Origin of the sequence: Weizmannia sp. FSL W8-0401, assembly GCF_038009125.1 — a bacterium.
GTDB lineage: Bacteria > Bacillota > Bacilli > Bacillales > Bacillaceae_C > Weizmannia > Weizmannia coagulans.
In genome coordinates, this window is record NZ_JBBPAG010000001.1 from 2299359 (window position 1) to 2357029 (window position 57671).

Annotated in this window: 55 protein-coding genes, 1 other RNA gene and 2 pseudogenes (2 of these 58 cut by a window edge); 16 read left to right on the forward strand and 42 right to left on the reverse strand. The window is 48.0% G+C overall.

All coding sequences use genetic code 11. From position 1 onward, the window contains the following. On the forward strand, nucleotides 1–128 hold the final stretch of the coding sequence (gene istA / locus NSU00_RS11330) for an IS21 family transposase (protein ID WP_340703696.1). Its footprint begins 1378 nt before the window's first position; only the last 128 of its 1506 coding nucleotides appear in the window; its start codon lies off the left edge, out of view; it ends in the stop codon at nucleotides 126–128. After that, nucleotides 125–877 carry an IS21-like element helper ATPase IstB gene (istB, locus tag NSU00_RS11335; RefSeq protein ID WP_035180281.1) on the forward strand — a complete coding sequence of 251 codons (753 nt, stop codon included), beginning with the start codon at nucleotides 125–127 and terminating at the stop codon, nucleotides 875–877. Before istA ends, istB begins: the two co-directional genes overlap by 4 nt. Before the next feature lie 168 nt (nucleotides 878–1045). On the opposite strand, the gene NSU00_RS11340 is transcribed toward istB, so the two are convergent. The 5 genes and pseudogenes from NSU00_RS11340 to NSU00_RS11360 form a co-directional block, all read right to left on the reverse strand. Next, a complete protein-coding gene (locus tag NSU00_RS11340; protein WP_133537601.1) occupies nucleotides 1046–1288 on the reverse strand; it encodes a hypothetical protein in 243 nt (80 codons plus the stop codon). 154 nt (nucleotides 1289–1442) lie between these two features. After that, a pseudogene (locus tag NSU00_RS11345) lies at nucleotides 1443–2014 on the reverse strand (group II intron maturase-specific domain-containing protein); the annotation flags it as partial. 438 nt (nucleotides 2015–2452) lie between these two features. Continuing rightward, nucleotides 2453–3067 carry a DUF5626 family protein gene (locus NSU00_RS11350; protein WP_340703697.1) on the reverse strand — a complete coding sequence of 205 codons (615 nt, stop codon included), beginning with the start codon at nucleotides 3065–3067 and terminating at the stop codon, nucleotides 2453–2455. Nucleotides 3068–3295: 228 nt separating this feature from the next. Then, nucleotides 3296–3658, reverse strand: a complete 363-nt coding sequence (locus NSU00_RS11355; RefSeq protein ID WP_013860122.1) for a HesB/IscA family protein — start codon at nucleotides 3656–3658, stop codon at nucleotides 3296–3298. A 172-nt stretch (nucleotides 3659–3830) separates the two neighbouring features. Beyond that, entirely contained in the window at nucleotides 3831–4175 is a 345-nt protein-coding gene (locus tag NSU00_RS11360) for a YuzD family protein (RefSeq protein WP_133537597.1), read from the reverse strand. Nucleotides 4176–4314: 139 nt separating this feature from the next. On the opposite strand from NSU00_RS11360, the gene NSU00_RS11365 reads away from it, so the two are divergent. Then, nucleotides 4315–4551, forward strand: coding sequence for a NifU family protein (locus tag NSU00_RS11365; protein WP_013860124.1), 237 nt, complete (start codon nucleotides 4315–4317; stop codon nucleotides 4549–4551). A 169-nt stretch (nucleotides 4552–4720) separates the two neighbouring features. Here the strand turns inward: NSU00_RS11365 and yutH are convergent, their stop codons facing one another. After that, nucleotides 4721–5731, reverse strand: a complete 1011-nt coding sequence (yutH, locus tag NSU00_RS11370; protein WP_340702835.1) for a spore coat putative kinase YutH — start codon at nucleotides 5729–5731, stop codon at nucleotides 4721–4723. 132 nt (nucleotides 5732–5863) lie between these two features. Between yutH and NSU00_RS11375 the strand changes: the two genes are divergently transcribed. Continuing rightward, entirely contained in the window at nucleotides 5864–6367 is a 504-nt protein-coding gene (locus NSU00_RS11375; protein WP_328196079.1) for a phosphatidylglycerophosphatase A family protein, read from the forward strand. Nucleotides 6368–6487: 120 nt separating this feature from the next. On the opposite strand, the gene NSU00_RS11380 is transcribed toward NSU00_RS11375, so the two are convergent. From NSU00_RS11380 to lipA, 4 genes are all read right to left on the reverse strand, one after another. Further along, nucleotides 6488–7252: a TIGR01457 family HAD-type hydrolase gene (locus tag NSU00_RS11380; RefSeq protein WP_118498225.1), complete on the reverse strand. Its 765-nt coding sequence runs from the start codon at nucleotides 7250–7252 to the stop codon at nucleotides 6488–6490. 26 nt (nucleotides 7253–7278) lie between these two features. Continuing rightward, entirely contained in the window at nucleotides 7279–7719 is a 441-nt protein-coding gene (locus tag NSU00_RS11385; RefSeq protein WP_029142398.1) for a DUF86 domain-containing protein, read from the reverse strand. A gap of 49 nt (nucleotides 7720–7768) precedes the next feature. Then, the gene (locus NSU00_RS11390; RefSeq protein WP_371729386.1) at nucleotides 7769–8062 is read right to left on the reverse strand and encodes a YutD family protein; all 294 of its coding nucleotides are present in this window, start codon (nucleotides 8060–8062) and stop codon (nucleotides 7769–7771) included. 142 nt (nucleotides 8063–8204) lie between these two features. After that, nucleotides 8205–9125, reverse strand: coding sequence for a lipoyl synthase (gene lipA, locus NSU00_RS11395; RefSeq protein WP_013860130.1), 921 nt, complete (start codon nucleotides 9123–9125; stop codon nucleotides 8205–8207). A gap of 215 nt (nucleotides 9126–9340) precedes the next feature. Between lipA and NSU00_RS11400 the strand changes: the two genes are divergently transcribed. Beyond that, entirely contained in the window at nucleotides 9341–10324 is a 984-nt protein-coding gene (locus NSU00_RS11400; protein ID WP_035189645.1) for a M23 family metallopeptidase, read from the forward strand. A gap of 29 nt (nucleotides 10325–10353) precedes the next feature. On the opposite strand, the gene yunB is transcribed toward NSU00_RS11400, so the two are convergent. From yunB to NSU00_RS11475, 15 genes are all read right to left on the reverse strand, one after another. Beyond that, nucleotides 10354–11076, reverse strand: a complete 723-nt coding sequence (yunB, locus tag NSU00_RS11405) for a sporulation protein YunB (protein WP_017554582.1) — start codon at nucleotides 11074–11076, stop codon at nucleotides 10354–10356. 338 nt (nucleotides 11077–11414) lie between these two features. Next, entirely contained in the window at nucleotides 11415–11717 is a 303-nt protein-coding gene (locus NSU00_RS11410; RefSeq protein WP_029142400.1) for a YunC family protein, read from the reverse strand. A gap of 179 nt (nucleotides 11718–11896) precedes the next feature. Next, entirely contained in the window at nucleotides 11897–13273 is a 1377-nt protein-coding gene (locus tag NSU00_RS11415) for a bifunctional metallophosphatase/5'-nucleotidase (RefSeq protein WP_328192393.1), read from the reverse strand. Nucleotides 13274–13537: 264 nt separating this feature from the next. Beyond that, complete coding sequence (gene sufB, locus NSU00_RS11420; protein ID WP_013860137.1) at nucleotides 13538–14935, reverse strand: Fe-S cluster assembly protein SufB; 1398 nt, start codon at nucleotides 14933–14935, stop codon at nucleotides 13538–13540. A 6-nt stretch (nucleotides 14936–14941) separates the two neighbouring features. After that, complete coding sequence (gene sufU, locus NSU00_RS11425; RefSeq protein ID WP_017553424.1) at nucleotides 14942–15385, reverse strand: Fe-S cluster assembly sulfur transfer protein SufU; 444 nt, start codon at nucleotides 15383–15385, stop codon at nucleotides 14942–14944. Then, the gene (locus NSU00_RS11430; protein ID WP_019721397.1) at nucleotides 15375–16604 is read right to left on the reverse strand and encodes a cysteine desulfurase; all 1230 of its coding nucleotides are present in this window, start codon (nucleotides 16602–16604) and stop codon (nucleotides 15375–15377) included. Before NSU00_RS11430 ends, sufU begins: the two co-directional genes overlap by 11 nt. Further along, nucleotides 16604–17914: a Fe-S cluster assembly protein SufD gene (gene sufD, locus NSU00_RS11435; RefSeq protein WP_019721396.1), complete on the reverse strand. Its 1311-nt coding sequence runs from the start codon at nucleotides 17912–17914 to the stop codon at nucleotides 16604–16606. Before sufD ends, NSU00_RS11430 begins: the two co-directional genes overlap by 1 nt. A 16-nt stretch (nucleotides 17915–17930) precedes the next feature. Then, the gene (gene sufC, locus NSU00_RS11440) at nucleotides 17931–18716 is read right to left on the reverse strand and encodes a Fe-S cluster assembly ATPase SufC (protein ID WP_035189630.1); all 786 of its coding nucleotides are present in this window, start codon (nucleotides 18714–18716) and stop codon (nucleotides 17931–17933) included. A 335-nt stretch (nucleotides 18717–19051) separates the two neighbouring features. Next, on the reverse strand, nucleotides 19052–19408 hold the full coding sequence (locus NSU00_RS11445; RefSeq protein ID WP_019721395.1) for a hypothetical protein: 357 nt from the start codon (nucleotides 19406–19408) through the stop codon (nucleotides 19052–19054). A gap of 247 nt (nucleotides 19409–19655) precedes the next feature. Beyond that, on the reverse strand, nucleotides 19656–19964 hold the full coding sequence (locus tag NSU00_RS11450; RefSeq protein ID WP_017554847.1) for a thioredoxin family protein: 309 nt from the start codon (nucleotides 19962–19964) through the stop codon (nucleotides 19656–19658). Between the two features lie 57 nt (nucleotides 19965–20021). Then, complete coding sequence (gene gcvH / locus NSU00_RS11455; RefSeq protein WP_017554848.1) at nucleotides 20022–20405, reverse strand: glycine cleavage system protein GcvH; 384 nt, start codon at nucleotides 20403–20405, stop codon at nucleotides 20022–20024. Nucleotides 20406–20475: 70 nt separating this feature from the next. Beyond that, entirely contained in the window at nucleotides 20476–20835 is a 360-nt protein-coding gene (locus NSU00_RS11460) for an arsenate reductase family protein (RefSeq protein WP_029142403.1), read from the reverse strand. A 104-nt stretch (nucleotides 20836–20939) separates the two neighbouring features. Then, complete coding sequence (locus NSU00_RS11465) at nucleotides 20940–22724, reverse strand: acyl-CoA dehydrogenase family protein (RefSeq protein ID WP_340703698.1); 1785 nt, start codon at nucleotides 22722–22724, stop codon at nucleotides 20940–20942. 347 nt (nucleotides 22725–23071) lie between these two features. Then, a complete protein-coding gene (locus NSU00_RS11470) occupies nucleotides 23072–24250 on the reverse strand; it encodes an acetyl-CoA C-acetyltransferase (RefSeq protein ID WP_013860149.1) in 1179 nt (392 codons plus the stop codon). Between the two features lie 178 nt (nucleotides 24251–24428). Beyond that, the gene (locus tag NSU00_RS11475; protein WP_340703699.1) at nucleotides 24429–26813 is read right to left on the reverse strand and encodes a 3-hydroxyacyl-CoA dehydrogenase/enoyl-CoA hydratase family protein; all 2385 of its coding nucleotides are present in this window, start codon (nucleotides 26811–26813) and stop codon (nucleotides 24429–24431) included. 199 nt (nucleotides 26814–27012) lie between these two features. Between NSU00_RS11475 and NSU00_RS11480 the strand changes: the two genes are divergently transcribed. The 3 genes from NSU00_RS11480 (at nucleotide 27013) to NSU00_RS11490 (ending at nucleotide 28119) form a co-directional block, all read left to right on the forward strand. Beyond that, on the forward strand, nucleotides 27013–27144 hold the full coding sequence (locus tag NSU00_RS11480) for a YuzL family protein (RefSeq protein ID WP_013860151.1): 132 nt from the start codon (nucleotides 27013–27015) through the stop codon (nucleotides 27142–27144). Nucleotides 27145–27214: 70 nt separating this feature from the next. Then, nucleotides 27215–27469 carry a hypothetical protein gene (locus NSU00_RS11485; RefSeq protein ID WP_017554854.1) on the forward strand — a complete coding sequence of 85 codons (255 nt, stop codon included), beginning with the start codon at nucleotides 27215–27217 and terminating at the stop codon, nucleotides 27467–27469. A gap of 305 nt (nucleotides 27470–27774) precedes the next feature. Then, nucleotides 27775–28119, forward strand: coding sequence for a spore coat protein (locus tag NSU00_RS11490; protein WP_013860152.1), 345 nt, complete (start codon nucleotides 27775–27777; stop codon nucleotides 28117–28119). Nucleotides 28120–28154: 35 nt separating this feature from the next. Here NSU00_RS11490 and NSU00_RS11495 read toward each other — a convergent pair whose 3' ends face one another. Then, on the reverse strand, nucleotides 28155–29375 hold the full coding sequence (locus NSU00_RS11495) for an FtsW/RodA/SpoVE family cell cycle protein (protein ID WP_080588400.1): 1221 nt from the start codon (nucleotides 29373–29375) through the stop codon (nucleotides 28155–28157). Between the two features lie 168 nt (nucleotides 29376–29543). Between NSU00_RS11495 and NSU00_RS11500 the strand changes: the two genes are divergently transcribed. After that, complete coding sequence (locus tag NSU00_RS11500; protein WP_029142407.1) at nucleotides 29544–29864, forward strand: thioredoxin family protein; 321 nt, start codon at nucleotides 29544–29546, stop codon at nucleotides 29862–29864. 39 nt (nucleotides 29865–29903) lie between these two features. Here the strand turns inward: NSU00_RS11500 and NSU00_RS11505 are convergent, their stop codons facing one another. Then, complete coding sequence (locus NSU00_RS11505) at nucleotides 29904–31343, reverse strand: phospholipase D family protein (RefSeq protein WP_340702838.1); 1440 nt, start codon at nucleotides 31341–31343, stop codon at nucleotides 29904–29906. A gap of 124 nt (nucleotides 31344–31467) precedes the next feature. On the opposite strand from NSU00_RS11505, the gene NSU00_RS11510 reads away from it, so the two are divergent. After that, entirely contained in the window at nucleotides 31468–31623 is a 156-nt protein-coding gene (locus tag NSU00_RS11510; protein ID WP_014097513.1) for a lmo0937 family membrane protein, read from the forward strand. 245 nt (nucleotides 31624–31868) lie between these two features. Then, on the forward strand, nucleotides 31869–35033 hold the full coding sequence (locus tag NSU00_RS11515; protein WP_340703700.1) for an efflux RND transporter permease subunit: 3165 nt from the start codon (nucleotides 31869–31871) through the stop codon (nucleotides 35031–35033). A 1119-nt stretch (nucleotides 35034–36152) separates the two neighbouring features. Here NSU00_RS11515 and NSU00_RS11520 read toward each other — a convergent pair. Then, a complete protein-coding gene (locus tag NSU00_RS11520) occupies nucleotides 36153–37184 on the reverse strand; it encodes an EAL domain-containing protein (RefSeq protein WP_340702840.1) in 1032 nt (343 codons plus the stop codon). A 313-nt stretch (nucleotides 37185–37497) separates the two neighbouring features. Between NSU00_RS11520 and NSU00_RS11525 the strand changes: the two genes are divergently transcribed. Then, nucleotides 37498–38991: a catalase gene (locus NSU00_RS11525; RefSeq protein ID WP_285958777.1), complete on the forward strand. Its 1494-nt coding sequence runs from the start codon at nucleotides 37498–37500 to the stop codon at nucleotides 38989–38991. Between the two features lie 268 nt (nucleotides 38992–39259). Here the strand turns inward: NSU00_RS11525 and NSU00_RS11530 are convergent, their stop codons facing one another. From NSU00_RS11530 to NSU00_RS11560, 7 genes are all read right to left on the reverse strand, one after another. Continuing rightward, nucleotides 39260–39766, reverse strand: coding sequence for an undecaprenyl-diphosphatase (locus tag NSU00_RS11530; RefSeq protein ID WP_328196091.1), 507 nt, complete (start codon nucleotides 39764–39766; stop codon nucleotides 39260–39262). A 76-nt stretch (nucleotides 39767–39842) separates the two neighbouring features. After that, nucleotides 39843–40583, reverse strand: a complete 741-nt coding sequence (locus NSU00_RS11535; protein ID WP_029142160.1) for a polysaccharide deacetylase family protein — start codon at nucleotides 40581–40583, stop codon at nucleotides 39843–39845. Next, nucleotides 40559–41842, reverse strand: coding sequence for an MGDG synthase family glycosyltransferase (locus NSU00_RS11540; protein ID WP_340703701.1), 1284 nt, complete (start codon nucleotides 41840–41842; stop codon nucleotides 40559–40561). The genes NSU00_RS11535 and NSU00_RS11540 overlap by 25 nt, the downstream gene beginning before the upstream one ends. A gap of 335 nt (nucleotides 41843–42177) precedes the next feature. Continuing rightward, the gene (locus tag NSU00_RS11545) at nucleotides 42178–43056 is read right to left on the reverse strand and encodes a hypothetical protein (RefSeq protein WP_340703702.1); all 879 of its coding nucleotides are present in this window, start codon (nucleotides 43054–43056) and stop codon (nucleotides 42178–42180) included. 3 nt (nucleotides 43057–43059) lie between these two features. Further along, a complete protein-coding gene (locus tag NSU00_RS11550; protein WP_340702843.1) occupies nucleotides 43060–43566 on the reverse strand; it encodes an anti-sigma factor family protein in 507 nt (168 codons plus the stop codon). Between the two features lie 4 nt (nucleotides 43567–43570). Next, complete coding sequence (locus tag NSU00_RS11555) at nucleotides 43571–44104, reverse strand: RNA polymerase sigma factor (protein ID WP_340703703.1); 534 nt, start codon at nucleotides 44102–44104, stop codon at nucleotides 43571–43573. A 333-nt stretch (nucleotides 44105–44437) separates the two neighbouring features. Further along, entirely contained in the window at nucleotides 44438–45598 is a 1161-nt protein-coding gene (locus tag NSU00_RS11560; protein WP_445684502.1) for an MGDG synthase family glycosyltransferase, read from the reverse strand. A gap of 573 nt (nucleotides 45599–46171) precedes the next feature. Here NSU00_RS11560 and NSU00_RS11565 point away from each other — a divergent pair. Then, entirely contained in the window at nucleotides 46172–48403 is a 2232-nt protein-coding gene (locus NSU00_RS11565; protein WP_340703705.1) for a glycosyltransferase family 39 protein, read from the forward strand. A 214-nt stretch (nucleotides 48404–48617) separates the two neighbouring features. Here the strand turns inward: NSU00_RS11565 and NSU00_RS11570 are convergent, their stop codons facing one another. Further along, nucleotides 48618–50513, reverse strand: coding sequence for a glycoside hydrolase family 25 protein (locus NSU00_RS11570; protein ID WP_340703706.1), 1896 nt, complete (start codon nucleotides 50511–50513; stop codon nucleotides 48618–48620). A 598-nt stretch (nucleotides 50514–51111) separates the two neighbouring features. On the opposite strand from NSU00_RS11570, the pseudogene NSU00_RS11575 reads away from it, so the two are divergent. After that, nucleotides 51112–51267: pseudogene (locus tag NSU00_RS11575) on the forward strand (IS5/IS1182 family transposase); the annotation flags it as partial. A gap of 320 nt (nucleotides 51268–51587) precedes the next feature. On the opposite strand, the gene ssrA reads toward NSU00_RS11575, so the two are convergent. Next, nucleotides 51588–51950, reverse strand: a transfer-messenger RNA (tmRNA) gene (gene ssrA, locus NSU00_RS11580). Nucleotides 51951–52114: 164 nt separating this feature from the next. On the opposite strand from ssrA, the gene NSU00_RS11585 reads away from it, so the two are divergent. Both NSU00_RS11585 and NSU00_RS11590 read left to right on the forward strand, forming a co-directional pair. Beyond that, entirely contained in the window at nucleotides 52115–52279 is a 165-nt protein-coding gene (locus tag NSU00_RS11585; RefSeq protein ID WP_168940077.1) for a hypothetical protein, read from the forward strand. Between the two features lie 136 nt (nucleotides 52280–52415). Then, nucleotides 52416–52556, forward strand: coding sequence for a hypothetical protein (locus NSU00_RS11590; protein WP_155116782.1), 141 nt, complete (start codon nucleotides 52416–52418; stop codon nucleotides 52554–52556). Nucleotides 52557–53094: 538 nt separating this feature from the next. Here NSU00_RS11590 and smpB read toward each other — a convergent pair. The 5 genes from smpB to eno form a co-directional block, all read right to left on the reverse strand. Further along, on the reverse strand, nucleotides 53095–53559 hold the full coding sequence (smpB, locus tag NSU00_RS11595; RefSeq protein ID WP_013860180.1) for an SsrA-binding protein SmpB: 465 nt from the start codon (nucleotides 53557–53559) through the stop codon (nucleotides 53095–53097). 39 nt (nucleotides 53560–53598) lie between these two features. Further along, the gene (rnr, locus tag NSU00_RS11600; RefSeq protein ID WP_061574303.1) at nucleotides 53599–55893 is read right to left on the reverse strand and encodes a ribonuclease R; all 2295 of its coding nucleotides are present in this window, start codon (nucleotides 55891–55893) and stop codon (nucleotides 53599–53601) included. A gap of 27 nt (nucleotides 55894–55920) precedes the next feature. Then, nucleotides 55921–56670, reverse strand: a complete 750-nt coding sequence (locus NSU00_RS11605; protein ID WP_340703707.1) for an alpha/beta hydrolase — start codon at nucleotides 56668–56670, stop codon at nucleotides 55921–55923. A gap of 193 nt (nucleotides 56671–56863) precedes the next feature. After that, nucleotides 56864–57097, reverse strand: coding sequence for a preprotein translocase subunit SecG (secG, locus tag NSU00_RS11610; protein WP_017551316.1), 234 nt, complete (start codon nucleotides 57095–57097; stop codon nucleotides 56864–56866). A 232-nt stretch (nucleotides 57098–57329) separates the two neighbouring features. After that, nucleotides 57330–57671: the end of a phosphopyruvate hydratase gene (eno, locus tag NSU00_RS11615; protein WP_013860184.1), read on the reverse strand. 954 nt of this gene lie beyond the right edge of the window; only the last 342 of its 1296 coding nucleotides appear in the window; its start codon lies beyond the right edge, outside the window — the gene reads right to left on this strand; its stop codon occupies nucleotides 57330–57332.

The following is a 57671-nucleotide window of genomic DNA, read 5'->3' on the forward strand; positions in this document are numbered from 1 at the left end:
AGCGTTCGGAGTATCCCGCGAAATGGGAAGAAGCCTATACCCCTTCCGTTTTAGTCGACTATGAAACCGATTTACATGTGTATGATCAACGTCTTTGTCCGTCAAGGGAAGGGGGAAGCCGGGCATGAAGATGGATTTAAAAGAGATTTGTAAAGCCCTGCATTTGGCGTACATCGCGGATCGATTCGAGGAGGTGGCCTACGAGACCAAGGAACAGTTTTTGCGTGATGTGTTGGCGTTGGAGCTGTCGTTCCGTCAGAAAGCAAAACAGGCTCGATTGATCAAGAAGGCGAAGTTCCGGGAGTTGAAATGGCTCAAAGATTATGAATGGTCGGATCAGATTCATTGGCCGACCACGACCTCGAAGGAAGAACTTTGCGACCTTCGCTTTTTGGAGCAAAAACAGAACGTCCTGCTTTTAGGTTCGCCGGGAACAGGAAAAACCCATCTCGCCACCGCATTAGGATTAAAAGCGTGTGAACGGGGCCATGAAGTTCGGTTTTTCCGTGTCGCCGATCTTGTCGCCCAGCTCGAAGAAGCGTTAAAAGGCGGCACCCTCGGACGGCTCAAACGGCAAATCGACACATGCGAGCTGTTGATTTTGGACGAACTCGGCTATGTACCTTTTCAAAAGCAGGGATCGGAACTGCTGTTTCACATCATTGCCGATTGTTATGAACGAAAAAGTGTCATCGTGACATCGAATTTAGAGTTTGGACAGTGGAATCGAGTGTTTGGGGACAACCGCCTGACGGCAGCGCTGGTGGATCGTTTGGTCCATCACGCCCACATTCTCGCGTTTACGGGAGAGAGCTACCGCTTGCGGCACGCGCTTTCTGCCGTTCAGTCGCTCCCTTCTCGCTCGGTTGAAAGGTAAATTCATTGAGCCGGCAAGCCTATGTATTTTTTCTTGCAATTCTCTGCACTTTTTGCTTGCAAAAAACATATGCTCATAATAGCGGGAAAGTAGAGATTCATTTTTGGCTATAAAGACTTTCCACTCAAAGCTGCCAGTTTTGCTTAGCTCATGAAGAATTCCAAGACCTCACAAGCGCCAACGTAAAGCCTTTCGTGAAATATTACCACTATGGAAAATTTCCTGGTAATGACGGCTGAATTCATCCATCAGTCCAACACGATAGTATGTTTCAGATTTCTTACTGTAAAAACCTGAAATGGGATGAAAAGCAAGGCGACGATAGGAGCCGTTGCTTCCATCATACAACTGAAGTTCGAACAACCTTGCGGTAGCCAACTCAATTAATTCTTGGATTGCTACTTCATTCATAAAATATTTACCTCCACTGATAATAGATTTGTTTTTTAACCAAATCTATTATCAGATAGCCCAAAAGAAAAATATTGATACAAAGAGGAAGCCGGACTAATCCAGAAGTAGGGATAACACCACCATACGTATCGTTCGGTATACGGCGATTCAATTAGGATAAGTGACACAAAGTTTCATAACGTGATGAAAGACTTTTGAGCCCTTGGGAACTCCAGTAGGGGTTTCTAAGGGTTCTGAGCAGTATGGGGCTTTAGGATATACGCCAGTAAGCTTTGCGTGAGTTGCCTCATTCGTATGTTTTTTCTAGCGGAACACCTAAACCGATAAGTTTTCTTATCTTCGTTTTTGGCTTCTTCCAATTCTTTCACATGCACATCCGGAGTCTTCTTATGATCCATGAATCAAATTTCTTAAATACGCTGGGCGAGTCTGCCAGCGCGAAATAACCGCACCAGCCCATCAGGTATTGGTTTAGTTTCTCTATCCTATATTCTATCGGATAGGGCTTCTTTCTTGAAGTGATATCACAGATTTTATTTTTCACCCGTTTCACACTTTCTATGGCAATCCGTATCTGCGGTTTCTGGTGAAAAGTGAAGCTGAATCCAAGGAACTTTCTCTTCCATGGGAGGTCGACGGCGGATTTTGTCCGATCACCTTCAGCCTGAGTTTTCCCTCGATAAATGAGGTAAGAGAGTTCCTGACCCGGTGGCCTGCTTTTTCGTGTGTTCTACAGGTAAGAAAGCAGTCTTTCCCTCTATCTATCCGCTCCATTTACTTGGTATGACCTTCGGCAGAATGGGCTTTGCCTTGTTATACAGACTCACCCAGTCATATCCAGCCTTATATGAAGTTCGTGTTCCTCGGACAGGAGGTTTGCCTCCCGCCTCCTTCAGATTCCGCGTCACCGCGGACACCCTTGCGTTAGGCTAACCGTTACTTCTGCCATCACAGCTCTGGACTTGCATCCTATAGACTACGCCCAGGCTGGGCGCACACAAAAAGAGGATTCCCATACCTGTAGGAGTCCTCTTCAATCTCTCATTATGGTATTAGATTTTTTTACCACTAATTAATTTAGTAATCTTAATTATTCCAAATATTACTGTTGCAAAAAATAATACAGATACTATCCCTGTAATTATCATCGTGTTATCTCCTTTACTTTATAGAGGTGTACAGCGTTTTTCCCTTAATCTTTGCCCTTAGCCAACCATTCCAACCACCAAAATCCCAAATTGGAGTTCCAAAGGTAAAGTACAAAGTTGCTTGTTTAGAATTATCTATTTTCAGTTTACTTGATTTTACTGAAGAACCGATTATTAAATACCATTTACCATATGCTTTAGTTATTTTGTAATTAGAAATTTTAACTTTAAAGCTAGCGTTTACAGGTCCAGAATAAAAAGAAACTTTATGCACTCCTGATGTAGCTTTTACAGATGATGCTCGTACTACAGAAGTTTTTGGATTAGTAGCTTGTTCCTCTGGTTCAACAACAAATGTCCCTTGCTTACCATCAGGTAAAGTTACATTTTGTACTTGAGTTTCATTTGAATTCAAATCAAATTTAGCCTCTGTACTATCATTGCTATTCAAACCTGCCGGAGAGTTGAGCGAATCATCTTGTAAATTTGTAGCATCCGTATTAATTTTCGTTGAGGTGTTACTATTACTTTCTGCACTAGCTTCAAATGGAATAGTCAAACTCACCAATAAAATTACTGTTAACGCTAAAAGGGCTCCTTTAAAAAAAGTCTTCTTTTTTCCAACCATTTCTCCTACCACCTTTTATCTATTTATTTTTAATTATAACATAATTGAGGACGGATGTAAACGTTTTTTTCAACTTTTTAGTTCCTTGCCGAAAAAAGTCAAGCAAAAATCACTTCAGCAGCGCAAAACCCCCGCCTGTCATTGGCGGGATATCCTGCGCTGCTGCAATGAAATGGGAACCTTGCTGGCGTATAAATATCCTGTTTTTGCAGCATCACTTTAAATGCTTCAGCATTTTTCCGGTGTGCCGGCTTTTGTTTTGGTTTTAAATGAGGAGCCGCAGCCGCAAGTGACAATCGCATTCGGATTATCGATCGTGAACCCGCCCCCTAAAAGCGACTGCTTATAATCGATAACCGTGCCGGTTAAAATCGGGGCGCTCTCATGATCGACGAGAATCCGGATGCCGTGCTGTTCGCCGACCGCATCGCCTTCTTTGATTTCGTGGTCAAGCGACAGGCCGTACGACAGGCCGCTGCAGCCCCCGCCGTTTACAGACACACGAAAATATGCGTCCTGCTCATCGTTTTGCTCCATCATGTCTTTAATTTGAAACGCAGCTGCTTCTGTAAGATGAATCACTTCACTCATTTTCCGAACCTCCTTTCCTTGATTATAACCATTTACACCGTGCAAAACAATGATTGCGTATCTTCCGGGCGCCGGGCAGTCTTAAAATGCGGGCTGCTTTATTTTAAAATTGCAGTGCATCTCGAAAAATTCAACAAAGCCGCTGTTGTAAACGTTTTTTAATGAAAAATTTTTAATCGTGCGCTGCAAACGCATTTTCCGGGATATAACCGTATTGTTCCATAACCGCATAAATTTTCTTTAGCCTTGGATTGCCTTCTGCCACCGGCTCGCCTTCAATGACAACAACCGGGTAAAACAGATCTTCATCCATCACTTTTTGCGCAAAAGCACGCACTTTTTGATCATTACTGGGTGCAAAAATATCGATATACTGGATGTCAAACGGCTGGCCCGGGTATTTCCGCGAAAGTGCTGCTTTGAGCCATTCGAATGTATCTTTAGAAGACGGCGCGCCGACGCAGCTTGCGCATATTTGCTCCGCCCCGTAAACTTGAATCGTCACTTTTTTCTCCATCAAACCCGCACCTCTTCCGTGGATTTCTTATTCATATTGTACACAACAGCCTGCAAAAAGGAAAACACTATATCCCTTTTTTATAATAGATTTTTCTCGTAATCCTGTATATAATGAGAGGTAAGAAAGGAGCGATCATATGCCTGCAGATACAATTACAGAACAAGTTCAGGAAGTATTGGATAAATTGCGCCCGTTTTTGCTCCGTGATGGCGGCGATTGCGAGCTGATCGACGTGGAAGACGGCATTGTCAAACTCCGCCTTTTAGGGGCATGCGGCAGCTGCCCGAGTTCCACGATCACGTTGAAAGCCGGGATAGAACGCGCATTGTTTGAAGAGGTTCCCGGCGTTGTGGAAGTTGAACAGGTTTTTTAACGGGCAGTACGCGGTTTCCTATCAAGGAGCCGCTTTTTTGCTGGGATAAAATGATTCTTGGCGTGGGCGATTCTCCGGGGCCATTCACACTATGCCCGGCATCCCCGCTTGCCTTCACGACGGACGGGCATGGCCGGCGGTGCGGTTCAGGTGCTTGCCGTTCTTTCTTTTATCGGGCTTTTAGCCATGCCACCCGGGGAATATGGTATTTTCTTATCGGGACTTCCGAGAGCTCATAAAATTCACCCAGAAATGCTTCGTATGCCTCTATCCCCCGTACAATTTTCCAAAGCTGTTCCTCATGCATGTTTTGTTCCTTTTCGGACCGGGTGAGAAAATAGGTTTCCACACATTCAAAATAATGAAGGGGAAACAGCAGGCGCGCGAAAATCAGCCGCCACGAAAAAGGCGAAAGCGGCGAAAGCGAAACATATTGCTGCAAAAACGCGCGGACATCAGGCCGGAACGTGTGTGTTTTCTTAAAATACTGCGCGCGGATCCACTCGGCAATGTCCCTGCCTGCGTGGTCAAACACCCAGTCAAACGGGTGGTGGATGATAAATTTCCGGCCCCATGTTTCGTTTGAAAACCGTTCATGGCAAATGGTGCCGGCATCCCCCGGGGCAGGCGCCTCATCTATTTCCGTATCGACGACATACTGGATCGCATTTTCACAAAGCCCCATGTAATAGGGAAACGTTTCGGCAAACAGGCGTTCAAACGGGCGGTCGGGGTGCTCTTCCACTGTCCGGTACCATGCCTTTTCCATTTGTTCAAGGCGCATTTCCCAGTAATTTTTCCATTCGCCCATCCGGTTTGTTTCCGTTATCGTGGCGGAAAGCGTGCGGCCGCGCAGGTGGAATTTCGCAAGCTTCCTGCCCGTGCGCATATTTCCGGGCGCTTTTTTATAGCGGTTTTCCAGTAAAACATAATCGCTATCCCCGTCCGTTACGAGAAACTTCTTTTCTTTAGATGGATAAAAGGCGGAGGCATAGCGGTCGCCATTCGTCACGAGGTGCCGGGACATTTCATATAATTCAACAAGCACATTTTCAGGAACATTTGTCACAGGAACGAGCGTATAAAGATTACCGTTTGCTTCATAGTGGACCCGTTTTCCGTCAAAAAAAGGCTGCCCGGCGTCAATGCCGTAATATTTTTTCAAAATGGCCTGTGCCATCATCTTCCCTCCCCCAAAAAATACATTGCACTTTCTACATTATATGTGAAGGAACGTGTATTCTTGCTTGATCTCATAAAATCCATTAGAATGATCATGCTAAAGAAAATGTCGAATAGTTGAGGTGAGAACATGGAAAACAAGAAAAATATGGATGTGTCAGAACAAATTGCAAGGCAGAGGTTGAAAGAACGGGGCGTAGAAGTGGAAGATATTGCGAAACTCGTCCTGTATTTGCAAGAAAAGTACTTTCCGGAAATGACACTGGAGGATTGCATGGAAAGTGTCAACGCCGTTCTGTCCAAACGCGAAGTGCAAAACGCCATTTTAACCGGGATCCAGCTGGATGTGCTGGCGGAAAAAGGGATGCTTGACGAACCGCTGCAAAGCACGATTGCGGTCGATGATTCCCTTTACGGCATTGATGAAATTATGGCTTTGTCGATTGTGAACGTGTACGGTTCGATCGGCTTTACCAACTACGGGTATATTGACAAACAAAAACCGGGCATTTTGGCAAAGCTTAATAACCATTCCGACGGCTCATGCAATACGTTTCTCGATGATATCGTCGGGGCCATTGCCGCTGCAGCCGCAAGCCGCCATGCACACAGAGTGGCGCGTGTGCAGCCGTAAAAACAGAAAAAACGGCAAGATACGTTTTATTGTATCTTGCCGTTTTTTCGGTCTTCGTTTTCCAAATAACGCGGACTTTGCCGAGGCAGGCATATGGCTCCTCCTTTTGCCCCGCGCTTGTCACACTTCCCACTGGTCAAGGGTATCAACCGTATAGGTTGGCTGGACTTCTTTTGTTTTCAACATTTCCTTTGTCGTTACGCCGGTATGGACGAGCAGGGTGTCAATGCCCGTGCGGATGCCCGCCAGAATATCCGTATCGTAATTGTCCCCAACCATGATCGTCTCTTCTTTTTTCGAACCGAGATATTCAAGTGCCTGCTCGGTAATGATCGGTTCCGGTTTGCCGATAAAGACCGGCTTGGTTTGGGTCGCAACCGCAAGCACCGAGGTTAAAGCCCCGTTTCCCGGGAGCAGCCCGCGTTCAGTTGGAAGCGCAATATCGGCGTTCGTGGAAACAAATTTTGCCCCATTACGGATCGCAATGGCGCCGAGGGCTAGCTTTTCGTAAGTAATCTCCCGGTCGATGCCGAGCACCACATAATCGGGGTGATCGGATGTGACCGTAAAACCTTTTTCTTTGATGGCCGTTTTAATGCCTTCTTCGCCAATCACATATACAGAAGCATCCGGTTTTTCCTCATAAATATAGCGGGCGGTTGCCATGGATGTCGTAAAGACCTGCTCCGTTTTTGCCGGTATATCGAATCCGCGCAGTTTTTCGGCAACCTGGGATGGTGTCCTCGAAGAATTGTTTGTAACAAATAAATACGGGATCCCTTTTTCCTGCAACCGGCTGACAAAATCGCCGGCTTCTTCTATTTTTTCCGTTCCGCGGTACATAGTGCCGTCCAAATCAATCAAATAGGCTTTATACTTTTTCATGCTGAAATTCCTCTCTGTTTCGTTGCTTATTCCCCTTTAAAAGCGTTAACCGGGCCGAGTTCGTTTGCCAGGTAAGTGCGCACATCTTTCGGAAACCGTTCGAGCGCCTTGAAGTTAGCCGCAAGCACTTCCTGAAAAGTGGCGTAATCCGGATCCGTATATTCCCGGACAAGCTGCTTCCTGAGCGCGATGACAGCCGTCAGCTGCTTTGCCGATTCGGCTGAAACCACATTTTCATCTTCCAAAATGTCAATGATGTCTTCGTAGCTCCCCGGATCGCGCATAATAAACCCGTCAATGATCGCGTTTCCGGCATCAAGGACCGATTCGATGACTGTTTCTGCAATTCTTTCCAAAGCAGCCTTTTCGATTTCGGTCTGCCAGGCCGGTTGCGCTTGAAACAAGGCAAGCCGCTTTTCCATAAATGACAATATCCCGTTTATTTTTTCACGATCCACAAAATACATCCTGTCACCTTCTGCCTAAAATTTATCAACTGGCGGTGCCGGGCAACACTTATTTGGCAACGACTTTCTTTGCGACAAAATAGGCACAGCCGAAATTGCAGTATTCATAAAGATATTCCGTGAGTGTACTGATTCTGGTGTCAAAAGTGGATTTCGGATTGCGGTCATCAAAAAAGCCGCGCAGCCGCAGCTGTCCGTAACCCCAGTCGCCGACAATATAGTCGTACTTTTCCAGTATTTCACTATATCTGCATCGGAATGCTTCTTCATTGTAGCCATTCCGGTAATTGTCAATAATCTCGTACGTATGGCGGTGGATGGTGACCAAGTTCAATCCCTCCATTTTCCCCGTGTGCCTTCCTGCCTAATTTTATTATAGCGAAAAAACGCCCAAATTCTAAGCGGAACGCGAAAAATTTTTTCAACTCCATTGAGCGGAATTTTCCGTGAAAAAAACTGCGCCCATCAAGTGCGCAGCCTGTTTCTCAAATTTGTTGCGTTTGTTCCATGTTCCCTAAAATATGCTTTGCTTTTGCAGCGGCACCTACCTGTTCATCCGCATGGTATGAAGAGCGGACAAGCGGGCCGGATTCGCAGTGGCTGAATCCCTTTTCAAGCGCTATTCGTTTTAATTCGGCAAATTCATCCGGGTGGTAATATTTGACCACTTTCATATGTTTTTTCGTCGGCTGCAAATACTGCCCGAACGTCACGATGTCCACATTATTGGCGCGCAGATCATCCATTGCTTCCGCCAGTTCTTCCATCGTTTCGCCGAGGCCGACCATGATGCTTGATTTTGTCGGAATCTCCGGCTGCATTTCCTTTGCCCGATGCAAAAATTCAAGCGACCTGTCGTACGTGGCGCGGGCGCGGACCCTTCTTGTCAGCCTCCGGACCGTTTCGATATTATGGTTTAAAATATCCGGTTTTGCATCCATCAATGTTTTTAAACTTTCGTACCGGCCCTGCAAATCGGAAGGCAGCACTTCAATGGTCGTAAATGGATTTATGCGGCGGATCGCACGGATCGTTTCAGCCATTACCGCTGCCCCGCCGTCTTTCAAATCATCACGGGCCACCATCGTCACAACCACATGCTTCAAGTTCATTTTTTGCACCGATTCAGCAACCCGTTCCGGTTCCTGCCAGTCAAGTTCGGACGGCAGCCCTGTTTTTACGGCGCAAAAACGGCAGGCGCGTGTGCACGTATCGCCCAGAATCATGAAAGTTGCAGTCCGCCTTGTTCCCCAGCATTCATGGATATTCGGGCATCTCGCTTCTTCGCAAACAGTATGTAAGTTTTCCGTGCGCATTAATTTTTTTAATCCTGTATAATTTTCATTCGTATTAAGCTTGATTTTCAGCCATTCGGGTTTGCGTAAAATCTCTTCCTGTTTGTTCATTTTCCATCTCTCCCACCATTTTCCCGGGTTTGTTCTCTCTCACTTTACCACATTCGGCACTTCTTTGAAAAGAAAACGCCACCGGTTTTTCCAATATTTAATATTGATGAAAATCCGCTGCTCTTTCCACAATAAGCATAAGAAGATTTTCATATTGCGATTTTCTGTTTGTACGGTGCCAAATCGACAACATTGACAGAAAGAGGGTTTTCACATTGCGGTTTGCTTTGCTTTTCTGCCTTGTAACGGGGCTTTCATTTTCTGCCATTCATGCCCAAGCAAAAGAAATGCCCGATAAAGAAATGTACAAAAAACGGATGGAACTTTATCAGCATATGGAGGCATTTACCCAGATTCCGTGGTACAATTTGGCAGCCATCGACCAGTATGAACGGAGCATCCGGTTTGTCCGTTCCGACCTGCCGAAACCGGCCGGCCTTATTTCCATTTATTTTCCCCCTGAAAAGTGGTCCGGGCTTTCCAATCCGAACCACAATGATACCCGCCCGCTTTCGATTGCGTTTTTCGGCGGGATCGGCAAGGACGGGAACGGAGATGGGAAAGCTGACCGCAACCATGATCTGGACGTGCTTTTTACGATGAGCGACTATTTGCTGCAGTATGGAACGGACGACGACGGCTTTGAAATTGCGCTGTGGCATTATTACAAACGGGATAAAGCCGTGCAGCTGATTACGGAAAAGGCGAAGATTTACAAGACATTCGGCACCATTCAGCTGACAGACCAGGCGTTCCCGATCCCGCCCGGATACAATTACAGCTACCGGAGCACATGGGGCGACCGGCGCGGCTGGGGCGGGCGCCGCATCCACGAAGGGACGGATATTTTTGCCGATTACGGCGTTCCGGTACGCGCGACTTGTTACGGGGTCATTGAATTGAAAGGGTGGAACAAGTACGGCGGCTGGCGCATCGGCATCCGTGATTTGAACAATTCGTATCATTATTTTGCCCATTTAAGCGGTTATGCCAAAAATTTGCATGTCGGCCAGGTCGTCAAACCGGGCATGCTGATCGGCAGCGTCGGCAGCACCGGTTACGGCCCGCCCGGCACATCCGGAAAATTCCCGCCGCATTTGCACTACGGCATATACAAAGACAACGGCCGAAACGAATGGTCTTTTGATCCTTACCCGTACTTAAGGAGATGGGAATCGCTTGAGAAACAGCGGAAATAAGGAGCACTACAATGCGAATGTGGCGCTCCTTATTTCGTGCTTTTCGGCAGTTCGATGAGCGGCTGCGCACCGCCGCCGTTTCCGTTATAAAATTGCGGGACATCGCCATTATAGTTGCCCATTGCAAGCGGGACATCATGAGTGTAAGTGATGACATCCGAGGCAAACGGGATAATGACCTGCATTTTGATTTTGATTTGAACATAAATATAAAAAAATGCGTTGTTAATGCCGTATTCTTCTTTTTTTACTTTAATATTGGAGCTTTCAACATCCCCCACCATTTGAAAGGTCACGGGAATATCCGGCCCCATGTTCCCAAGCAGGGCGATATTGGTTACTTTCCCGAGCGGAACGGAAAAAATTTCGGGTTTTGATTTTTTCTTTTTGCCGAGCATGCCGTCGTTTGATATTTCTTCAAGAGACGTAATGTCTCCTTCTTCCACTTCTTTAAATTGGCGGGTAATTTGGTTTTCAATTTCAGACTGGGTGGCGGCCAATTCCCGCGGGTCAATCGTATCCAACTTGCTGTTTTTTCCGCCGCTCACATGGTCTTTAATTGCTTCGTTCGTGACATACGAGGCGATTTTTTTCATTTCCGACTCGGCGTACCGCATTAATGTTGGTTTTATGCCTTCGTCAATAATGATAATGCTGATAATGGTAGTCACCGTAAAAAATGCGATGGAAAGCAAAAGCACATACCGCGCCGGCAATGGTCCCCGCCGTTTTGAGGTGCGGAATTTTCGCATAAAAAATCCCCCCTGAAAGCAAATATATGTCTGTACAGGAGGGATTATGATCAAAAAACGCGGTCCTGGTTGGTGTGCTGAAGGATATTTTTATGTTTTCCGGCTGCGGTGCGGTTTGTCTTTCCTAATCTGTGAATGAAAGACATTTCGTTATTTCCCGGTTCGCGGTTTGTCCTTCATTACCCCGATGAAGGACATTTCGCTGTTTCCCGGCACATGTTTTGTCCTTCATCACCCCGATGAAGGACATTTCGACACTTAGGGCCCTGCTTTTTGTCCTTCATCGCCCGGGAAAGACGCATGCAACACCTTTTTTGTGCTTCAGTCTGATCGAACGTTTAGATCATTTTTAACAGTGCCTTTTTCCCGATCATGCCGGCGGTAATACCGAGTTTTTCCGCTTCATGGGTGACCGACTCGAGCGGTGCTTCCAGCAATTGTTCGATCGTCTTCACACCGACTGCCCTGCCGGCGATAATTTGGCGGTCTTTTAGTTGATCATTCAACAAGCTCACATCAAGCGCACCGCACATAATATAACCCTTGTCGCACGATACGGCCAGCAAGGTTGTTTTCGGCAGCCGGACAGTTGTCGCGATAAACGTATGTCCCCCGATCTCAACAGGTGTTACGGTTACCATTTCCATCCGCCCCTTTCTTTTATACTTTATGAAAAGGGCGGTGAAAAATTCCTGCCAGCCGCTGTGCTGCCATATCCCCATTCCGCAAAAAGGCCCTTGGAAACTCCGTTGGCATCACTGATTCTCGGGGCCAGGAAACTTCGATTGATGCATTGCTGCCTTGCTTTGCGTCTGGGTATTTAATCCTGCTGGCCGTATTCCTTCAATAACTTCCATTCCATTACGTCACGCAAAAATTCCGGCATAAAATAATGGATTTTCGCCTCACGAATATGCGGGAAAAAGTCGCCAAATGTGTACATATCAATCGTACCAAGCCTGTAGATGCGGTCCGGCTCCAGCGGCCTGCCCCCCACCTCTATTTTCTGCAAAGCATGATTAAAGCCGATATTCCGGTAAATAAACCGGCCCATGATTTTCCCGCGGAAACCGAGCCCTTTCAGCTCCAGATGCGGCCATTTCGGGTCGAGCGTTGAAAGAAGCACTTCCTGAAGTTTTTCGCCTGTCAGCTCGACCAGGCATGGGTTGATCGGGTGCGGGAGAATACGGTGGAGATCAAATTTCGTGACCGGCCCGTGTTCCAGACTGTCCAGCACAAGGCCGGCATTTAAAAACGCGCAATCGGCATCGCACCATTCCATTACCGCATCGCAAAGCAAGCCCGCAAGCCGGTTTTCCCTGAACCAGTCCGATTCCAATTTTTCCGGTAAATACACAAGTTCTTGATTCAATAATTTTTTTCCTTCAAAATAGTAGTGTTCAATCTCGGCCGTTTCTCCGGGCGGTTCCTGGAAGTTTCCGGTCGGTAAAGCACGGGCGGACTGATAGACTATTTTTTTGGCAGCCGGATCGATTTCAAGCTTGACATGACCGATATAATAGCCGTATTTACCGGCTGCAGCAAGCAGCGTCCGTCCGTCCATTTCGCCTTTTGCCAGCACATGGTGCGTATGCCCGCCCAAAACAAGGTCCACTTCCGGGTACAGCTTTGCAATAAGGCGGTCGTCATGAATGCCGAGATGCGACAAGACGATAAGGATATCCGCCTCGTTTTTTAAAATATCCATTTGTTTCCCAAGTTCTTCCAGCGGATTGGAGAGCTGCCAGCCAAGCAGCCGGTACAGTTTATAAAATCCTGCCGTCACACCGGTTACCCCGATTTTGACACCGCTTTTTGTCATGTACAATTTCCGCGGCGCTGCCCACTGTGGCCGTTTCCCGTTTTCTCTATACAGGTTGGCAAGAATCACGTCAAATTGCGCTTCCCCATACAATGTGTCAAGCGCCTCGTGCGGCATCGTAATTCCTTCATTATTGCCGATGGTTGCAGCCAAATACCCCAGTTGATTTAAAAGCCGGACATTTGCTTTGCCCATAGTCCCTTCTGTATACGGATGCCATCTGTCGACATGGTCGCCAAGATCAAACAGTAGCATCTCTTCATGTTGCCGGGCATGCTGCACCTGTTTCCGCTCAAGAAAATGGCGGATTTTCGGCCAGTTTTCAAAATGGCTGTGGATATCATTTGTATGGTATATATGTAAAATTTCGTTCATGTTTGGTCCCCTTATCGTTATGAGGGTAATCTCGTCATGCCGTTTCATACGGCCGCTTTTTATCCTTTATGCTTATGCAGTTTATTTTACCACGATTTTCAAATCGGCGCCCCATGAAAAAAACAGCCGCGCGGAATCCGCAAGCGGCTGTTTTTTCTGCCATCACGTTTAAAACCGTGCTTTACAGCAGGATATCAGCAGGAGCGATTCGCGGGGTCAATCGCAACCCTACGTTCACCCTTTATAAACGTTGATATATCAAGGTTATCCAATCGAGCCTTCCATCTCGAACTTGATCAAACGGTTCATTTCAACGGCGTATTCCATCGGAAGTTCTTTTGTGAACGGTTCGATGAAGCCCATCACAATCATTTCCGTTGCTTCCTGTTCGGAAATGCCGCGGCTCATCAAGTAAAAGAGCTGTTCTTCCGACACTTTTGAGACTTTTGCTTCGTGTTCTAACGAAATATTGTTGTTTAAAATTTCGTTGTAAGGCACGGTGTCTGATGTGGACAGGTGATCCATAATCAGCGTGTCGCATTCAACATTGGAACGTGCGCCGTCCGCTTTCCGGCCGAAATGCACCATGCCGCGGTATGTGACTTTTCCGCCGTGTTTTGAAATCGATTTGGATACGATCGTGGACGATGTATTCGGCGCCAGGTGGTACATTTTCGCGCCGGCATCCTGGTGCTGGCCTTTTCCGGCGATCGCGATCGACAGCGTCATGCCGCGTGCCCCTTCGCCTTTCAGCAGCACGGAAGGATACTTCATCGTCAGTTTCGAACCGATGTTGCCGTCAATCCATTCCATTGTCGCATTCTCTTCACAAACAGCACGTTTCGTTACAAGATTATAAACGTTGTTCGCCCAGTTTTGGATCGTCGTATAACGGCAATAGGCATTTTTCTTGACGATAATTTCAACGACTGCGCTGTGGAGGGAGTTTGTCGTGTATACCGGCGCCGTGCAACCTTCGACATAGTGGACAGAGGCACCTTCGTCAACGATGATAAGCGTCCGTTCAAACTGCCCCATATTTTCCGAATTGATCCGGAAGTAAGCTTGCAGCGGGGTATCCACTTTTACACCCGGCGGTACATAAATGAAAGATCCCCCCGACCAGACAGCCGAGTTTAAAGCCGCAAATTTATTGTCCGTCGGCGGAATGACGGTTGCCCAGTATTTGCGGAAAATATCTTCATTTTCTTTTAAAGCGGAGTCCGTATCTTTGAACACAATCCCGAGTTTTTCGAGATCCTGCTTCATGTTATGGTAGACAACTTCCGATTCGTACTGTGCAGAAACGCCGGCCAGGTATTTTTGTTCCGCTTCCGGAATGCCAAGCTTATCAAATGTGTTTTTGATTTCCTGCGGCACTTCATCCCACGAGCGGCCGGCATGTTCCGTCGGTTTGACGTAATACGTTATGTCGTCGAAATTTAACGCGGACAGATCGCCGCCCCATTGCGGCATCGGTTTATTGTAAAAATGTTCAAGAGACTTCAGGCGAAAATCAAGCATCCATTGCGGTTCTTCTTTCATTTTTGAAATTTCTTCCACAATTTCTTTCGTCAATCCGCGTTTTGCACGGAAAATGGAAACGTCTTTATCATGAAAGCCGTATTTGTAATCGCCGATTTCCGGCATTTTTTTAGCCATCAGCCATCATTCCTCCAATCCTTTTTCGCTTCTTACCCCTTTTTCCATTGCTTTCCATGCCAAAGTTGCACATTTGATCCGGGCGGGGAATTTGGATACGCCGTGTAATGCTTCAATATCGCCAAGATCTTCCGACTCTTCATAGTCTTTTCCCTGCACCATCTCCGAGAAAATGTGGGAAAGTTTCAGCGCTTCATCGACTGTCTTTCCCTTGACGGCCTGTGTCATCATGGAGGCCGACGCCATCGAGATGGAACAGCCTTCACCGGTAAATTTCGCATCCCGGATGAGGCCGCCCTCCACTTTCATCGTCAAATGGATCCGGTCGCCGCAAGTCGGGTTATTCATGTCGACTGTCAGGCTTCCATCTTCCAAACTGCCCCTGTTCCGCGGATTTTTATAATGGTCCATAATCACACTGCGGTAAAGCGCATCAAGATTAGAAGACATTTGTGAAATACTCCTTTGCTTTGACGATACCGGCAACAAGTTTGTCAATATCTTCTTTCGTATTATATAAATAAAAGCTTGCGCGTGCGGTCGCTGTCACGTCCAGCCATTTCATCAACGGCTGCGCACAGTGGTGTCCCGCGCGGATCGCAATTCCTTCCGCATCGAGAATGGTCGCGGCATCATGCGGATGCACGTTTTCCAGATTAAATGTCACAAGGCCGGCGCGTTCGTCTGCGCTTTCCGGGCCGTACACCGTAATCCCTTCTAATTCAGAAAGCTGCCCGAGGCAATAAGCACTTAAATCCTGTTCATGCGCGGTGATTTCATCAAGCCCGATTTCTTCGAGAAAATCGATGGCTTCCCCGAGGCCGATTGCACCGGCAATGATCGGGGTGCCGCCTTCAAACTTCCACGGAAGTTCTTTCCAGGTGGAATCGTACAGGCCGACAAAATCAATCATTTCGCCGCCGTACTCGAGCGGTTCCATCTCTTCAAGCAGCGCCTTTTTGCCGTACAGGACGCCGATGCCGGTCGGGCCGCACATTTTGTGGCCGGAAAATGCAAGAAAGTCGCAGTCAAGATCCCTTACGTCCACTTTCATATGCGGCGCACCCTGGGCGGCATCCACGACCATGTAAGCACCACGGCTGTGTGCAATTTTCGCCATCTCTTTTACCGGGTTAATCGTGCCGAGCACGTTGGAGACAAGTGCTGCTGCCACTATCTTTGTCCGCTCCGTGACCGTTTTTTCCACATCTTCAAGCCGCAGCGTGCCGTTTTTTTGCATCGGCACATATTTCAAAACGGCGCCTTTTCTTTTGGCGAGCTGCTGCCACGGAATGAGGTTGCTGTGGTGCTCCATGTAGGTAATGACGATCTCATCGCCTTCCTGTACTTGTGCATCACCGAAACTGCGGGCAACAAGGTTCAGCCCGGCTGTCGTCCCTTTTGTAAAAATTATTTCTTCCGTTGATTCGGCGCCGATAAATTTGCGGACTTTTTCGCGCGCGCCTTCGTAATGGTCGGTCGCTTTTGTCCCAAGTGTATGGACGCCGCGATGGACATTCGAATTATATTCCCGGTAATATTGGTTGACGGCCTCAATGACACGGAGCGGCTTTTGTGAAGTCGCAGCACTGTCTAAATAAACAAGCGGGTGGCCGTTTACTTCCTGGTCCAATATGGGAAACTGCCGGCGAACTTCTTTGATATCCATTATCTGACTTTCCTTTCAATGACTTCCGTCAATTGTTTTTTTACACTTTCAATCGGAAGCTGATTGACAACCGGTGCAAGGAAGCCGTGGATGATCAGCCTTTCCGCTTCAATTCTTGAAATCCCGCGGCTCATCAAATAGTAAAGCTGGACCGGATCGACACGGCCGACAGATGCGGCGTGGCCAGCCATGACGTCGTCTTCATCAATGAGCAGCATCGGGTTTGCATCGCCGCGCGCTTTTTCGCTTAGCATGAGGACACGCGATTCCTGCTCGGCGTCCGACTTGCTCGCGCCGTGCTCGATTTTGCCGATCCCGTTAAAAATCATCGTGGACGCGTCTTTGACAACGCCATGTTTTAAAATGAAGCTTTCTGTATTTTTCCCGAAGTGGGTAATGCGCGTTGTAAAGTTTTGCGTCTGTTTGCCGCGGCTAACCACAACGGTTTTGGAATGGGAAACGGATCCGTCGCCCACAAGATTGGTCGTATTGTCTGAAATCGTATTGCCGTCATTCATCATGCCGAGCGACCATTCAATTTGGGCATCGCGCCCGGTGTAACCGCGGCGGTTCACATATGTGGTGACCCCTTTTGCAAGCGCATCAACCGCGCCGTATTCGATCTTTGCATTGGGGCCGGCAATGACTTCCGTTATGATGTTCACAATGCCTTTTGCACCATCGTTTGCCGAAATATAGTTTTCCACATAGGTGACGGCACTATTTTCTTCAGCGACCACCAGCACATGGTTGAAAAGCGGCGCTGTTTCATGGTCGTGCACATAAATGGCCTGAACCGGTTCTTCGAGCACAACGTTTTTTGGCACGTATAAGAATGTCCCGCCGTTCATCAGCGCAGCATGGAGCGCCGTCAAACGATGTTCATCAGGCTTAACCGCCTCTGTCATCAAATATTTTTGGACGAGCTCAGGATGTGTCCTTACTGCTGTCAAAATATCGGCCAAAATGACGCCTTGTGCTTTCGCGCTTTCCGACAAGGACAGATAAGCCGGTGTCTGGTTATGCTGGATATACAAGTTTTGCTTCGCGTTTTCAAGATCCACGAGCACCTTTACTTTTTCCGGCAGTTCATTCAAAGTGCTGTAGGCTGCGCTTTCCATGCTGAAATCGGTAAATTGCGTAAAGTTCCATTTATTCAGTTTCGTCTTGTCCACTTCCGGAAGCGGCAGGACCTGGGCCCGGGCTAATGCCTGGAGGCGGAACTCCTTCAGCCATTCCGGTTCACCATTTTGTTCGGAAAAGGTGCGGACATCTTGCTCATTCATTGCTAATTTCGTTTCTGTCATCAAGTCTCTCGCCCCCTGCTTAAGCTTCCTGGCCGACCGTTTCGTCTTCGATGCCAAGTTCCTGTTTAATCCATTCGTAGCCTTCCGCTTCAAGGCGGTTTGCCAGTTCAGGGCCGCCTGATTTGACGATGCGCCCTTGCATCATGATGTGGACGGCATCCGGTGTAATATAGTTTAACAATCGTTGGTAGTGGGTAATGATAATGCAGCCGAAATCTTCGCTGCGCATCGAGTTGATGCCTTTTGCGACAACTTTCAATGCATCGATGTCAAGGCCGGAGTCGATTTCATCGAGAATCGCAATTTTCGGTTCAATCATCATAAGCTGCAAAATCTCGTTCCGTTTTTTCTCGCCGCCGGAAAAGCCTTCATTCAAATAGCGTTGCGCCATGTTTGTATCCATTTCAAGAAATTCCATCTTTTTGTCGAGCTCGCGGATAAATTTCATCAGCGGGATTTCATTGCCTTCGCCGCGGCGCGCATTGACCGCCGAGCGCAAAAATTCCGCATTTGTCACGCCGCTGATTTCGCTTGGATATTGCATTGCGAGAAACAGGCCGGCTTTCGCACGTTCATCGACTTCCATTTCCAGCACATTTTTTCCGTCAAGCGTGATGGTCCCTTGGGTAACGATGTATTTCGGGTGCCCCATAATGGCAGAAGACAGCGTCGATTTCCCTGTTCCGTTCGGGCCCATGATCGCATGAAATTCACCGCTGTTTACTTCCAGATTGACCCCTTTTAAAATTTCTTTTCCCTCTACTTCGACGTGAAGATCTTTTATTACGAGTTTTGATCCTGCCATAAAAAATTCCTCCGTTGTTTGTATATTCAGATCCAATTCATTCTCAATTTATTCTCATTATTATTTTATAACAAATGAAAACTATGCGCAACTAGTAAAAACCTGTGGATAACCATGGCATGCCATCTTTTTTCCGCGGTTTTCCGGTCTTGCTTATTCATTAATAATAGCACAAAATAGAGCCGGTATAAAATTCCTGATACAGATTTCTTGAATTTCCCTGGATTGCGCATTGGGAATCCGGGCAGCCGCCTGAAACGGCATAAAAAAAGCCGGGATTTGTTTTGCAATCCCGGTTATGCTGTGATTCTCATTTTCAGTCTGTTATTTGATAATCAGGCGGATCTGGCTTTGCTTTTTGGCACAGGTTGCGGAGTTCCCGCAAGCCAGAATAAAGATTCCAGCAATAAAAAATGGCGATACGTTCCCCTGTACCGGAGTTCGCCCATTTTCAGAAATGTCCCGAGGCGCGCACGGCGGGACAGAAGCTGTTCGAATTGCCGGAGCGCCATTTCCAGTTCAAAATCCGCTTTGCCGGTTTCAAGCTGCACGCAACACTCCTTGGAAAAAGCAACGAGCAAGCATTCTTCCCCTGTGCGGAACGATACGGTAACAGGCACCGCCGGCAGCAGCATCCGCAATTGTTTTTTCCGTGCCAGGCTGTTCAGGAAAAACTGGATGGTCCGTTTCATGGCAACACGCTCCAATCCTCATTTCCTTTACCTATTCTGCACGGGTAGCGCTGATCCTGCCGGAATCGTTCAACAAATCGCGCGCTTTTCCGGCCGGTTTTGGCGGCAATGCTCGAACAGTGTCTGAAAAAAGTTTTTTCTGCGGTTTGAGCGGCGTTTTTGCGCAAAAGCCTGCCCGTTTTTTTCCGCCATGCAAGCGGTGTTTCCGTTTATGAATGCCCAAATCGGATGTTCCGCCGTTTTCTCATTAAAAAGAAGACAATTTTTCAAATAATGCCGGGACGGATTGAAAAGCGTACACTTTGTCTATTGCTTTCCCGTTTTCAAGGAGGAGCAGGCACGGTACGCTTTCGATCTTGTATTTTTCCGCCATTTGTGGCACGTAATTCAGATTGGCTTTGGCATAAGGAAAGCGGGGGACGGCCTGTTCTGCAATCTCCAGCATCCTCCCCGCCAGCTGGCATGTGCCACATAATGGCGTGTAAAAGTACAGGGCGAGTTTTTCTTCCTGCAAAATCCGTTCCTCCAGTTGTTTTTCCCTTGTCCAGTCCTGCATGGCAATCCATCCTTTACACAAAAAGGCACCGCAGCTTGGAGTGCAGTGCCAGTTATTTTATGCTTCGTTGATCATTTCCTCGTACTGTTCCGCCGTCAGCAAATCATCCAGTTCAGCAGAGTCGGCCGGTTCAACGACAATCATCCACGCTTTTTCATACGGGGATTCGTTGACGAATTCCGGGTTATCGCTCAAGTCGGCATTAACCGCAACGACTTTGCCGCTGACCGGCGCGTACAGTTCCGATACCGTTTTCACGGATTCGACACTGCCAAACGGTTCTTTCGCCGAAACTTCATCGCCTTCTTCTGGCAGTTCAACAAATACGATATCGCCGAGTTCGGCCTGGGCAAAATCAGTGATGCCGATCCGGACATGGCCGTCTTCTTCTTTCACCCACTCATGATCATCCGTATACCGCAGTTCTTCAGGTACCGCCATCTCAATCCCTCCGTTATGTATCCGTAATAGCCTTCAGTTTTAAATTACCGAAAACAAGCACTTAAATCAATCACTTTTTCAATAATTTTTCATAGGCATCTTCTTTAAAGCCGAACATGGCAAAGGCATCGCCCGCAAGAACCGGCCGTTTGATCAGCATGCCGTCGGAAGCCAGCAGTTCAAGCGCTTCTTCATCGCTCATTTCCGGGATCTTATCTTTCAAACCGAGTTCGCGGTACTTCTGCCCGCTCGTGTTGAACAGCCTTTTGATCGGCAGCCCGCTTTTTTCATAAAAGTCCTTAAGAAGCGCTTTTGAAGGCGGATTTTCGACAATGTGCACCGCTTCATAGGCAATGCCATGTTCGTCCAGCCATTTTTTCGCTTTCCGGCAAGTCCCACATTTCGGATACCAATAGAAAGTAAGGGCCATTTTGTCCACTCCTGTCATCATCTTGTCTTATCTGTATGTTAGCCGATTTTCCCCGGCGATGCAAAAGAAAAGGGACTCCGGCGGGCCGGAAATCCCTTTTTGCATTACAGCACATAGCGTTCTGCTTCGATAATTCTATCCGCGGCTTCGCGTTTTTTCGCAATGACGTTGGTTGGCGTATGGCGTGCCAGCTTGCGGAGGGCGGAAAGCGTCATTTGCAGCTGGTCGCCTTCAAGGCAGGCTGCGAGCGATTCTTTTGCAATTTGTTCGCATTGATTGAACGCTTCCTGAGTGAAAATTTGGGTATAGAGCAGCTTTTGGTTATGTTTTTCGGCACCGTCTTTGTTGATTGCTTTTTCCGTCCGGAGCACGCATGACTCTGCGGCATATACATTCGAAACGAGATCTGCCACGTTGGCAAGCAGTTCCTGTTCGTTTTCGAATTTTTTGCCGTACGTTTGCAGGGCGGTACCGGCAACAAGCAGGGTAACCTTCTTCATGTTGCGGACGAGATATTTTTCCTGCTCGAGCGGCGCGTCGCCGACTTGTTCCGGCATCATCATCATGAGCTCTTCCTGCAGGCTTTGCGCTTTTTGCAACAGCAGCAGTTCCCCGCTGAACGCTTTTTTCACGTATGTGCCCGGCACGATCAGGCGATTGATTTCGTTTGTCCCTTCAAAAATCCGGTTAATCCGGGAATCGCGATAGGCACGCGAGACTTCGTATTCATCCATAAAGCCGTAACCGCCGTGGATTTGCACCGCTTCATCGACGACATAGTCCAGCACTTCGGAAGCAAAGAACTTGTTCAGCGAGCATTCAATCGCATACTCGGCGATCGCATTGGCCACTGCCCGCCCGTCTTTTTCTTCTTCCGGCGTAAAATGGCTCATTCTTTCATCAAACAATCCGACTGTCCGGTAGACGGAACTTTCGGCTGCGTACAGTTTGGATGCCATCGTGCCGAATTTTTCTTTTGTCAGGTTAAACTGCGAGATCGGCGTTTTGAACTGCTGGCGGCCGTTCGCGTATTTGACGGCGATTTCGAGCACGTGCTTGCTGGAGCCGACCGCGCCGACGCCCAGTTTATAACGGCCGATGTTCAAAATGTTAAATGCAATTTTATGCCCTTTGCCGATTTCCCCAAGCACGTTTTCAACCGGCACCGGCACGTCTTCTAGGATAAGCGTCCTTGTGGAAGAAGATTTAATCCCCATTTTCTTTTCTTCCGCGCCCGTTGAAACGCCCGGGAATGTGCGTTCCACGATAAAGGCCGTGAACTTGTCGCCGTCAATCTGCGCATACACGGTGAAAACATCAGCAAAGCCGGCGTTCGTGATCCATTGTTTTTCCCCGTTTAAAATATAATGCGTGCCGGCTTCGTTTAATCTTGCAACGGTTTTGGCGCTCCGTGCGTCCGACCCCGAGCTTGGTTCCGTTAAGGCATAAGCCGCAAGCCATTCGCCGGTTGCGAGTTTCGGCAAATATTTTTTCTTTTGTTCTTCGTTGCCGAACAAAACGATCGGAAGCGAGCCGATGCCGACGTGCGCGCCGTGGGAGATGGCAAAGCCGCCGACTTTTGCGAGCCTTTCGGAAATCAGGGCGGAGCTTACTTTATCAAGGGCAAGGCCGCCGTATTCTTCCGGCACATCGGCGCTCAAAAGCCCGAGTTCGCCTGCTTTTTTCAGCAATTTAACAGAGCGGTCAAATTCATGGTTTTCCAAATATTCAATTTGTGGGACCACTTCATTGTTCGTATAGTCTTCCGCCGTTTTGGCGATCATTTTTTGTTCTTCTGTCAGCTCTTCCAGCGTAAATACTTGATCCGGTGTAATGTCATCAATTAAAAAACTACCGCCTTTTACAAATGCATCCGTTTTGTTCGCCATTTACAATTCCTCTCCTTTTTATCTGTAATGAGCGGCCCCAGATGTGCTCCGCGGCTCTTATCTCCATTAAAAACAATTCAACAGGCCAGGTCCGGCTCCGGCGTTTTGCCTTTAAACGCCCATTCTGCAGTGAACGCGGCACCAGCGGAAAAATGAAAATCATCCAGCGTATATTTTTAGGATAGAGACAGCTGATCCGCTTTTTACCCTGGTCCGGTCTCTTGCCGCTTGGAACCTGCTGCTCTGCTTTTAGCCCTGGTATCCATCCATTTCAAAACCTTGCCATGGTCCGGTACCTGCACGTTTCCATTTGAAACCGGCTGGCCGCCTGCTTTGGTCCATTGCCATCAAGACACGAGTTCAAATACACCAGCTGCACCCATACCGCCGCCGATACACATCGTGACGACGCCGAACTGCACGTTTCTGCGCTTCATTTCATGGGCAAGCGTTAACGTCAGCTTGGCGCCAGTGCAGCCGAGCGGGTGGCCGAGGGCAATTGCGCCGCCGTTGACATTGACGATGTCTTCATTCAGGCCGAGCTGGCGGATCACCTGGATGGACTGGGAAGCAAAGGCTTCATTCAGTTCGAACAACCCGATATCCTCAAGGTCCAACCCTGCCAGTTTCAAAGCTTTCGGCACAGCTTCCACCGGGCCGATCCCCATGATTTCAGGCGGCACCCCGGCAACCGCGAACGAGCGGAATTTCAACAGTGCTTTGAGCCCAAGCGATTCAGCTTTTTCTTTATCCATCAGCATCACCGCAGCCGCGCCGTCGCTTGTTTGCGACGAGTTCCCGGCCGTAACGGTTCCGGTTACCGAGAATGCCGGGCGCAGTTTTCCGAGCGTTTCCACATTTGTATCCGGCCGGACCCCTTCATCCTGCGAAAAGACGACTTTCTTTTCAACAAGTTTGTTGTCTTCGCCGACCGAACGCAATGTGACCTCAACCGGCACAATTTCGTCTTTGAATTTGCCTTCTGCAATCGCTTTTGCCGCTTTTTGGTGGCTGCGCACGCTGAAGGCATCCTGGTCTTCGCGGCTGACGCCGAATTTTTTGGCGACTTCTTCGGCCGTATGCCCCATGCCCATATAGTATTCCGGCGCAGTTTCTGCGAGGCGCACATTCGGGCGGACGACATGGCCCATCATCGGGACAAGGCTCATCGATTCCGCACCGCCGGCAATGATCGTGTCAGCGTGGCCGAGCATGATCCTTTCGGCGCCGTAGGCAATCGCCTGCAGCCCGGACGAGCAGTACCGGTTGATCGTAATGGCCGGCACCGTATCCGGCAATCCTGCCAGGGCCCCGATATTGCGCGCCATATTGAGCCCCTGCTCCGCTTCCGGCATGGCGCAGCCGATAATCAAATCATCAATATTTCCTTCATAGTTGCCGGCTCGTTTCAACGTTTCTTTTACGACAAGCGCACCTAGATCATCCGGCCGTGTTTGTGCAAGCGTCCCTTTTTTCGCTTTGCCGACCGGCGTTCTCGCCCCTGCAACAATGACAGCTTCCCTCATCACATTCCCCTCTTTCCGTGTTTTTGTAAAAGGCCCTTCCATCACCGCCCGGGGTGATGGATCGGGGTTTTCCCATATACAGTTGCATTCCCCGGGAAAACCCCTTTATGTTTTATATGAAAAATTCGGGCGGAATCTTTTCCTGCCAGGGGACCGGCATTCGCCAATCCGCGGGGCTCTAATTCCGTAACGGTTTTCCTTTTAACAGCATGTGCTGCATCCGCTGCTGTGTTTTTGGCTGTGCAATCAGACTCAGGAACGCTTCCCTTTCCAAATCGAGCAGGTATTGTTCATCCACTTTTGTCCCGAACGGCACTTTCCCGCCTGAAAGCACAAAGGCGATCTTTTTCGCGATTTCAAGGTCATAGTCGGAAATATAGCCCGACAGATGCAATTGCTGGGCCCCAAGCAACAACGCTGCATAACCGGATTCGCCTGTGACCGGCACTTTTTCGCGGACAGGCGGTTTGTACCCTGCGTCAGCAAGGCGCAGCACAGCCTGTTTTGCATCATAAATCAGATGGTCCTGGTTAAAGCTGACCCCGTCCGTCCGGTCAAGGAAGCCGGACTCGCGCGCTTCTTCAGCAGAAGTGGACACTTTCGCCATCGCAATCGTTTCAAAGACTTTGTTCACGACATTTTGCAAGTCGAACTGTACGCCTTCCGGAATGTTTTTCAAATGCTTGATGTACAGCTCTTTGTTGCCGCCTCCGCCCGGAAGCAGGCCGACGCCCGTTTCGACAAGGCCCATATACGTTTCGCTTGCCGCCTGGATATGCGCCGTATGCAGGCACACCTCCGCGCCGCCGCCCAAAGTCATCGCAAACGGTGCTGCAACAACCGGTTTTTGGCTGTATTTGATCTTCATCATCGTGTTCTGGAACTGGCGGACGACCATGTCAAGTTCAAAGATATTGTCATCCTGCGCTTCCATCAGCATCAAAGCAAGGTTTGCGCCGACACAGAAGTTTTTGCCCTGGTTGCCGATCACAATCCCTTTGTAATGATTCTCTGCTTCGTCCACGGCATAATTGATCATTTGCAAAATGTCGAGCCCGATTGCGTTGCTTTTTGAATGGAATTCAAGCAGCAGCACCCCGTCGCCGATGTCGATTAAGCTTGCGCCGGCATTTTCTTTCAGCACTTTGCCCTGCGTTTTCAAAGTTTTGAGATTGATTTCTTTCGGATTGGCTGGAACCGGCTTGTATGCTCCGTTGTCATAGTACGAGACGGCGCCGTTTTCTTCTTTGTAAAAAGACGTAAAGCCTTTTTCCAGCATGCCTTTCACCCAGCCGGGCACTTGAAGGCCGTCCTGCTCCATTTTTTGCACGGATTTTTCAACGCCGATTGCATCCCATGTTTCAAACGGGCCGAATTTCCAGCCGAAGCCCCATTTCATCGCCTGGTCGATGGCGAGAATATCGTCGGCAATCACGCCTGAAAGTTCTGCCGAATACACAAGGCAAGGCGCGAGAATATTCCAGAGCAGCTGTCCGGCACGGTCATCCGCATACACAATCGTTTTGATTTTATTGGCGGTTCCTTTTGCCTGCCGGGCCGCTTCCAAAGAAGCCGCTTTCATTTTCGTGCGTTCGCCGTATTCCAGTGTTTCCGGATTTAATTCATAGATTTCTTTTCCTTTTTTTTCATAAAAGCCTTTGCCGGTTTTGCTGCCAAGCCAGCCGTTTTCAACGAGTTTGTGCATGAATGCCGGCACTTTAAAAACTTCTTTTTCTTCGCCTTCCGTTTTTTCATACACGTTATTCGCAACATGGACGAACGTATCGATCCCGACCACATCGAGCGTCCGAAATGTTGCGCTTTTTGGCCGGCCGATCACCGGGCCTGTCACGGAATCGACTTCGCCGACCGTGTAGCCGCCTTTCATCATCTCCCGCACGGTGACAAGCAGGCCGTATGTACCGATGCGGTTGCCAATAAAGTTTGGCGTATCTTTTGCAAGCACGACGCCTTTTCCGAGCACGTCCTCGCCGAACTGCTTCATAAATGAAGTGACGTCCGGGTCGGTGTCAGCGGTCGGGATCACTTCGAGCAGTTTCAAATAGCGCGGCGGGTTAAAAAAGTGGGTCCCGAGAAAATGCTTTCTGAAATCTTCGCTCCGCCCTTCTGCCATCGCTTCGATCGAAATGCCGGATGTGTTTGAACTTACAATGGTCCCTGGCCGGCGGAAGCGTTCCACTTTTTCAAATACTGATTTTTTAATATCCAAACGTTCTGTGACCACTTCAATTATCCAGTCTGCTTCTTTCAGCCGTTCAAGGTCGTCTTCCAGGTTGCCCGCTTCGATGAGCGCGAGGCTTTTTTTCGATGTGAGCGGGGCCGGTTTTTGTTTTAACAGCTTCTTGAGCGCAGACTGGCTGAAGCGGTTTCGGACGGCTTTGTCCTCCAATGTGTACCCCTTTGCTTTCTCCGCTTCCGTGAGTGCGTTCGGGACGATGTCAAGCAAAAATACCGGAATCCCGATGTTTGCCAGATGTGCGGCGATGCCCGATCCCATCACGCCGGAACCGATGACAGCCGCTTTTTGAATGGTATACCGCATAGTGCATCCCCTTTCTTTTGAATGAATGCTCATTCATTAAGCGCTTAAAAAAATAACGCTTTCATCTTTAATAATAATATATACGAATTTTTTCATTCTATCAATCACTTCATCTCAAAAAATCGCCATTTTTTTAAAATTTTTTATATGCCCATACCATTTTGGGCAAGCTAAACGAAAATCGCGGGGAGGTGAACCAATGGCGAAGCTGAAGAAAAACCCGTCAAAAGCGGGTGTGAGCGCGGCAAGCGTAAAAGGCAATGCCGGCCCGACAGTGGAGCGTGACGGCGGCGGAAAAGTAAACAGCCAAAACAACCAGTACAAAAAATAAGCAGGCGGCTGCATAGGATCCGCAGCTCCTTCAAACAATAAAGGGAGACTTGGATAAAGGAGGAAATGGAATGCAACAACAGCCTTTTTCACAGCAGCAAAGCGGGCAAACGGTTTACAACGCTCCGCCCGATCGTATGTCAACAAAAGATTTGGCCTATGTGGATGATATGCTGGCCTGGAATCTGCTGGCGATGAAAAAAGCGCATGATGCGGCAACACGCTGCCAGGACAATGAATTGAAAGCCGTTTTTGAAGCGTGCGGGCAAATGCACCAGCGCCACTACAACCAGATTTTGGGGCATTTGAAAAGCCACTTGCAATAACAAAAAAGAATGCCGGCCCGCCACAAAAAGCGAAACCCGCTTTTCCAGTTCATGAAAAGCAGGCGTTCGCAGCCCGCCCCGGAATGCGCGCACAGCCCGATCCCTAGAAAAAAGCCTGCATGAAGGGAGGCTGTCCGTCCGGGGCAACCGCACTTCCCAGCCTGAAGCAAGCACTGACTGCCCCGGCAGCCGGGCTTAACGGAAAACGGGAGCTCACCAGCCCAAGCCCTGCCCGGGTTTGGCGGCAGAGATACCTGAATGCGGAGCGCGCGTCATACGACCATTTTAAAAAGGAGGTACAACATATGGATTCCCAACAGCAGCAGCAAAAAATTCAAAACCCGAAAACACAATTTCCTGAAACACCGGAAATGAACGACCGCGATCTTGCCAATGACCTGCTTTCGATGGAAAAATACATGACTGCTTCTTATCATACCGCCATGAACGAAGCGAGCCACGAAAAACTGTATCGCGATCTCCTGGCCATTTTTACGGAAACACAGAATGAGCAGCGCAAATTGTATGAGACGATGTTCCAAAAAGGCTGGTACAGTATGGAAGCAGCAGAACAGCAAAAACTGCAGCAGTCTTACCAGCAGCACCAGGGCTATGCTTCGCAGTTCCCGTATGGCGGGAAGGTGCAATAGCCGTAAAAAACAGGCGGCACGGGGCCGCCTGTTTTTTATTTTTCGTTGGAAAACATATATTTTCTGTAATGGTAACGGATTGAAAAAATAAATCCGACCGCAAGCATATTCCCTATCAGCGAACTCCCCCCGTAGCTGATAAACGGCAGCGGGATCCCGGTAATCGGCAGCACCTGTATCGTCATGCCGATATTTTCAAACACGTGGAACGTAATCATCGCAATGACACCGGCGCAAATGTAGGAATAAAAATCATTTTTCGTCTCAAGCCCTGCTTTTATGATATGGTAAATAAGCATAAAAAACAGGCCGATGACAATGCTCCCGCCGATAAAGCCGAACTGCTCGCCGATCACGCTGAAAATAAAGTCCGTCTGGTTTTCCGGAAGGCTCACTTCGGTTGTGCCAAGCCCTTTTCCAAACGTCTGGCCGGAACCAATGGCCAAAAGAGACTGAATCAAGTGGTAGCCGTCCGTATTGGAATAGTTATAAGGATCAATCCAGGCATAGATCCGGCCAAACTGGTACGAACGGACACCAAGATATTTTTCGAGAAGTGCCGGCTGCCAGAGGACGAGATAAAAAATCAGTCCCGCCAGTGCCGCGCCGCTGCCGAAAATTGGAAGCATTAGTTTCCATGTGATGCCCGACACAAATACAAGCCCGAAAAAAATGGCAATAAACACAAGTGACGTCCCTAAATCCTGTTGAATGGTCAACATGAGCGGCACAAACAAGCAGATGCCAAGTTTCACAAACAGCCAGAAGTCCGATTTCACTGACCGGTTCAGCACTTTTTCATTATGATCCGAAATAAGGCGTGCCATTGCTAAAATTAAAAATGGCTTCATGATTTCAGAAGGCTGGAATGTCCCAATCACCGGGAGCACAAACCAGTTTTTTGCGCCATTACGCTCCGGGGCAATGCTGGCTGGCGCCAGAATCAGCAAGATCAACAGCAAAATCCCGAACCCGTAACCGTACCACGATATTTTTTTCAGCTGGTCGGAGTCAAGGCGGATCACCAATGCTATTATGATTGCTCCGACCACATAGTTGATGACTTGTTTTATCAGATAACTGCTGTTAGCCGTATAAATGGCAACAAGGCTGACAATGCAGAACAACATCAGCGTTAAAACCAGCCCGTAATCAATTTTAGAACCTTCATCCCGCGAAGACAATTCCATCACCTGACTTCTCAATGCCGGAACCGCCGGCCGTAAAATAAAATAAATGATACGGATCCAAAACAACCGGCCCCCATCATTTTTTCATACAAGCTTTATTATACATCATACATGACGAAGCACAATCCTTTTCGTTTTGGAAATATTTCTTTGGCAGGTTGAAAAATGTTGAAATCCGCCTGCCGCTCTTTATACAATAAGAAAGAAATGATAAAGGATGGAGATGGTCTGGAAGTGGAAGCGATTAAAAGTGCGGAAGAATTTAACACGGTAACGGGAGGAGAAGCGCCGGTTATCGTGAAATTTTATGCAGACTGGTGTCCGGATTGCAAAGTGATGGATATGTTTATTGGTGATGTGATCAAAGACTATCCGCAATATAAATGGTATGAAATCAACAGCGACGAGTTCCGTGCGATTGCGGATGAAAACCAGGTGATGGGGATTCCGAGCCTGCTCGTTTTCCAAAACGGCGAGAAAAAAGCGCATCTACACAGTGCAAATGCAAAGTCGCCGGAAGAGGTACGCGAATTTTTAAATGATGTCGCATTGTAAAAAAAGGGCCCGAAGCCGGGGAAGGCTTTCCGGGCTTTTTTAATACGTTGTCAGTTTCAGCACTTCCTGAAGGCGGTAAAGGCCTTTTAACAAATAAGTGGAGAAGCCTTCGTGTTTTTTGTAGGAGACAGTGAAGGTGCCATCTTCATTGTTCCACAGCCGCCCGAAGTACTGGCGGATATCTTTTGTGATGGCCGCATCATTCGGTGCCTTCACAAATAAATCGGTCTCCAAATTATAATCGCCCAGGTTGCGCAGCGTTAAATTGGTCGACCCGCCGAAAAAGAGCGAACGGCCGGGCTTTTCAATCCAGACCAGCTTCGGATGGAATTGCTCGATCCCGGTGTTGTACCAGCGGATTTTGATCTTTCCATCCGTTTTCTTTACGAGTTCCTGTGCAACAGGCTGGTTGGGCAGCCCGATTTTTTTATGCCCGAACGCATTTAAATTCGGGTCGAGGATAAGCCGGATGCGGACGCCGCGGGAAGATGCCTCCTCAAGCGCACGGACCACTTTCCGGTCAGCCAGATAAAACATTGCCATTGAAATCGAATCACCATTTTTTGCCGCTTTGATTTCTTTCATGATCCGGCCGTAAACTTTCCCCTCTGTTAACAGCTGGACGGCAATCCTGCCTTTTCCCCTCTCTTTCCCTTTATATTGCGGCAGTTCCGGGCCGCCCGACATATTGGAAGCCGCCTGCTCCGATTCCAGAACATCACGGATGACCGGCCCCTTAACAAGAAAAGCGATATTGGAATGCCAGCCGCTTGCGTCATGCGGGTTGCCGGATGCAATGACCGTGCCGTTTTCGGTCGTAAACGTTTTGCGGTGGTTCGCCTTAATATTGAAAAGTTCAAGGTACGAACGGAGCGTCATTTTCGGTGCATTGTCCCCGAAAGCGTTCGGCAGCCAGCCGGTCCCGCCCTGGCCAAACGACTGGAAAAACATATGCCAAATACCGGAATAAAGCGGCGTCGGGTCACGTAACGGGTCCAAATGCGTAAAGACCACACGAATGCCATGTTCCTTGAGCCGTTTTAAAATGCCGGCTTCATGGGACCCGTAGGAGGTATTGATCGGGTCGGTGATCACGATGATGCGGACACCGGGTTCTTTTTCTTTTTTGGCAATCAGCCGGTCTGCAAGCCTTTCAGCCAGCGGCGGCACTTTCATCTTTTGATCATGGTAGCCATTAAAAAGGAATAAATCCGCGACGATAAATTGATGGGCCTGGTCAATCATCCGGTAAATTTCAGGATAGACGGCCTGCTCCACCTTTCTTTTTCCCGTCCCCTTTTCCCGGTATGTTAAATCCGAAAGAAAACGGATGTCTTGATCATGGACGGTATATGTTTTGCCTTCATAGGAAATCCCTTTTGGCAGCGGCTTATATGTATGGTACAACATCACAGCCGCATAAATGGCAAGCAGGACAAGGAACCCGCATAACAGCCATTTCTTTCCGCTTTTTTTCATTACAATCCCCCCGTTTCCCAGTATCTTTCCCCACCCGCATGCCCGGCAAACATGCAAGCAAAAGTTTGAAAAGCAACGGAACGGGTAACATAAAAGTACTTTAATTTAGAAAGGAAAAGGCTATATGATCTGGACAATCATCGGGATTTTGCTCGTACTTTGGATTTTGGGCATCGTTTTTCACATTGCCGGTGCCTTTGTGCATCTTCTGCTTGTCATCGCCGCAATTGTGCTGCTGTTTAAAATTTTTTCAGGCATGCGTGGAAATAACAGCCGGTAAAAGGCTAATGACATAGGAAGAAGGTTGAGGCGCAAAGGCTTCAACCTTCTTTTTTTAGGCAGTCCTTCATTTCCAATATTTTTTCTTAAGCGATGCATCAAGTACTGCCATTCTCTCCTGTATTTATAAAACATACCGGAAAATACTGGCGCATTTCCGGGTTTAAAAGTATAACTATTATGGAGATAGGTCGCCCATTTTTCTCCGGCCCTGTAACGAACAGACAAAGGAGTGTTGTAAACACTGTGAAGAAGACCATCCAGTTTTGCCTGAACAACAAATTTGCCATTTGGCTGATGACCCTCATTGTGGCTGGTGCGGGCATTTATGCCGGCATGAATATGAAAATGGAAACCATTCCGAATATCGACGCGCCATACATGCTGGTGACAGCCTCTGATCCGGGTGCCACACCGGAAGAAGTCGAAAATAAAATAACGCAACCGATCGAACAACGGCTGAAAAACCTCACCGGCGTCAATACGGTCTCCACTTCCTCGACGGAAAGCAATTCCCAGATCCAGCTTGAGTATAAATATGGCACGGATATGGATCAAGCGAAAAAAGACATCCAGGACGCGCTGGAAAAAGTGGACCTGCCGGATAATATTGACAAGCCGTCCGTAACAAGGATCAGCATCAATGATTTTCCGATCCTGTCTTTAAGTGTCTCGGACAAAAGCCGGTCTTTCCAGCACTTAACGAAAATTGTCGAAGAAGATCTTGTTCCAAAACTGCAGAGCATTGACGGCGTATCCGATGTTCAGGCTTCCGGCCAGTATGTGCAGGAAGTCCAGCTGGCCTTTAAACAGGACAAATTGAATGCATTGGGGCTCGATGAGGATACAGTCAAAAAGGCCATCCAGGGCTCAAACGTTTCGGTACCGCTCGGCCTCATCAACTTCGGGAAAGAAAACAAATCAGTAGAAATCGATGGAAACGTGAAATCGCTGAAGCATTTTGAGAATCTGAAAATCCCGTACACCCCGAAAACGGGTGCAGCTTCCGCTTCGTCCGCAGCCGCACAGGCTTCAGGGACACAATCCCCGGGTGCTGCACAAGCCTCAGGGACACAGGCCTCGGGTGCACAGGCTTCAGGAACGCAAGCCAACACCGGTATGCCGACCGTTGCGTTAAAAGAAATCGCCGATATCAAAGTTGTCGGCAAGCATGAATCGATTTCAAAAACGAACGGGAAAGATTCAATCGGCATCCAGATTACAAAAGCTCCGGATGCAAACACGGTGAATGTTGCCGATGCAGTAAATAAAAAAGCCGCACAGTTTAAAGCGGACTATAAAGGCACGCAAATTTCCACCATTTTAGACCAGGCAACACCTATCAAAGACTCCGTCAAAACGATGTTTGAAAAAGCAATCATCGGGGCCGTGTTTGCGATTGTGGTCATCCTGCTGTCTTTGCGGAATGTGCGTTCAACCATTATCGCAGTCATTTCGATTCCGCTGTCAGTGCTGGTTGCTTTTATTATTTTGCACCAGCTTGGCATCACATTAAACGTGATGACACTTGGGGCCATGACGGTGGCAATCGGGCGCGTTATTGATGACTCGATTGTCGTCATTGAAAATATTTACAGGCGCTTGACGCTGCGGGAAGAAAAACTGCGCGGAAAAGCGCTGATCCGTGAAGCGACGGTTGAAGTTTTTAAACCGGTCATGTCTTCCACGATCGTAACGGTCATCGTCTTTCTCCCGCTTGCACTTGTGAAAGGAATGGTCGGGGAGCTGTTCATGCCGTTTGCCCTGACGCTGATTTTTGCCCTGCTGGCATCGCTTCTTGTGGCCATCACGGTGGTGCCGATGTTTGCCCATTCGTTATTTAAGAACGGGCTGAAGAAAAACACGCGGACCACAAACGAAGGCCACGGCAAGCTCGCTTTGTTTTATAAAAGGATTCTGAACTGGTCGCTCAACCATAAGCTGGCCACGTTCGGCACCGCATGCCTGCTTCTGATCGGCAGTCTGTTTTTAATCCCGCTTATCGGCGTCAGCTTTATTGAAAACGAAGGCCAGAAAGTCGTGTATGCCACCTATGCGCCGGAACCGGGGGAAACCCTTTCCGACGTGAAGAAGATTACAGGAAAAGCGGAGGATTACTTAATCCACCGTAAAAATGTAAAAAATGTGCAGTATTCCATTGGGGAGTCGGCTTTCAGCACAAACAGCAACTCCGCCATCTTTGTTGTCGAATATGACCAGGGCACCAAAAATTTCGACCGCGAACCGGAAAAGGTCATCAAAGCTCTGCAACAAAGAACGGACCAGGGGACATGGAAATCACAGGACTTCGCGTCCATGTCGAATGATGAATTAACGATGTATGTCTATGGCAATGATCTGGATGAAATCAAACCGGTCATCCATAAAATTGAAAAAGTCATGAAAAACAATGACAACTTGAAAAATGTTGAAACCAGCCTTTCCGAAACGTATCAGCAATACACGCTTGTCGCCAACCAGGACAAACTGGCCGCCCTCGGGTTAACAGCCGGCCAGCTCGGAACCGGCCTTGCGCAAACCGGCAACCGGACCGTGCTGACAACCATTGAAAAAGGCGGAGAGGAATTAAACGTATATGAACAGAACAAAACCGGGCATTACGGCAATATTGGCGACCTGACCAATCAAAAAGTCACATCGCCGCTCGGCACAAAAGTAGCGCTAAAAGATGTCGTGGACGTGAAAAAAGGCGAAACACCGGATGCGGTTACGAAACGGGACGGCAAAATCTATGCCAGTGTAACCGGCAAGATCAAGACAGCTGACGTTGCGAAAGTGACACAACAAGTCCAAAACAAAGTGGATAAACTCGATATTCCAAAATACATCCATGTCGAAACCGGCGGCGTAACGGAAGACATCAATGACTCGTTTACAAAGCTCGGTTACGCGATGCTGGCTGCTGTCGCGATCGTTTATCTTGTGCTCGTGATTACATTCGGCGGGGCTCTCGCGCCGTTTACCATCCTTTTCTCGCTGCCGTTTGCCGTGATCGGTGCACTCATAGCCCTGTTCCTGGCGCATGAAACGATTAGCGTCACCGCCATGATCGGCGCCCTGATGCTGATCGGCATCGTGGTGACGAATGCCATCGTGCTGATCGACCGGGTGGTGCATAAAGAAAAGGCGGGGCTGTCCACCCGCGAAGCATTGCTTGAAGCAGGCGCAACAAGGCTGCGGCCGATTTTAATGACCGCCTTCGCAACAATCTTTGCCCTGATCCCGCTTGCTCTGGGCTACGGCGGCGGCGGACTCATTTCGAAAGGGGTCGGCATCACAGTAATTGGCGGCTTGACCAGCTCCACTTTACTGACTTTGATCATCGTCCCGGTTGTCTACGAATTTTTAATGAAGTTCAGGAAAAAAGAAAAACATCCGGAAGAAGCATGAAAAAAGAGGTTGCCCCCGGGCAGCCTCTTTTTTCTGCATGAACGGAAGCAGCACCGGCGCTTGCGTCGGAGCCGGCAAAACTTGGGAAAGCCGGGATTTATCTTCAAACCCCCGTTCCTGTTCGATTTAGCTTCTTTCAAGTAGGGCTGAATAAGCAAAATTCTTAGATTTGGTAAAAATGCTGGAGGCCGGCTTTTTTTCGTGCTTCTTTAACGTAGACGGACCCTATGTGAAGGAAGGCCTTCGTTTTTCCACGCTTCCTTAACGTAGACGCGCTCTATGCGAAGGAACAACGACTTTTTTCCACGCTTCCTTAACATAGGGCTTGCTGAATCACCAAACTTCCTAGATTTGGAAAAACTTAATACAAGGTGCAAGGGTTAAAGATGGATTCTTCTATATTTTGAGAAAGAGCTTGCTAACAAATTGGGTACAAACTCAGAATCGGATTCGTTCAGCAAGCCCCAAGTAGGACATTTCGAGCCCGGATGCAGCTCCTTTTGTCCTTTTGGCAGATTCAAAAGGACATTTCGGGCCTGGATGCAACGTGTTTTGTCCTTTTGACAGCTTCAAAAAGACATTTTGGGCCCGGGTGGAGGTCAATTTGTCCTTTTGACGGCTTCAAAAGGACATTTCAGACCCGGATGCAACGTGTTTTGTCCTTTTGACAGCTTCAAAAAGACATTTTGGGCCCGGGTGGAGGTCAATTTGTCCTTTTGACGGCTTCAAAAGGACATTTCAGACCCGGATGCAACGTGTTTTGTCCTTTTGACAGCTTCAAAAAGACATTTTGGGCCCGGGTGGAGGTCAATTTGTCCTTTTGACGGCTTCAAAAGGACATTTCAGACCCGGATGCAACGTGTTTTGTCCTTTTGACAGCTTCAAAAAGACATTTCGGACCCAAACGCGACTCCTTTTGGTCCTTTTACATCACGCAAAAGAACAATTTGACCTCACTGTACGGCTTGTTTCTCTTTTTTTGCCAGGTCCGCTGATTCGCATCCTTGCTGAAGCAATTAAAAAAGCCGACCTATCTTTCAGGTCCAGCCTCGTAAACGCAATGAAGATTCATTTTTTAGCAAACGCTACAAAAACGGCCATTGCAAAACCCGAAAGCCCCTAATTTCCTCCAGGAATGACCGCAGCAGGTTCAGGGGCAGGTTTTCCAATATAGTACCCTTGCGCCAAATGCATGCCGATCGATTTGCAATAGAGCAGTTCCTCTTCGCGTTCAATTCCTTCCGCCAGCACATAAATGCCGGTTTCTCCCGCAATTTTCATGACTTCCTGCAAAAAGCGCTGTTTGACCTTATTCTCGTCGCAATGGGAAATAAAAAAACGGTCGATTTTCACATAGTTCGGATTTAAGATTTTCAAAGTTTCAAGCGTTGCGTACCCCGAACCGAGATCATCGAGCGCCACGCTGACGCCAAGATCACGGTAAATCCCGAGTATCATTTTTAAAAAGTGGATATCGTTGATCTTCTCGGTTTCCACGACTTCAAAGACAAGGTCCTCGGGGGAAATATCGTACTGTTCAATCAAAGTGAACGTATGCCGCAAGCAAAACTTGTAATCATAAATCGAAGCGGGCAAAAAATTGATAAAGCTCTTCACGCCGCGGGACAGTTTCTCAGCACGGGCTTTCAGTGCCGCTTCCCTGGCGCGCAAATCCAATAACGAATGCAGCCCGGTTTTATGGGCGGCATCAAATAACAGGCCTGGGGGAATGTTCCGGTTCGGCAAACGGGTGCGTAGCAAAGATTCATAGCCGTATATTTGGTTGTCCTGAATGCGGATGATCGGCTGAAAATAACTTGTCAGGCTGTCGGAAATAATCACTTTCACAAGCATCTCATAGCGGATGCGCTCTTTCAATTGAGAAAGCGGCAGGGAGAGCGTCGAAAATCCGGATCCGGACGGATGGACACTGGTGAAAAGATCAACCGTTTCGGGCATATCTTTTATGATATCAAATAAAGTATCCTTTGCTTCAAACGGAATCATTAAATACTCCGAAAGAACTTCGTATACACAGGATTTCTGCGTCATATATTCAATGACAGCCTGCGTTTTTTGTATGTATAATACACCGCTTTCCGGAATATGAAAAGATGCATCGTTCTCCAGGTTTGGCTTCTCATTCAGCATGTGATTCATCCTCATCCAGTCGTTTAACTTATTTATACCAAAAAATGCCCGGCAAAGCTACTATGAAAAGCAGGCTGCAGGCGGCATCATCCCGGCCGAAAAAACGATCAAAGACGCTTTTCTCCCTCCTTCCCTATTCTACAATTGATAATCAAACGCTGCAAATGAAAATAGCACATTTCCCTCACACTTCTATTAGTCCTCCTTTCCATTGATATGATAATCTTTACTTTAAATTTATTATAAATAAATATTGATTTTTATAATGAACCAGTTATAATATAGATATCAAATAGCAAAAGGTGGGAACATGATGAGTGATCAAAAAGACAACAAAAAAATGACAACTGCATTCGGTGCCCCGGTTCCGAATGACACAGATTCAAAAACCGCCGGCAAAAGAGGCCCGTTATTGATGGAAGATGTCTGGTTTATTGAAAAGCTGGCCCATTTCGACCGGGAAGTGATCCCGGAGCGGCGGATGCATGCAAAAGGTTCCGGCGCGTACGGGACGTTCACAGTGACAAACGATATAACGCAATATACGAAGGCAAAACTCTTCTCAGAAGTCGGCAAAAAAACCGATATGTTCATCCGCTTCTCAACCGTTGCCGGTGAACGCGGCGCGGCGGATGCCGAACGCGATATCCGCGGGACAGCGATGAAATTTTACACAGAAGAAGGCAATTGGGACCTTGTCGGAAACAACACGCCTGTATTTTTCCTCAGAGATCCGAAACGTTTCCCGGATTTGAACCATGTCGTCAAACGCAACCCGCGCACCAATATGCACAGCGCGCAGGCAAACTGGGATTTTTGGACGCTGCTGCCTGAAGCGCTCCACCAGGTGACGATTACGATGAGCGACCGCGGCATCCCGGCAAGCTACCGGAATATGCATATGTTCGGAAGCCATACGTACAGCATGTTCAACGCCAACAACGAACGTGTCTGGGTCAAATTCCATTTTAAAACACAGCAGGGCATCAAAAACCTCACGGACGAAGAAGCGCAGGAAATTATCGGACGCGACCGTGACAGCCATCAGCGCGATTTGTACGAAGCGATTGAAAACGGCGACTATCCGCGCTGGACGATGTACATACAGGTGATGACGGAAGAAGAGGCAAGAAACCTGCCGTATAATCCGTTTGACTTGACAAAAGTGTGGTACCATAAAGACTTTCCGCTCATTGAAGTGGGTGTCGTCGAACTGAACCGCAACCCGGAAAACTATTTTGCGGAAGTCGAACAGGCCGCATTCGCCCCGGCCAATATTGTACCAGGCATTGGGTTCTCGCCGGATAAAATGCTGCAGGGCCGCCTTTTCTCTTACGGCGATGCGCAACGTTACCGGTTAGGCGTCAACCACTGGCAAATCCCTGTCAACTATCCGAAAAAAGCGGAACACTTCCATCCGTACCACCGCGATGGCGCAATGCGGGTTTTCAATCCGGCTGAAGGCGGCTCCGTCTCCTACAGCCCGAATAGTTATGGCGAATGGGAAGACAGCAAGGAACACGCAGAACCGGCACTCGATATTTTAGGTACAGCCGACTATCACAATTTCCGTGAAGATGATGACAAATATTACGAACAGCCCGGCAAATTGTTCAGGCTGATGACGGCGGAAGAACAGCACAGGCTGTTTGCAAACACGGCACGTAGCATGCAGGGAACGACAAAAGAAGTCCAGCTCCGCCATATTGCGAACTGTTATTATGCAGATCCGGCATACGGCGAGGGCGTCGCGCGCGCACTCGGTATTCCGATGAGCGAAGTCGAGGCGGCTGTTTCGAGAAAATAGCCGGCAGATAAAGGTTTGCGGTGACGCTAAAATGCACATGATACAAAATGATCTTAAGTTTTTGCAAAGCCCGGGCACCAATTTGCCTGATGATGACTTTTTGCAGCAGGCAAAAGCGCGGCAATATTTTGTTCACTTATATAGATATAAAATGTAAAAAGACGTTGAGGCGCAAATAGTAACGGTGCCCAAACGTCATTTTAATTGATTTAGGGTAAGGGCGGGACACAGTGCCAAATGGTGTCCCGCCCTCTTTTCGAGTGATTGTTCATTTATATCCTTTTTTTGTAAATTTTGCGCATATGTCATGATACCAGCCGATCAGCATGCTAAAAGCCGGATCAAACAACCCTTTCATTTTTTGAATGGCCCATACGGTGAACAAGGCAACAATGATGCTTGCCGCAATATCCCCCGGATAATGGTGCCCGACCCATACACGGGAAATGCCGGTCAAAACGGCACAGAGAATCATCGCTGACCCGAGTTTCCGGTTCCGCACCCATAAGGCGAAAGCCATTGCAAACGTGCCTGTCGCATGGTCGCTCGGAAACGAGTCATCGGCCGCATGCGGAATTAAAATGCTGGTATGATACGTGGCAAATGGCCGTGGTTCATAATAAACAAGCGTAATCAAAAAATTGACCAGCAAAGCGGCAATCCCGGCAATCCCGGCATAAAGCACCATATTTTTCATTTTATCATTGCCCAAAAACCACACAATCAATAAAACAGCGGCAAAAAGCGGCAAGGCATCCTGTGTAAAAAAAATCATGATGCCATCCAGTAATTTGTCATGCCCTGACAAGTTGTGGACCATAAAAAACAATCTGGCATTCTCATTCATGGCTCTATTTTCTTTCCTTTCTTCTATGGCTGGTTTTGATAGAAGAATGTTTGTCAAACATCTCGTCCATCCGCACGAACCGGAAGCCGCGCGCTTTTAATGCCGGGATGGCAACCCGCAAACCTTCAATTGTATACTGCGGGGCATCTTCATCTGCGCCCGGCGTGACGCCGCAATCATGCAGCAAAATCACATCACCGCTTTCCACCCGGGTGATCAGGCCGTTTGAAACTTTTTCCGAACCGCCTTTTCTCTTCCAATCACGGAACATTTTCGACCAGTGCACCATGCAGAACTGCTTGTGCAGAAAAAAGTCCAGCAGATGCATCATCCCCCACGGCGGGCGGTAAAAAACCGGCCTCTCGCCGGTGATATTTTCAATAATTTGTGCCGACTGCTCAAGCGTGCGTGCATTTTTCCAAGGGCTGATCAGCCAGTTGCACTGGTGCTTATAATTATGAAGGCCGATACAATGCCCTTCACGCGACATGCGCAAAACGATTTCCGGGTACCGGGCCGCCCTTTCCCCGACGAGAAAGAAAGTGGCCTTAATTCTTTCCCGCTTTAAAAGATCAAGCAGTACCGGCGTATATACCGGGTCCGGCCCGTCATCAAAGGTGAGCGCAATCTCCGCATCTTTTTTTCCTTTCCAACATACCCAGAAACCGAGTTTGGCCGCTAAAAAATATGGAATAATAGCATATATGAAAAGCAATAAAATCAATACCCAGATGATGACTTCCACACCGTGCCGCTCCTTTCATCCAGAGATTCATGCGGGTGATGCACAAGCAAAGCCTTTTTTCGCATCCTTGCATACTTTCCGTGCGCGGTATCCGGCATTTCCGGATCAGGCGAGTGAATGAGCCGCGCATATTTTGCCTGGTCAATAACGGAAAGCACCCGAAAAGCGGCTTCCCTGTTCTGAATCGAAAGCGTATTTCTTTTCATCTTCGCAAGCTGTGCCCTGTTTTCATTCAGGCGGGCTAAACACCGGATTAACGTTCCTTCATCTGGTGCCTCAACTGCTGCGCCTGCTTGTGTTAAAAAGGCTGCGTTATCTTCTTCCTGGCCCGGCAACGCTTTGTATAAAATCATCGGCAGTTCCATGGCCAATGCTTCCGCAGTTGTCACGCCGCCCGGTTTCGTAATCATGACGTCCGAGACGGCCATTAAATCACACACATAATCAATATAGCCGAGCACGAAAACCTTGTGTTTCGTCCCTTTCAGATCATCCATCAGGCGGGCGCGCAGTTTTTCATTATGCCCGCACACGATCAATAGCTGCATGCGGAAAGGCACCGCGTCCAGTTTTTCAGCCGTGAACAGCCCGTCCCCGAACAGGCCTTCCCCGCCGCCCATGACAAGCACAACCGGCAACGCCGGATCGAGGCTGTATTTTTTGTATAAAGCCTGCTTGTTCACTGGTTTCAGGAAACTCGGTTTGATCGGGATCCCTGTACAGGAAATTTTCCGGCCAGGAATGCCGATCCTGATCAGCTGCCGGCGCAACATATGCGAACCGACGACATAATGATCTGTGTACGGATGCAGCCACGAACTGTGGTGTGTATGGTCAGTAATGACGGTGACGAGCGGGATATCGGACAGCCCGTATTCCTTTAATTTTGAAATCATGGCAGACGCAAAAGGATAGGTGCTGACAATGACGGACGGGCGTATCGTTTCGAGCATCCGTAGTGTCTTTCTCATCCCTGTAGAAAATAAGCCGGTCAATGTTTTCGACAAGGCATTCCTTCCATACGTTTTACGGTACAGATACCCGTAAAGATTCGGGAATTTTTCAATACCTTTCATATAAACATAGTGGCTGACCGGGCATAATGCGGGATGGACCCATTCCATGAAATCGACGACAACCGGGTCTGCTTTTGGGGAACGAATTTTCATCGCCTGTTCAATTGCCCGGGCGGCCTGCAAATGCCCTTCCCCAAAAGCGCCTGTTAATATCAACACTTTGTCTTTTTTCTTGTTGGCCATTCTCTTTTCCCCTCTGCTTTTCGGTCTGTTTACAGGAAACGCGCCGCTTCTCTTTCTCATGCGGCTTCCTTTCGATACAATACAATAGACTTTGAGGGAAAAAGAAAAGTTCATTTACAGGCGATAAAAATTTGCGGCCATTGTTTTCCTGCTCTTCCATTTAAACGTATTTTGAAAAATACTGTAAAAATTTGTTGCGAAAAATTGAAACAATGCAAGACTTTTTTCCGGAAACAAAAACACCGTTTTGGCATTTCCCTGTTTTTTCATCGGGATCTGCCCGGTTCCCGGATGAAAAAACGTAGCCGGGTACTCACGAAAAAACATGCGGCCGCTTATTTTGCGGCCGCACGTTTTTTCCTGTTTCTCCATTTTTGAAATAGCCATGTGACCGAAAGCCCGAGCGAGTACCAGAACAAAATCAGGAAAATGACTTCCCCGACCAGCGGGATGCTGCAAAGGGCAACCAGGATGGTCACGCCCGTTAACAATTTCAGCCATTCCTGCCTGCCGTTTAAAACGTCAAAGGTGCTGCCGATTTCCCTGCCAAGAAACACGAGCCCTGCCAGGAGGGATACAAAAACAGCAAGGGATAACAGAAGGACAACCGGTATTAATACCACCGTAATCGTCAAAAACAGACTGAGCGCAAGGACGACAAGCGACAGCAGGCAGCCGGTAATGATCATCCTTCCGGGCCGCGTGTAGAAGGACCGGATCCCGGAAAAAAGCGGTTTTTGCGCGACTAAGCCGAACAAAACAGTGCACACAATCAACAGCAGGCTTGCGGAAAGCCGGAAAAACCAGAGGGCAAGAAGCATGACAGCGGCAAAAATCATACTGTCAAGCGTTTTATTGTTCATATTGATAGACAGGACATGTTTCGCTACACGGGCACCCGGCTGCTGTTTGATATTTCCGCCGAGCACAAATACAGAGCCGCGGATATCCGCTGACTTTCGAATATTCAAATTCCCGTTGATCACAATGACGGCTGTTTTGACATATCCGCCGACGGTCGCGTTATTCCCGATCACAACGACATTTTCAACTTTTTCATTTTTCGGGATGACCGTATGCCGGTCGTGGATGATGATTCTCATTCTTTTTTCCTTTGCAAACGCAGGGTGGAAACCCGCCCCTGCGCTCAGAAAAAGCAGGAGCAAGGACAATAAGCAAATCAATGTTTTTGTGGCTTTCATTTTTTTCTCCATCCCCTAATCCTTCACCGGCTTCATGGTGAGAAGGCCGAACAAAATCCAGATACAGACAGCCAAAATCACCGCCATCACCACCATGATCCCCGCAGACAAAGCCGGGAGCGCGGAAAGAATGGAAAGCGCAATATGAAAGCCGCTTGAAAGAATATTGAAGAGGGCCTGAAAAATATTCATGCCGACATAAAACGGTTTTCTCATCACCGGGTAGGTGGCAAGCACAAAAGCGGCACAGCAAACCGCAAAGAACCAGGCAAACACGCGGTAATGCATCGCCAATTTTTCCTGCGGCATAATTTTAGCCAGAACCGCCTTTTCAAACTGGATTCCCGGCACCTCAACCGAATGGTAAAAACGGCTGATTTCCGCCTGGACCGCCTCCAATTCTTCCAGTTCGCGGCGGCAATCCGGGCAAAGGGCAAGATGGGCTTCAACCTTTTTTCGGTCCGTTTCACTTAACGCATCATCCATGAAGGCCGGCAATAAATCCCGGACGTGTGTTTCCATGTGATCACCCTCTTGAAAGTTCTTTTTTCAAAATATTTCTCGCTGCGTTGATGCGCGACTTGACGGTACCAAGCGGGATGTTCAAGATGTCTGCGATCTCTTCATAGGAATAGCCCTGGATATCGCGCAGCACGATCGCTGCCCGGTGTTCCGGCGACAATTTTTCCATCGCGCCGCGGATGTCAAATCTCAAATTGGCACTGTCGATATTGGAAGTTGCCCTCCTCAGCGGCTCCTCTTCTATTTCCGCCTGAAGTGCCGCTTTTTTTCGCAATTTTTTCAGCCGGTCATAGCATAAATGAGAGACGATCTTCGACATCCAAGAGGCAAAAGCATAGGCATGTTCCAGTTTATCCAGGGCGTACCAGGCTTTCACAAACGCTTCCTGGGCGATATCTTCCGCTTCCATCCGGTCGCCTGTCATGGCGTATGCATGCCGGAACACCTCCCCTTTAAACTGGGCCACCAGCACGGCAAACGCATCTGTATCTCCTGCTTTTGCCTGCCGGATCAACTGTGTTAAATCCTGCTCCACCATTTTCAACTCCCTGCTTAAGCAACGCGGTCTTTTGCCGTTGCCCGGGCATGTGCAAAAGCGGCAAGGAAATTGCAGGTGCACACGCCCATTTCATTCCATGTTCATTATGGCATATTTTCCTTTCCGCCATCAGGAAGTTTTTTTATCATCCACTTAGCGCCCCATTTGGATAGAAGTTTCCCCATACCGGCCGGAAAGACGGGCGGCAAAATGCCGATGCAAGCTTTGGGCCGGACTGAAACATGTGCCCGGTTTTCACCGGCAGGAAATGATGATAAAAGTCCCCGGAAACGAACGCTAGCCCCTTCCAGGAACATAGACGCCCGCAAAAAATCAATAAGAGGTTGAAACAAAGTACTGGTCCTTCAGCACTTTATCCGGCGTTTGGTTTGCTTTGCGGCCGAGCAGACCGCGGATCAATACATCAAATTCTTTCCCCCGGAGTTCGATTTCGCTCCCGTATTGGCGCAGCCGCCGGTAAAACCGGGCCAGCTGCTTCCCGTCTTCCAAAATTTCCATCACCTGTTCCTCTACCGGTTTGGTGAAGTCCAATTCAAAGACAAGCCCGTGTTGTTTCAAAAAAGCAAGATTGATTTCTTCCTGGCCGGGGAGGACGGAGTGGATAAAAATCGGCAGTTTTTTTTGAATCACTTCGCTGATCGTGACACCGCCCGGCTTTGTAATGATCGCATCCGCTTCATCGTACAGCCGGCTCATTTCCTTTCTGGACTGGATATACGGAACCGGGATGATATGTTTCATCCCCCATCCGTTCAGCTTGTGATACAATTTTTCGTTTTTTCCGCATAACACATAATAATCGGCCCTGCCCGGCTGTTCCCGTTTCAATGCCTTCAGAAGGCGGTACAGATCACCGAGGCCGCTGCTGCCGCCGGATATTAAGATTTTTTTCCGGGATGTATGGCGCAAAGCCGTTCTTTCTTTAAACGCTTCATGAATCGGAATGCCGGTGACAAAAATGTTTTGTTCAGGCACGCCGTTACAGATGAGCGTCGTTTTGATCGTTTGGTTCGGCACAAAATGGATGTCAATTTCTTTTTTTCCCCACAAACCGTTGACGAAAAAATCGGTGTACGCATTGATAACCGGGACATCGATTTTTCCTTTTGATTTCAGCCGGCTGAGCAGCATCGACGGAAAACTGTGCGTGCAAATGACGAGATCCGGATTTTCCTCGGCAATCAGTTTTTCCATTTGCTTAATAAAAGAGAGTTCATAGAGTTTCATTAATGCGGTCTGGTCGGCATCCGCATAAATAAAATGTTTGTACACCCATTGGTATGTCCGCGGTGCTTTTTGAATCCAATTCAAATACATTTTCGTGACGATTTTTTCCAGCATCCCGCTCGTATAGGAAATCAAATCAACTTTTTTCATTTCAATGGTACTGTCCATACATTTCAATTTATGCATTAACGCCTCTGCGACCTGGTGATGGCCGGACGGCATTTTTAAAAGCGGTAATATGAGCACTTTAGCCAAGCTGTCTTCCTCCTTTTCCGGAAGCCTGTTCTTTTTATAATAAATAGACTTCCGCAATTGCCGGGAAGTTCATTCTGTTTTTTACCAAAAAAGCAGATTTTAAACAATTGAATTGTATACCGGATGGGTGTTTTCCAACAAGTATTTTGCCAATATTGGCCGTATTTTGAGCAGCAAGCCGCCTGCAGGGTTTTTGCGGGCATTTTTCGGCCGGAATTTCACCGCCTTAAAAACGGCCAATCCGGCAAAAGGATGGTTCAGGATAAAACCGTGCTGCGCGGCATTTCGCCCGGAAAACCCTTCACGTAAACACCTGCCGGCTGGCCGCAATTTCCCGCGTACCGCTGAAAAAACTGCGGGTTTTTTCATTGAATTCTCACGGTTTATTCAGAATAAGCAGCTATACTGGTCCCTTGAGAAATCTGGAAAATTATGCAAGAATACGAAGTGCAGGCGGCGGGGCATGATAAAAAAGAATGTTTTCATGCACCACTAACCAAACACACAACTTGCGCAATGAGAATGGAGATTGCGCGGAAAGATAATCCATGAGGTGAGCCCTCCATGTTCGTGAAAAAGATAACCATCAGTCTTTTCAGTGTCATTTTTACCGTATCATGCGCTCTTATCACGATCGGCAGCTTTTTCATCGCGCCGCTGTGGGCGGAAAAAAATGACCCGCATTTCGTGCTGCTTGATGGAAAATGGAATATTTCAACCGGGCAGATGGCAGCGCTGTTCCTCTTTGCTGTAGTCGCCATCTTGTTTTATCTTGGCTGTTGCCGCATTTTTGCAAGGCTTTCAGACAACGGGCTGAAAAGAATGGCAGCCTTTTTGTTTGCCGTTATTTTGTCTATTGAAGCGGCGATCCTTATCCTGTTTCACGGGGTGCAGCCGCCCAAGGTGGATGGCGGCCATATTTATCTGGAAGCTTTGTATTTATTAAAACACGGGACATTGCTCGGAAATGAGTACTATTTGCAGCTCTACCCGAATAATGTGCCGATTACCATTGCCCGTTACCTGCTTTACCGCTATGCCGCGTTTGGGAATCCGGACTGGTTTTTGATTGTTGATAAGCTGGCAGCGGCTTTGTTCCTGAATATTGGGATCTTTTTTCTCTGGCTGCTAGCGGTGAAAACATCCGGCCGCAAAACGGGAAATTTACTGCTTGTTTTCACAATCACATGGCTGCCGCTCTTTCTTTATATCCCGTATTTTTATACAGAAAGCCTTGCGATCGCCTTTCCGTCCATGGCGGTGTATTTTTGGTACTGCCACAGCCGTACGGGGCGCCCGGTATACCTTTTTCTGCTTGGTGCAGTGCTTGCTGTTGGATGCCAATTAAGGGAAAATATGGTATTGCTTTTGCCTGCCCTTTTGATCTACATGCTCTACACGCTCCGGCTGAAACAAACCGTGCTGCGGGCAGCGTTGATTATGCTTGTTTTCTTGCCTGTCACCTTTGGAGCAGAGGCGTATTACCACCATCTCGGCTACCGGGAAAACACGAGCATCAAGGCACCGGTAACCCACTGGCTGGCGCTTGGCCTTTCAAATGAAGGCCGATACAATGTCGCGGATACGAGATTGTCAGAAAGTCTTCCCACCCAACAGGCAAAAAAACAGGCGGATTATGCACTGATCAAACAGCGGATCGAAACGAGGGGTACATCCGGTCTGCTCAAGCTTTGGGCGGTAAAAGCCTTCCGCACATTTTCACAAGGCGATCAGGCCTACGCCAAGTACAATCAGCGGATGGACCATTACAACGCCGCATACCGCTATGTTTACGGAGACCAGAATCAAGTGCTGTTGTTTATCATCCAGGTTTTTCATATTGCAACGCTCTTTTTGCTGGCCGTTTCCGGCTTAACGTTCTTCCGTAAAATAAAGTTTGACGTTCAATTGCTCATGCAAATTTGCTTATTTGGCAGCTACTTGTTTTTCATTTTTATTTGGGAAGCAGAACCGCGCTACTCCCTCCTGTTCACGCCATTGATGATTTTTTGCGCTGCACGGGGTCTTGAAAAGATGCATCAGTTCTTGGAAGCAAAAAAATGGCTGCCGGCACAAAAAAGATGGAAACTGCAAACAGCAGGAAACTGGCTGCTCGTTTTAAGCCTTATTGTCCTGCTCGCCGTTTGCGCCAAATCGAATGAAAAAACATTCACAGGAACAACCGAAAAATACGAGGATTATATCGTCAACCAGCAGGCGGCCAGAGGAAAACCTGTTGCGCTTGTTGACCGGCATCATACCGTTACCCAAACGTTTATCGCAGACAAAGCTTTCGACCGGGTCGCTTTTATGCCTGCCCGATTCCACGGTAAAGCCGCATACCGCGTTTCTTTATGGCATAAAAGCGGCGGGCGGCAAAAAATGGTGTTTGAACGAAAATTTACAAACCATAAGCGAAAAACAAACGGCTATAAGGCATTTCTTTTGAAAAAAGCCTTGCCCGGTGAAAACAGGCATTATGCACTCCGGGTCGAACAACTCTACGGACCGGCGCATGCCCGGATGTTCCTTCATGCGAACGGCCCAAGCGGACATTTTGAGCAGATGGATTTGTACGGAGGGGGCCAATTTTACCAAAACGGCAAACCGATGGCAAAAACAGACCTTACGTTTACCGTATCAAAACAGATTACCGGTCCCCATATAAACCGGCACCTGTACAGATGGCTGTTTGGATGTGCTTTCTTTATGCTTTTACTCTATGGGCTTACTGTCCTGCCGGGAGGGGCAAGCAGAAAAGCAGCTAAAAAAATCCGCGAATTTGTGGATGCCTGATCACCCGCTTGAGCCGCTTGGCCAAAACGGATGAATGGACAAGTTTACAATGCATAATCGGCCTGAGCCGGCAACAAACGGGAATGCAAGGTGGAGGCTTGGACCGGCAGGCAGGGAAAATTTCTATGATCAAACCTTAGGCGGGCCCTGATGCTGATGGAAGCAAAATCAAAACGGCGAGAATCGCTTCTCGCCGTTTTTTTGAAAAAATTTTTTAAAAATCAGGGTCATAGCTGATATCAAGGTCAAAATGGCCGGTGATGCCATCAATGGTTCCGGTTTCGGTGTACTGCCAAACATCCGCATTTGTACCGAGCGTGGTGTTATATCGTGCCAGCCAAATTTTGGTATTGCCGGGCCAAGTATCTGTATGGCCCTCAAGATAGCTGTTCCAATTAAAGTAGCCGGCATAAATACCCACTTTCGCCTGCCCGAGCGCCTGCATTTCATTTAAGAAATAGCCGGCACAGGCCGGGGCCGCATTTGCCCACCAAGTTGTTGTCATGCTATTCGTCCCGGTAGGTTCTATATCTTCGAAAGCGTAACCTGTAAAAGCATAGCCGGTGCTCGCCTTTGTTTGGGCCAGCACTTGATAAAAATGCTTGGCTTCTGCAATATGCTGTGCGGGATCCGTAGTGGAATTGCCGATCATATGATAAGCATGGACCGACAAGCCGGCGTTTCTGGCATACTTATAATATGTATAAAACTTAGAGTCCGTATACCCGGTTCCTTCCGTTGCTTTCAGGATGACAAAACTGTAGCCCTGTCTTTTCATAAGGTTAAAACTACTCTGTGTCAATGTTTGATAATGGCTGACATCCAGTCCCTTTGCCGTCGTGGCAGACGCAGCGGCTGCTCCGGTACTGCCTGTTGCAGCCGTCCCGGATACGGAACCCGATCCAGTGTTGCTCGTTGCAGTCGTCCCGGATGCGGAACCCGATCCAGTGTTGCTCGTTGCAGTCGTCCCGGACGCGGAACTCGATCCGGTCTTGCCCGTTGCGGTCGTTGCGGATGCGGAACCCGATCCAGTGTTGCCCGTTGCGGTCGTTGCGGATGCGGAACCCGATCCAGTGTTGCCCGTTGCGGATGCGGAACCCGATCCAGTGTTGCCTGTTGTGGTCGTTGCGGTTGTGCCGCTTGTTGCTGCGGCAGCCCCTGTTATGCTGGACGCAGATCCAGACGTGCTGCCGGTTGCTGTTCCCGTCGTTGTCCCGCCCGCTGTGGAAGACCCCGTTTGGCTTGTCCCTGCCGTTGCCTTCGGCGTGCTGGTTGTTCCGCCCGCTGCCGGTGCAGGTTTTGTGAAGTGGCTCGTATAAATCCAGCCGCTTTGGGCTGTCCCAACAACGCAGACATGGGACATATTTTGGGTGCTTTCTTTCACATATACCTGCTTATTCGGCCTGATGACAGCCGTATACTTTGTATGGGACGAAGTGGTATACAGTTTGGAAGAAACATAGACCGTTTTCTTCGCCAGCGTGCCGGTTAAGTTATTCGCGTAAATATATCCGGAACTGCTGCCTGCTTTTACTTGGTAACGGCCGTGCGACCCGTTAAAAACCGATACTTTTTGCCCATCTTTAATCGTCTTTTTATACGAATTGCCGGTTGCGGATGTGTATAATTTAGACGGCATCCACGTATATTTTACAACCGGCTTGATAAAATGGGTTTTGTCAACATAGCCGCTGTACCCGGTTCCGATTACGTGGGCCAGATACATGCCGTTTTTCGTTGCTTCCATTTTGATATACATCATCTTCCCAGCCGGCACGGAAGCAACGTACGGGCCGCCTGCCGCCTGTTTATAAATTTTCGAACCAAAATAGTCCTCTTTTTTCACTTTGCTGCTTGTCAGGTTATAAGCATAAATGTAACCTGTTTTCCCACCTGTCTTCACCTTATAGCGCTTGCCCGATTTGCTGTAGACAGTTACCGCTGTGCCGCTGTTCATATTGCCGGAGTAAGCCGCGCCAGACGCCGTTTTATAGAGCTTTGACGGCGTCCACGTATACATGGTGGACGAGGCGGCTGAAGCAGGCTTCGCAAAACTTAGCACGAACAGCAACAGAAAGCCCGCACCCCCGAAAAAAATCAATCTTCGCAATCTGTCTCCTCCTTTTGTTCTATGTATCAAACACAATTATAATCAATAAATCCAGTAAATTTTATCCCGAATTTGAAAAAAATAGTGAACAATCTTTCATAATGAGTCTATATACCTATACCGGGTTCTAGTTTGTCTGTTTGAAAGGGATCGATCAAAGCAAAATTGCCAAATACCGCTCCAAAGTCCAAAGTTTTACCGGACAATTAGGATTGACTGGATGGAGAGAAGATATTTATCCGCTGCAACCGGAGAATTAAACAATTTGTACCGGAACATTTCCGCGAGATCACGAGAGAAAGGTTTGGGGGCACAACAGTTTTTGCCATTCCATAGCTAAAAAGCATTCCTTTCCTTTGGCTGCAAGTTGTTCAGCACCAAAAAAAGAATGCTTTTTTAAATCATTCCCTATAAAAAAGCAAGTACGCCAAGCATGAATGGGTGATGTTTAAGTGTAAAGCTTGAGTAAAGTATCTAGGGCTTGCTGAATAAGCAAAAATTCCAGATTTGACAAGGATTTTGGCTACTTTTGTCGAATATAAAGTGTAAGGATTTCAAAGGAAACACGTAAAAAACCTTGCACTTGGAGGCTGTTACGATGTACAAAAAGACCGAACATCAATTAACTTTTGTAGATGATTTTTTTCTACCATTCGGTGGGAAACTAAATAAAGAAAATCGCTGGGTCCGTCTTGCTGAAATGATTCCTTGGTGGATGGCCGAAGAAAAGTATGCCAAGTCCTTCAAGATGAAACCTGAATCCGTGACGAAATTTCCGCTTAAAGGCAAACAAATCGCATAAAATTTAGTATAATTGGTATATCAGACAAATTAAATTCATTCCACATTCAGGTGATCTAGGGAAATTTTTACATACTGAATCACTAAAAGTGCATTTATCGAATAGTCGGACACCACTATATCCTTACTCTTGGGAAATCTACCTATTAACGGCGTTTGTTATATTTTCGTCACGGATTCAGGTTTCTTATTCCCCACAAAAGCAAAAAGCCCGCAAACCCAGCCATATCAAGGGTTCACGGACTTTCAACAGTATCATCTTTCCAATTTTTAAAATGGAGACGGTGGGAGTCGAACCCACGTCCAGAGATATCGCCACTCAGGCGTCTACGAGCGTAGCCGGCATATTTGCGTTTCGCGCAGCCATCTGCCTGCCAGCGGGCGTCCGGTGCGCTAGCCTGATTGGTCTCTTCCTTCGTCCCCAGGCGGAGGACAGCCGGCGTATCCCACTGAATTTGAGACCCTTACCCTACCACATGGGCGATGGAGGGAGGATCCGCTTAGTGCTTATTAGGCAGCTAAAGCGAGTTTAGTGTTAGATTTGCCAGTTATTTTTAGGCGTTGCGTTTTTACGGGGACGGCCCCCCGGCTCGCAGCCTGAGCTCGATCTATCCCTGTCGAATCCGTAACGTCCCCGATATAAAAAGGGCGCTGCAGATTTTACATATAACTGGCCTGCACATACTATTATAACATGAATCCTGCAAGATGCAATTGTTCAGTTTTTCCGTATGAGCCAAGTTTTTCCCGGCAGTATGGCAGAAGAAGAAAACACATACAATACCTCATAGGTGAAAAGAATGGATGAAAGAAAACTGTATAAGTCCCCTTTTTCTGCCGTGCTGTGGTCGGTTGCTTTTCCCGGATTCGGACAGCTTTACAACGGTGATTATTTCATCGGGCTTTTGATCATGCTTTGGACGGCAGCCATCAATTTCGGTTCGAACCTCAATCTGTCGGCTTAAATTGCGTTCAAAGGAAATTTCAGCCTAGCCGGTGAACTGTTCCATCCCGAGTAGGGGATTTTTTCCTGCCGTTTACTGCTTCTCCCTCTGGCAAGCCTTTAACAAGTCGGTATCCATTAACCGGAGATTGGCATCATTGGGGGTGAAAAAGCCAAAAAAAGCAACACATTTAACTGGTTTCTTTTTCGGCATGTTGGCAGGTTTCAACTTTGGCCTCTTCTGGCATTTCCCTTTTTCCGGTTTTTTGGATATTTGGGCGTTCTGGATTTGCCTGTAATTAACGGGCTGGTGGTTGGCTCCATTTGTGCTGCTTTGGGCCATCGGATCGAGTCTCTTTGTAATAAACATGTTAAAAAGCAATTTTTTAGCATTTCATAATACCGGACAAGAACAAAAAGAATTGAAATAAAGGAAGTATGCGATTTGGTTTCTTTGATTTCTATTTAAAACTGAACGAAAAAGAGGAGGCGAAAGTAATGGAAAACATTAAAATGCTGGACCCGGATGAAGCGGAACAAGTATTGAAGCTGCCAAATTCCTACTTTGATCGCGGGTATAAAACAGGATTGGAAAAAGGGCGGGAAGAATGATAGCGAACAATAGCCGAGAGAATCGGAGCCGCCATTGATTGAAGGATGGCCGGCCCGCACCAGACAGAAATAACAAATGAACGCAACGGTTGGAGCATTGGCAAGGCGGAACCCGGCAGGCCTCTCTCCCACGATTGAAAAAAGCCATTTCTTAAGGGAAGCGCGCAAATCTTCTATCCGGCGCCTTCCCTTTTTTTCGTTCAGAGGAGCCGCCATACTGTTTTTTTAGTGCTGGCGGGCTTTAAAGGCGCGTTCAATCTCGCGGGCGGCTTCTTTCCTCTTCAAGGATTCGCGCTTGTCATAATTCTTTTTCCCGCGGGCGACGCCGAGCAGCACTTTTGCATACCCATTTTTAATATAGATTTTGAGTGGGATTAAAGCATAACCCTTTTCTTTTGTCACACCGGCCAGTCGGTCAATTTCTTTCTTGTGCAGCAAAATTTTCCGCGGGCGAAGCGGGTCATGATTGTACCGGTTCCCTTGCTCATACGGGCTAATGTGCATCCCGTAGACAAAGACTTCCCCTTTTTCCACACGGGCAAACGAGTCGCGCAAATTTACGCGGCCGGCCCGGATCGATTTGATTTCTGTCCCCTGCAGGACAATGCCTGCTTCATATGTTTCTTCGATAAAATAATCGTGGCTTGCTTTCTTATTTTGCGCCAGCACTTTCCCTTCGCCTTTTGGCATTTCGTTTCCCCTCCGGTGAAGGTTCCCGGAAAAATCCGGTTACCTTCGATTTGCTTTTTTCTTTTTCTTTTTCGGCGGCCTTGTCGCCCAGTCTTCGCCGGCATGGCGCGTTTTTTGCGGCCGGGCAGAATGGGCGCCGCGCACTTTGACGATCTTTTTCGGGCGTTCTTCCGTTTTTTCGCGGCGGTTGTTTTTCATGCCGACAATTTCAAAATCAATATTGTGTTCGTCTTTGTTCACATTGAGCACGCGGACGCGGATTTCATCGCCAATGCGGAATACATTTCCTGTCCGCTCGCCGATCATGGCATATTGCCGCTCATTGTAATGGTAATAGTCATCTGTCATATAGCTGACATGGACAAGCCCTTCAATGGTGTTCGGCAGTTCGACAAACATGCCGAAATTCGTAACCGAGCTGATAATCCCGTCGAACTCTTCCCCAATTTTGTCTTCCATAAATTCGGCCTTTTTCAGCTCATCCGTATCCCGTTCAGCTTCTACTGCCCGGCGTTCCATTTTCGAGGCATGGTCCGCAATTTCCGGCAGCAATGCTTTCCATTTTTCTTTTGTCTTTTCATCCAATTTTCCGCTGATCAAATAAGCGCGGATCAACCGGTGGACAATCAGGTCCGGATAACGGCGGATCGGCGAGGTGAAATGTGTGTAAAATTTCGTTGATAAGCCGAAGTGGCCAATGCATTCCGGATCGTACTTCGCCTGCTGCATCGACCGCAGCATGACCGTCGACACGACCATTTCCTCAGGCCGCCCGGAAACCGTATCAATGATTTCCTGCAGCGCGCGCGGATGCACTGAATTGGCTGTGCCGCGCACAATCAGGCCGAAGTTGGTAATAAATTCAAAGAACCGCTGCAGTTTCTCCGCTTTCGGCTCTTCGTGGATCCGATAAATAAACGGCACGTCCAGCCAGTAAAAATGTTCGGCAACCGTTTCGTTGGCAGCGAGCATAAATTCTTCGATCAGTTTTTCCGCAACCGACCGCTCCCGCAGCACAACATCCGTGGGTTTGCCATTTTCATCGACAATGACTTTTGCTTCTTTAAAATCAAAATCAATGGCGCCGCGCTCCATCCTTTTTTTGCGCAAAATCTCCGCAAGTTCGGCCATTTGCTCAAACATTGGAACGAGTGGTTCATAATGTTTTCTGAGCGCTTCGTCGCGGTCAACAAGGATTTTGTTAACGTCCGCATACGTCATCCGCGCGGTCGTTTTGATGATGCTTTCAAAAATTTCATGATGGACAACGTGGCCTGTTTCATCAATTTCCATTTCGCATGACAGCGTAAACCGGTTGACTTGCGGATTCAGGGAACAGATGCCGTTTGATAAACGGTGCGGGATCATCGGGATGACGCGGTCAACAAGGTACACGCTCGTCCCGCGTTCAAATGCTTCACGGTCAATCGGTGATCCTTCCCGTACATAATGGCTAACATCTGCGATATGGACGCCGAGCTTGTAATGGCCGTTTGCCAGTTTTTTCACGGTAACGGCATCATCGAGGTCTTTTGCATCGGCCCCGTCAATCGTTACAATCATTTCCCCGCGCAAATCACGGCGGCTGCCAATCTCGTTCTCATCAATTTCTTCCGGCACCCGGTTTGCCTGTTCGAGCACTTCATCCGGAAATGCCTGGGGCAGCCCGTACTGATGGATAATCGACAAGATATCGACACCGGGATCATTTTTATGGCCGAGAATTTTGATGATTTCGCCTTCCGCATTTTTCGTGCCTTCCGGATAGGCGGTAATATGGACAATCACTTTATGGCCTTCGACAGCACCGCCGTTTGCTGTTTTCGGAATAAAAATATCGCTGCCGAACCGTTTGTCATCGGGTACGACAAATCCGAAATGTTTGCTTTCGACGTATGTGCCGACAAGTTCTGTCTGGCCGCGCTCAAGAATGCGCACAACGGTTCCTTCCTGGCGCTGGCCTGAGCTTTTGGTGGACACACGGACAATAACGGTGTCTCCATTTAATGCATGGTTCGTTTCATGCGGCGGGATAAAAATGTCGTCCATCCCGGGTTCATCGGGTGCGACAAAAGCAAAGCCTTTCGGGTGGCCGATCAGTTTCCCGCGTACGAGATTCATTTTTTCCGGCAGGCCGTAACGGTTGCTTCGCGTGCGGACAATGAGGCCTTTTTCCTCCATATAAACGAGCACTTTTACAAATGCTTTGAACTCGGAAGAATCGTCAATGCCGAACGCTTTTTCCAGTTCCTGAACCGTCAGCGGCTTGTACGTCTCTTCTTTCATATAAGATAAAATTTTTTCAACATCTTGCTGTAGTTGGTCTTGTTCCATTTATTTCCCCCCTTTTTCGGGAAAATTTTAAACCGACCAGTCAAGCGACTCCAGAAATGTGTATACATCTTCGTGAAGTTGGTCTTTTTCGCCATCGAGTGTAATGACATGGCCGGAGTTCTCATACCATTTGAGTTGCTTATGGTCTGTTTCCACTTCTGAATAAATAATATTGGCGCTTTCCGGACGGATCATTTCATCATGGCGCGCTTGTACGACAAAAATAGGCGCATAAATGTGATCGACATGGTTGCGCACATCCTGAATAAGCTCTTGCAGCGATTGCAGCGTATGCATCGGCGTTTTTTTAAATTCCCGCATTTCCTGTTCGATCTGCGCTTCGCTTTTCCCTTCGAACTGTTTATATTTGCGGGCATACGCAACCACGCCTTCATACATCGTTTGCTCGCTTTTTATGTACATGGGCGCGCACATGGTGATAATTCCCTTTACAGGTACAGTGTAACCCAATTTTAAGGAAAATACCCCGCCCAGTGACAATCCGGCCACTGCAATTTCATGATACCCTTTTTCTTTCAATAACTGGTAGCCGTTCATGACATCCTGCCACCAGTCGCTTGGGCCCGTATGCAAAAGATTTTCAGGCGGTACCCCGTGCCCTTTATATTGCGGCGCATGGCAAGTGTATCCTTTTTTTTCAAGGAAGCGCCCGAGCATCCTGACATCGGCGCTGCTTCCGGTAAATCCGTGCAAAAGCAGTACAGCCCTCTTGCCGGCTTCAAATAAAAACGGTTTGGGTGGTACAATTCTCATCATCCGTAAAAAACGCCTCTTTCCTGCTGTTTTTCTTTGGGGCCTTTGTTCATTTTATTTGTAACAAAGACGTTTCGGAATTGCCAGCAATCCGCATAAAAATACCCGGCCTGGATTTTGGGACCGGGATGGGTGTCTTAAAGTTTACAGGCATGTGCGGATAAGGCTTCTGAAAAGTTGCCTGATTTGCATACCCTTATAGGTTTACATATGCAAGTCCGATGGCCAGCAGGAAAAATAAAACAGCGAGCACAATCGTAATCCTGTGTAAGATCAGGTCAATACCGCGCACTTTTTGTTTCCCGAAAAGCTGTTCAGCACCGCCGGAAATGGCGCCGGACAATCCCGTGCTTTTCCCGGGCTGGAGCAGAATGACTGCAATCAACAGAATTGAATCGATGATTAGTAACGTTAATAACAATGTATGCACAACTGCACACCTCCTGAGACGGGCAATACCTTATCTTGAGTGTACCATATTGGGGAGCGGGGTTCAACTACATTGGAACAATTGTCCGAAAAGGAACAGCGTCTTCCTGATCCGGCCCCCGTTTGGTCTTTTAGGGGTCCGGTGATGAAGGACGTTTTTTGGGTTCCGGGTCCCCGTTTTCCCATACAATCAAAAACTGCCCGGCTCTCACCGGGCAGCGTACCAAAACCAATTATTTTTTCAAGTTGTAGAAAGTTTTTTTGCCAAGGAACTCGGCTGTTTCAGCCAGTTCGTCTTCGATGCGGAGCAATTGGTTGTATTTTGCTACGCGGTCGGTACGGGATGGCGCACCTGTTTTGATTTGGCCGGCGTTTGTTGCAACGGCGATGTCCGCAATGGTGCTGTCTTCTGTTTCGCCAGAACGGTGGGAAACAATTGCAGTATAGCCTGCACGTTTTGCCATTTCAATCGCATTGAAAGTTTCCGTCAAAGTACCAATTTGGTTTACTTTGATCAGAATGGAGTTGCTAATGCCTTCTTCAATACCACGGGCAAGTTTTTCAGTATTGGTTAC

What these genes read in the sequence shown, in the direction of transcription:
- istB (WP_035180281.1), top strand. Translation starts at nt 125, where the DNA reads ATGAAGATGGATTTAAAAGAGATTTGTAAAGCCCTGCATTTGGCGTAC.
- NSU00_RS11340 (WP_133537601.1), bottom strand. Translation starts at nt 1,288, where the DNA reads ATGAATGAAGTAGCAATCCAAGAATTAATTGAGTTGGCTACCGCAAGG.
- NSU00_RS11350 (WP_340703697.1), bottom strand. Translation starts at nt 3,067, where the DNA reads ATGGTTGGAAAAAAGAAGACTTTTTTTAAAGGAGCCCTTTTAGCGTTA.
- NSU00_RS11355 (WP_013860122.1), bottom strand. Translation starts at nt 3,658, where the DNA reads ATGAGTGAAGTGATTCATCTTACAGAAGCAGCTGCGTTTCAAATTAAA.
- NSU00_RS11360 (WP_133537597.1), bottom strand. Translation starts at nt 4,175, where the DNA reads ATGGAGAAAAAAGTGACGATTCAAGTTTACGGGGCGGAGCAAATATGC.
- NSU00_RS11365 (WP_013860124.1), top strand. Translation starts at nt 4,315, where the DNA reads ATGCCTGCAGATACAATTACAGAACAAGTTCAGGAAGTATTGGATAAA.
- yutH (WP_340702835.1), bottom strand. Translation starts at nt 5,731, where the DNA reads ATGGCACAGGCCATTTTGAAAAAATATTACGGCATTGACGCCGGGCAG.
- NSU00_RS11375 (WP_328196079.1), top strand. Translation starts at nt 5,864, where the DNA reads ATGGAAAACAAGAAAAATATGGATGTGTCAGAACAAATTGCAAGGCAG.
- NSU00_RS11380 (WP_118498225.1), bottom strand. Translation starts at nt 7,252, where the DNA reads ATGAAAAAGTATAAAGCCTATTTGATTGATTTGGACGGCACTATGTAC.
- NSU00_RS11385 (WP_029142398.1), bottom strand. Translation starts at nt 7,719, where the DNA reads ATGTATTTTGTGGATCGTGAAAAAATAAACGGGATATTGTCATTTATG.
- NSU00_RS11390 (WP_371729386.1), bottom strand. Translation starts at nt 8,062, where the DNA reads ATGGAGGGATTGAACTTGGTCACCATCCACCGCCATACGTACGAGATT.
- lipA (WP_013860130.1), bottom strand. Translation starts at nt 9,125, where the DNA reads ATGAACAAACAGGAAGAGATTTTACGCAAACCCGAATGGCTGAAAATC.
- yunB (WP_017554582.1), bottom strand. Translation starts at nt 11,076, where the DNA reads ATGCGAAAATTCCGCACCTCAAAACGGCGGGGACCATTGCCGGCGCGG.
- NSU00_RS11410 (WP_029142400.1), bottom strand. Translation starts at nt 11,717, where the DNA reads ATGGTAACCGTAACACCTGTTGAGATCGGGGGACATACGTTTATCGCG.
- NSU00_RS11415 (WP_328192393.1), bottom strand. Translation starts at nt 13,273, where the DNA reads ATGAACGAAATTTTACATATATACCATACAAATGATATCCACAGCCAT.
- sufB (WP_013860137.1), bottom strand. Translation starts at nt 14,935, where the DNA reads ATGGCTAAAAAAATGCCGGAAATCGGCGATTACAAATACGGCTTTCAT.
- sufU (WP_017553424.1), bottom strand. Translation starts at nt 15,385, where the DNA reads ATGTCTTCTAATCTTGATGCGCTTTACCGCAGTGTGATTATGGACCAT.
- NSU00_RS11430 (WP_019721397.1), bottom strand. Translation starts at nt 16,604, where the DNA reads ATGGATATCAAAGAAGTTCGCCGGCAGTTTCCCATATTGGACCAGGAA.
- sufC (WP_035189630.1), bottom strand. Translation starts at nt 18,716, where the DNA reads ATGGCAGGATCAAAACTCGTAATAAAAGATCTTCACGTCGAAGTAGAG.
- NSU00_RS11445 (WP_019721395.1), bottom strand. Translation starts at nt 19,408, where the DNA reads ATGAAACGGACCATCCAGTTTTTCCTGAACAGCCTGGCACGGAAAAAA.
- NSU00_RS11450 (WP_017554847.1), bottom strand. Translation starts at nt 19,964, where the DNA reads ATGCAGGACTGGACAAGGGAAAAACAACTGGAGGAACGGATTTTGCAG.
- gcvH (WP_017554848.1), bottom strand. Translation starts at nt 20,405, where the DNA reads ATGGCGGTACCTGAAGAACTGCGGTATACGGATGATCATGAGTGGGTG.
- NSU00_RS11460 (WP_029142403.1), bottom strand. Translation starts at nt 20,835, where the DNA reads ATGGCCCTTACTTTCTATTGGTATCCGAAATGTGGGACTTGCCGGAAA.
- NSU00_RS11465 (WP_340703698.1), bottom strand. Translation starts at nt 22,724, where the DNA reads ATGGCGAACAAAACGGATGCATTTGTAAAAGGCGGTAGTTTTTTAATT.
- NSU00_RS11470 (WP_013860149.1), bottom strand. Translation starts at nt 24,250, where the DNA reads ATGAGGGAAGCTGTCATTGTTGCAGGGGCGAGAACGCCGGTCGGCAAA.
- NSU00_RS11475 (WP_340703699.1), bottom strand. Translation starts at nt 26,813, where the DNA reads ATGCGGTATACCATTCAAAAAGCGGCTGTCATCGGTTCCGGCGTGATG.
- NSU00_RS11480 (WP_013860151.1), top strand. Translation starts at nt 27,013, where the DNA reads ATGGCGAAGCTGAAGAAAAACCCGTCAAAAGCGGGTGTGAGCGCGGCA.
- NSU00_RS11485 (WP_017554854.1), top strand. Translation starts at nt 27,215, where the DNA reads ATGCAACAACAGCCTTTTTCACAGCAGCAAAGCGGGCAAACGGTTTAC.
- NSU00_RS11490 (WP_013860152.1), top strand. Translation starts at nt 27,775, where the DNA reads ATGGATTCCCAACAGCAGCAGCAAAAAATTCAAAACCCGAAAACACAA.
- NSU00_RS11505 (WP_340702838.1), bottom strand. Translation starts at nt 31,343, where the DNA reads ATGAAAAAAAGCGGAAAGAAATGGCTGTTATGCGGGTTCCTTGTCCTG.
- NSU00_RS11510 (WP_014097513.1), top strand. Translation starts at nt 31,468, where the DNA reads ATGATCTGGACAATCATCGGGATTTTGCTCGTACTTTGGATTTTGGGC.
- NSU00_RS11520 (WP_340702840.1), bottom strand. Translation starts at nt 37,184, where the DNA reads ATGCTGAATGAGAAGCCAAACCTGGAGAACGATGCATCTTTTCATATT.
- NSU00_RS11525 (WP_285958777.1), top strand. Translation starts at nt 37,498, where the DNA reads ATGAGTGATCAAAAAGACAACAAAAAAATGACAACTGCATTCGGTGCC.
- NSU00_RS11530 (WP_328196091.1), bottom strand. Translation starts at nt 39,766, where the DNA reads ATGATTTTTTTTACACAGGATGCCTTGCCGCTTTTTGCCGCTGTTTTA.
- NSU00_RS11540 (WP_340703701.1), bottom strand. Translation starts at nt 41,842, where the DNA reads ATGGCCAACAAGAAAAAAGACAAAGTGTTGATATTAACAGGCGCTTTT.
- NSU00_RS11545 (WP_340703702.1), bottom strand. Translation starts at nt 43,056, where the DNA reads ATGGAGAAAAAAATGAAAGCCACAAAAACATTGATTTGCTTATTGTCC.
- NSU00_RS11550 (WP_340702843.1), bottom strand. Translation starts at nt 43,566, where the DNA reads ATGGAAACACACGTCCGGGATTTATTGCCGGCCTTCATGGATGATGCG.
- NSU00_RS11555 (WP_340703703.1), bottom strand. Translation starts at nt 44,104, where the DNA reads ATGGTGGAGCAGGATTTAACACAGTTGATCCGGCAGGCAAAAGCAGGA.
- NSU00_RS11565 (WP_340703705.1), top strand. Translation starts at nt 46,172, where the DNA reads ATGTTCGTGAAAAAGATAACCATCAGTCTTTTCAGTGTCATTTTTACC.
- NSU00_RS11585 (WP_168940077.1), top strand. Translation starts at nt 52,115, where the DNA reads ATGGATGAAAGAAAACTGTATAAGTCCCCTTTTTCTGCCGTGCTGTGG.
- smpB (WP_013860180.1), bottom strand. Translation starts at nt 53,559, where the DNA reads ATGCCAAAAGGCGAAGGGAAAGTGCTGGCGCAAAATAAGAAAGCAAGC.
- rnr (WP_061574303.1), bottom strand. Translation starts at nt 55,893, where the DNA reads ATGGAACAAGACCAACTACAGCAAGATGTTGAAAAAATTTTATCTTAT.
- NSU00_RS11605 (WP_340703707.1), bottom strand. Translation starts at nt 56,670, where the DNA reads ATGATGAGAATTGTACCACCCAAACCGTTTTTATTTGAAGCCGGCAAG.